The following is a 55868-nucleotide window of genomic DNA, read 5'->3' on the forward strand; positions in this document are numbered from 1 at the left end:
TGCACTGCTTACACTTGTAGCATTGTCTCCCTCGACGATGCCCGTTCTTAGCGACTTGAGTTGAATTACATTGAGGACATTTCATTCTTCTATCATGCCAAACCAAGCATTACCCTTGCAGCAACGCCGGATGCGTTAAGCGGTAGAGGTAACGCATTAACCCACAGCCCACAACGCGTTATGCAGCTCCAACACATCCTACTTGAATTTCATTAAAGCAATTTCTTCCTCAGCCATCTCCTTAGAGGCAAAATATTAGAGGCAAAATAGGGATGGTGAAGCTGGTAGTGTTGTGAGAAAACTTTATTTCTTGGTTCCTGGAACGGCTGGTAAGTTTGCCTGTGGCGGGCTGTGGGCAGAGTTAAAAACGTTGCGTTTGGCACAGCAGGTTTGTCCGGCTGAGGTCGTCACCTATCGTCAAAGAGAAAAAGAGACACTGTTTCTGGATGATGTCCTTCAGAAACGGGGAGAAGATGTAATTTTTGTGATTAGCTGGGGGTTTGATGTTCCTAAACTTGCCGCTAGATTAAAGCCCTACAACGTGGTCTATCACGCTCACAGTGCTGAGTATGGGTTCAAGCTACCGTCCAGCGTCCCCATTATTACGGTTAGTCGTAATACGATGGGCTATTGGGGACAGCGATCGCCCCACGCTTTAATCTATTACCTACCCAACCAAATCTCTGATGAGTTCCAAAGTCTGAGTTTAGAGCGAGATATTGACGTATTAGTCCAGGCGCGAAAATCGTCAGAATATTTGCTCAAAGAATTAGTCCCCGCTTTGCAGCAGCAGTGTAACGTCTGTGTTGTCAATTCTTACGTTGAAGATCTGGCAGGCTTATTCAATCGCGCCAAAGTTTACCTGTATGACTCGGCGGAATATTGGGCAATGCAGGGTGTGAGTGAAGGATTTGGGCTACAGCCAATGGAGGCGATCGCCTGCGGCTGCCAGGTCTTCTCCAGTGTTAACAGCGGCTTATCAGACTACCTCGATCCAGGATTCAACTGTTACAAAATCGCCGGATATTCTAAAGAATTTGATATTCAGCGCATTCTACAAGTGGTTCACAATTCAGCACCTGTTAATCTGTCTGAACAATTTTTTGCAGAATATCGCACCGAAAATATCGTTCAACGACTTGAGCGCATTCTGAGTGACATTAATTATTTCTTTGATTACAAAGATCAATATTCATCTAACATTCAAGCGTTGACTCCGTTACGACTAACAGAATTACGCACACAGCGCATAATCGCTAAGATCAAGGAAAGATATTTCAATTCCAAAACCTAGCATGTCAAAACTCGTTTCGACGCTCTGCCCTGAAATGTAGAGTTAGAGGCTCCGCCTTCTGCAATTAAGTGGCAGAGCCACTCCAAAAGCATTTCCAGGTGAAACCTGGGAACGAGTAAAGCGCAACTGCTCTACACAAGGCTACAGATGTGACTCAAACACCCTCTAATCCTGAAAAACCTAAAGCCAAGCGAAAAGGTAAGTCCTTGCCGCCAACACTAATCATTCGGCTGGGCAAATTTGTCTGGACGACCATGTGGCGGGTGATGATGTCAAACCTCGCTCCGCGCAGCAAATCGGGGGAGTACATCCGTCCCAGCAGCCAGTTCCGCAACTTCATCAGCACTGAGGAGAAGAATCCGTATCAGCCAGAAGCAGGTCGCTATCGCCTCTATGTAGGCATGAGCTGTCCCTGGGCGCATCGGACTCTGGTCGTTCGCGCCTTGAAGGGGCTTGAGGATGCGATCGCCGTTTCCATCGTCTCGCCACTCGATAGCGGCTGGGCACTCGATCAACCCGAAGCAGAAATTCGCACCCTGGCTGATCTGTACCAGCTAGGGGAACCAGGCTATAGCGGTCGCAGTACCGTTCCGGTTCTCTGGGACACGCAGACGCAAACCACTGTGAACAACGAGAGCGCTGACATCATTGTGATGCTGAACTCAGAATTTAATGCGATCGCCCATCACCCTACCCTCGACCTCTACCCCAAAGACTTAAAGGAAAAAATCGACGAGTGGAACGAGAAAATCTACCACTCGGTTAACAATGGTGTTTACCGCTGCGGTTTCGCCCAAACCCAGGAAGCCTACGACGTTGCCTGCGAACAGCTTTTCACCACACTTGACGAAATCGACGCTATCCTGGAAAAGAATCGCTATTTGTGTGGCGATCGCCCTACGCTGGCTGACGTTCGCCTGTTTACCACCCTATTTCGCTTTGATGTGGCATACTACGGATTGTTCAAGTGCAACCGCCGTAGGATTCAAGATTACAAGAATCTGGGTGCGTACCTGCGCGATCTCTATCAGCTTCCTGGCGTAGCTGACATCTGTGACCAGAAAAGCATCAAGCGAGACTATTATGGCAATTTGTTTCCGTTAAATCCAGGTGGAATTATTCCTTCTGGTCCCGACCTGACCAATCTCTCTGAACCGCACGGGCGCGAAATGCTTGGCAAAGCTGGCGAAGCGCTCGTCTCATAGCGACCGCACCTTGAGAGTGTGGCACTTACGACCGACCAAATTTCCTATACGTCGCAAAAGTATTTTAAAATTATTAACAATTAGTATAGTCGCCACGAGAATCGCTAGATTCTCAACCTCCAGGTGGTGGGATCTGTCCGTGCTGCTATGAAGGCAACGCTGTTCCCCTTGAGTGCCACTTGCGAGTGATTGTCACTGGTTTGTAGAACCTATCTGTAGAGCAATTATGAAAGACCTGTCTCGTTATCGCAACATTGGCATCTTCGCTCACGTAGATGCGGGCAAGACGACCACCACCGAAAGAATTCTCAAACTAACTGGGAAAATTCACAAAATTGGTGAAGTTCATGAAGGTGCGGCGACCACGGACTTCATGGAGCAAGAGCAAGAGCGCGGGATCACGATTCAGTCCGCTGCCACAAGCTGCTTTTGGAAAGACCACCAGCTCAACATCATCGACACCCCTGGTCACGTCGATTTCACCATTGAGGTCTATCGTTCGCTCAAGGTTCTTGACGGTGGCGTTGGTGTGTTCTGCGGCTCTGGCGGCGTTGAACCCCAGTCTGAAACCAACTGGCGCTATGCCAACGACTCCAAAGTCGCTCGAATCATCTACATCAATAAGCTTGACCGTACGGGCGCTGACTTTTACCGAGTGGTGAAGCAAGTCGAAAGCGTGCTTGCAGCTAAGCCGCTAGTAATGGTGCTGCCGATTGGTGTTGAAGACCAATTCACAGGCATGGTTGATCTGCTCACCCGTAAAGCCTGGATCTGGGATGACTCCAGCGATCCGCTTAACTACCAGATCAAAGAAGTTCCCGCTGACATGGTTGACCAGGTTGAGTCTTACCGTGAAGCGCTGATTGAGCTAGCGGTTGAGCATGACGATGACGTGATGGAGCAATATCTGGAAGGAAACGAGCCGGATATTGACACGATCAAGCGCTGTATTCGCAAGGGCACCCGCGACCTCGCCTTCTTCCCCACCTACTGCGGCTCCTCCTTCAAAAACAAAGGGGTGCAGTTAGTGCTGGATGCGGTCGTGGATTACCTACCTGATCCCACCGAAGTTAAGCCTCAGCCAGAGGTTGACCTGGAAGGACATGAAACGGGCGAATTTGCGATCGTCGACCCCAACCGTCCGCTACGGGCGTTAGCCTTCAAGATCATGGACGATCGCTTTGGTGCTCTGACCTTCACCCGCCTCTATTCCGGTACCTTGTCTAAGGGTGATACGGTACTCAACACCGCTACAGGTAAAACTGAGCGGATTGGCCGTCTGGTAGAAATGCACGCCAACTCCCGTGAGGAGATTGACTCTGCTCAAGCGGGTGACATTGTGGCGATCGTTGGCATGAAGAACGTCCAGACCGGACACACGCTCTGCGATCCTAAGAAACCTGCCACCCTGGAACCGATGGTCTTTCCCGAACCGGTAATCTCCGTTGCGGTGAAGCCGAAGAAGAAGGGAGGCGACGAGAAGATGGGCATGGCACTGAGCAAAATGGTGCAAGAAGACCCCTCTTTCCACGTCGAAACTGATGAAGAGAGCGGCGAAACCATCCTCAAAGGCATGGGTGAACTGCATCTCGACATCAAGGTTGACATTCTCAAGCGGACGCACGGTGTAGAAGTGGAAGTCGGTAAGCCTCAAGTGGCTTATCGCGAATCCATTACGAAGCGCCTAGAAGACAGCTACACCCACAAGAAGCAGTCAGGCGGTTCGGGTCAGTATGGCAAGATCGACTATGTGATCGAGCCCGGTGAGGCGGGTACTGGCTTTGTGTTTGAGTCGAAGGTGACGGGTGGAAACGTACCCAGAGAATACTTGCCCGCTATTCAAAAGGGCTTTGAAACCAGTATTGATCGGGGTCCGTTGGCTGGATTCCCCTGCGTCGACTTGAAGATCACGCTGACAGATGGTGCCTATCACCCCGTTGACTCGTCGGCAATGGCGTTTGAGATTGCGGCACGGGCTGCTTATCGTCAGTCCTTGCCCAAAGCTGGTCCTCAACTGCTTGAGCCGATCATGAAGGTGGACGTATTCACACCAGATAGCCACATGGGTGACGTGATTGGTGACCTCAACCGCCGCCGAGGCATGATCAAGTCCCAAGACACCAACCCAATGGGAGCGCGGATTAAGGCAGACGTGCCGCTGAGCGAAATGTTTGGCTACATCGGCGACCTGCGGACAATGACCTCTGGACGTGGACAGTTCTCGATGGAGTTCTCCCACTACGCGCCTTGCCCCAGCAATGTGGCAGAAGAGGTAATCAAGGAAGCTAAAGAGCGTCAGGCTGCACTGGCGTAGTAGTTGATGAGGGGCGATCGCCCCTCATCAAGCTCTAAATATTCTTTGAGAAGTTTTATTCGCACGACTTCTTAAAGAATATTTGAACAAGAACCAACTAAAATTGGGACGACTTCAAGGGAAGGGAAGAGGCAAGAAAAATGCCCTTTTCCTTTCCCTTTTGTTTAATTTGATAAGATGTTTGGTCACTCGTTGATTGCGCCCGATTGCTATGGAGTCAAATTCGCTGCTGCCGACAGAGGTCATTCTGAGCGACACCCGCTCTACGCTGGAGACTCTCTATCTAGACTGGAACCCTCAACCTGGTGCCTACCTGGAGGTGGAAGGGCAAACCTATCTGGTTTTAGAGCGCAAACACCGCTACTTGCTGAAATCAGGTCGCTATCGGCTGCACAAAATCACTCTCTGTGTTCAAAAGACACATTCGCCCGTCGAGAAAAGTCTAGTCGACGGCCACTGGGTGATCGGTGATCCAACCTGTACCTACAATGCGCGATCGGAACTGCTACGCTGTGCAGTCAATCCGAGTGGTCCGTGCGATCGCTGTATTTACTATCAGCTCAGCGAATCGTAGCGCAGCAAGTTCTACCCTGTATGAATACAGCTATGGGATGAGCAAGCATAGGTGAATGGGAATGTCCCTTAATTTAATTGACGCGAACGAGACGAATCTCAGTCCGTTGGTTGCGTGCATCTGTTGGAGCAATACCAGATAGTGGTTGGCTGAACCCTTTGCCTTCTGCCACAATGTTGTTCTGTACACCCCGATTCCGCAGATAATCGACCACTACCTGCGCCCGTCGCTGGCTCAGGGTTTGATTAAGGCTGGCGGCTCCTGTTTGGGAGGTGTGGCCAATCACCCGCACTGCCACCGTTTGGGTATTAAACTCCTGAATTTCTTGCGCCAATTGGTTTAGGGTTTGCTGCCCTGTGGCGGTCAACTGAGCCGAGCCAACACCAAAGCCAACGTCTCCCTTAACTTCTAGATTGCCAATATCGGGAGCAGTTTGAATCTGGCTGTTTTCCAGAGCAGTAGCCACCCTCACAGCGCTCTCTCGACCTGCCAGTCGCTCTGCCAGTTCTGGATTATCTGCCCGCACTAGTTCAATTAAAGTTTGGGTATTGGTAGCTGCTCTAGTGATAAATTCTGAACTGAACAGGGCAGTGGAGTTTTCGGGCACCTGGTCCAACCGTCCCGCCAATGCCAGCACTGCTGCTGTAGAACCGATGCGGCGCTCCAAAGTGCCATCGTTGAACCAGGCTTGGGACTCGGTAGCAGTAAAGAATTCAATGCCCTGAAGTACAGAAACCGCATCAGTAGACGATAACCCGCCATCTTCAGCAATTTGAGCCTGAAGTTGCGCTGAGTCACGCACGTTTGCATCAATACGGCGGTAGTATGCTTCCAGCAATTCTGAGAGCAGTCCCGGTTGAGATTGAATCAACCGATCCGACGCAACTAAAACATCGACGATCGCCCCTGGCGCATCTTGACTCGATAAAACAACAGTGTAGCCTTGCTGCCGTGCCTGGGTCACGTAAGGCTCCCAGATCACAGCGATCGCCACATCAACCTCAGATGAACCCGCTGGAGCTTGCATTAGTTCCCACGCTTCTGAGGCATCAGCAACGCGGATCACTTCAAAGTCTGATAGGTTAAACGCTTCAAACTTGGTATCCAGTACTAGCGACAAATATTCACTTGGGGTATCCCCTGCAAAGGCAATTCCCAAGCGTTTACCTTGCGATCGCGCTTGCTGCACGAGCTGGTTTAAATCTAGCAGTGACTTTAAGTTGGGATATTGTTTCGTATTTAAGACAACTGCATCTGCGCCGACGGTGCGATCGATCAATCCTACGATTTGTCCCTGAGGCTGTTGCTGAAGAAATTGATCTAGGGTGGTCACGATTAGATCTGCCTCACCCTGATTTAACCGCTCAGCCCGTGCTGCCTGGTCAAATTCATCCTCATAATTCAGCGTTAAGCCGGTTTCTTTCAAGGCATCTTGAAAAGTGCTGTGACGAAAGGTGCTGTATCCGCTGAAGGTGTCCCCTAGAATAGTCAGTTGCGTTGAACCGCGGGTCGATTCCCAACGGCTATCACCCGCTGAATTGGACTGTCCTGCCGAACCGGGGATTAGTCCCGGTGAAAGCCTGTTTAGAAGACTGATGCCACCTACAATCAAACCAGTTGTAATCAAGAGGGTCAGAAGTAAAGCCGGATCAACTCGCTTGCTCATTAGCGTCAGCCAACAGTGTTGTAGATTGAAAAGTGTCTGGACTGAATTAAAGATGACCACTGTAAGCGAGAATAGCCAATGCTACTGCAAACGTGGCTCTTAATTAAGTATTTCTACAAGTTAAACGACTCAATTTTCGATAGACTGACTTCATCGTTTCATCACAATTGAAACCTTCCGTTAGTGCGATCGCCAGTTTAGAGAATGCAGGGCTGAAAGCGATCGCCATCCTACAGCTTTGGAACAAAAAAGGGAGGTGGGCTTAGCCCACCTCCCTTTTTTGTTCTCTGGTTCTTAGGTAATTACCGTTGGCTTGTCCATTCCCGTGTGGGTGCGAATTTGGGCTAGTTCCTCAGCGATCGCAATCAATTCTGCCAGTGCATCTTGAGCATCCAGATCTTGCTTACCCGGGTCAGGTTGGTAGCTTTCCAGATAGACTCTTAGCGTTGCGCCTTGAGTACCCGTGCCGGAGAGTCGGAAGACAATCCGCGATCCGTCGGTGAAGCCGATTCGCAGTCCCTGTTTTTGGCTGACACTGCCGTCTATGGGGTCGGTGTAGCTGAAGTCGTCTGCATACTCAACGGTGTAAGCGCCGAACTGCTTGCCTTTGAGCGTGGCGGTAGCAGTGCGGAGGTTGTCCATCAGGGTTGTGGCGCGATCGCTGTCTACTCCCTCATAATCATGACGAGAATAGTAGTTGCGTCCGTAGGTGCGCCAGTGTTCTTGCACAATCTCTTCAACCGACTGCTGCCGAACTGCCAGGATATTCAGCCAAAACAGCACTGCCCAAAGTCCATCCTTCTCACGGACGTGGTTAGAGCCAGTGCCAAAGCTTTCCTCACCGCAGAGCGTCGCCTTACCTGCATCTAGCAAATTGCCAAAAAACTTCCAGCCCGTCGGCGTTTCATAGCAGTCGATGCCAAGCTGAGCCGCAACTCGGTCAGCAGCCTGACTGGTAGGCATGGAACGAGCTATGCCTGCTAAGCCGCTGCTGTAGCCCGGAACTAGTTTTGCATTTGCTGCCAATACGGCAAGGCTGTCGCTGGGCGTGACAAAAAACTGGCAACCTAAGATCATGTTGCGATCGCCATCTCCATCCGAAGCCGCGCCAAAGTCCGGTGCATCCTCACCAAACATGATGTCAACCAACTCGTGGGCATAAACCAGGTTGGGGTCAGGATGTCCATTACCAAAGTCTTCTAGCGGTTTGCCGTTGATTACCGTTCCGGCGGGTGCCCCTAACCGCTGCTCCAAAATCGCGTGAGCATAAGGGCCTGTAACAGCGTGCATTGAGTCTACACACAGGCGAAACTGCCCTGAAGCGAACAATTGACGAATGCGATCGAAGTCAAACAGCGACTCCATCAGTTCGGCGTAGTCAGATACCGAATCGATTACCTCGACCGTCATTTCTCCAAGTTGCGATATCCCAATTTGATCCAGGTCAACGTCAGGGGCTTCTAGGATTTTGTAGCCCTCGATTGTTTTGCTGCGCTCATAGATCGCTTCGGTGACTTTTTCAGGAGCCGGTCCACCGTTGCCAGTGTTGTATTTGATGCCAAAGTCGCCTTCTGGACCGCCAGGGTTGTGGCTAGCCGAGAGAATAATTCCGCCAAAGGCTTTATTCTTACGAATCACACAGGAGGCGGCCGGAGTTGAAAGAATCCCGCCTTGCCCTACCAATACGCGCCCAAACCCATTCGCGGCTGCCATCTTCAAAATGATCTGAATTGACTGACGATTGTAATAACGACCGTCGCCCCCTAGAACTAGGGTTTGCCCCTGATAGCCTTCTAAACTGTCAAAAATTGACTGGACAAAATTTTCCAGGTAATGAAGCTGTTGAAAGACTGGAACGCGCTTGCGTAGCCCAGAGGTGCCGGGCTTTTGGTCGGTAAAAGGTTGGGTTGATACGGTGTGTATATTCATGAGTAAGCTAGTGCGGTCTTTTCCAATCGCGAGTCTTCAGTATCGTCTCCTAACAGCCGCCCCAATAGCTATCTCTAGCAGGAGATATAGCCGAAACTTACGGAGCTACACAGATCTTAGGGACGGAACCTCGTTAAACTTAACCCAAAACTAGCAGTTTTCCAGCTTTTCTCTATTTTTCAACCTACTCCTTTCCCACTAGAGGATCAGGGATACATCCCTGATCCTCTAGAACCTGATCTTTAACCTAGATGATCTGAAATTCGTGAAGTGCAGGTAAAAAGTTGGCGTTTTCGTGATTAGAACGGCTCAGCTTAATCAGGGCAAAACGCTGTTCTGGGGAGAGGTTTGTCCATTGAGCAGGAGTAATGGTTACGCCAATTTCTGTGGCTTTGTCCTGAACGCTATCAGCTACAGTTTCAGCATTCCTCCAGGCAGGGTGGGGATCGATTGCCAATTCAGTCGCCGCTTCACCAGTTCTTTCGGAGATCAAGCGTTGCAGCAGTTGCTGATAAGCTCGCACTTCAGTCTCAGTTTCACAGGGCAAATCAACTAGGGTCTGTCGTTCTTCAGCGCTAAACCGATGCCACTGGGGAAGCTTCAACTTAATGCCACAGGTGTCGAGTTTAAGCCTAACCTGCATCGGAATGCAGCGCAGCGAATTCACAAAGTCTGCTTCAAATTGGAAAAAGCGCGTTTCCATTGTTCAATTCCCCTGCGTTTAAATCTGCCGAGACAACTGGGGAAAATTCAAGCCGATAGCGGTAGAGCGCAACGGGGATATCCCCAACCTTAAAATAGTCTGGGTCTTGAGGCGAAAGGTAGATAGCCGTCACCTGATCAGCAGAAATGGCGGGTTCTGTGTCATGGCGCTGATAAGCAGTGGTAGTCTCAACTTCGTTGAAGTAAAGCTGGGGTGCTCCCCGAAACATCTGCTGAAAGATTTCTGTGGTGATGAACTGGTCGGGATCGGGATTCTCTGTAGCGCGTCCGGTAACGGTAGAAACCAGTTGGCGATCGCCCTGCAACAAGGTAATCTGCCGATTAGGATTGTTCGGATCGACTCTGACAGAGAGAACGGTGCGATCGCCCAGATACGCCTCCGCTAAATTTTGTCCGTTGAACGCTCGATCTGCCACAACCTGCTTTTGTCCCCTTACCAGCTGTTTTAGTGAAGAAAAGATGCCATTCAGTCGAGGCTGCTGCTCCACAAATCGCACCCGAAAGGTAAAGGGCTGGTTAAGATATTGCTCGTTGCTCTCAAATCCAGGCGTGGTAATTTCTGGCGCGAGCGGGGCTGTCATATCTAGCAGCGTCGTTGTCACCGTCCACTCACCTGCTAACCAGTCTGGGTAAACCAGATCGCCCGTCGCAGCCTGCACCGATGGCTTAGTTTGCCAGTCTGGAAATTGAGCCAGACGATCAGATAATGTGCCAGCCAAAACAGAACCGCTGCACAGTAGCCACAGCAGAAATAACCCGACAAACCAGACCATTCGCCACCGTACAGAAGCTTTTTTCATGGCTGTCTTCTCATGGCTGCTTTCTCATCACCATCGGGTGCTATAAGAATATTTTAAGTCTCGTACTGCTCGTAGGCTGCAACAATGCGCTGCACCAGAGGGTTGCGTACTACATCTGCTTTTGACAGTTGGCAGAAAGCAATGCCGTCAACATTTTGCAAAATCTTTTGGGCGATCGCCAGTCCAGACTGCTGATTGGTTGGCAGGTCAGTTTGCGTAACGTCACCTGTCACGACCATGCGCGAGCGAAACCCTAAGCGGGTCAACACCATCTTCATCTGGGCAGGCGTAGTATTTTGCGCTTCATCCAGAATCACAAACGCATTGTTCAGCGTTCGCCCGCGCATGTAAGCCAGAGGAGCAACCTCAATCACACCCCGCTCCATCAGATTAGGAATTTTTTCGGGATCAAGCATCTCATGCAGCGCATCGTAAAGTGGCCGCAGGTAAGGATTCACCTTTTGCTGCAAATCCCCCGGCAAAAAGCCCAGTTTTTCTCCGGCTTCAACCGCAGGGCGAGTCAAAATCAGCCGCTCATATTCGTTCGATAGAAGTGCTTGAACTGCAATAATCGCAGCTAGAAAAGTTTTTCCCGTACCAGCGGGACCAATGCAAAAAGTCAGGTCGTGCTTGCGAATTGCCTGAACATACTGCCGCTGCCGAAAGGTTTTTGCCCGAATTTCTTCGCCGCGTCGAGTGCGAGCCAGCACGTCGCGCTGAAGATCTTGCAGGTCTTCTTGCCGTTGAGTATCTAAAGCATGACGGGCAGTGAGAATGTCTACCCCAGTGATCGTTTTGCCAATGCTCCAATAGGGTTCAAGCGATCGCACCAATCGCTCACCCAACTCAACCTGAGCATCAGTGCCCGAAATCAGCAGCTCCTGACCTCTCAAAACAACAGTAGCCCCTGTTTGTCGGGCTAATTGCTTGAGATTTTCTTCGTGAGCCCCAGCCAAGGCGATCGCGCTTTCAGAGCTAGGCAGTTCAATAACAAGTGATTTTCCCATTCAAAATTGAGCGTTACGAACGGGGTCTGGGAGGGCGGCGAGGCTGAGATTTGGGCGGTGACGGCTTGTCGTCTGTATCTCCTTCACGGCTATTAGAATGGCTGCCGTAAACATCTAGATGAGCCGAATAGCCGACCGTCTGAGCCACCGCCTGTAAAACGGTTCGAATTGCCTGAATATTTCGTCCGCCTCGACCAAACACCCGCCCCTTATCTTCTCCCTCAAATGCCAGCCGAACTAGAACACGTCCTATGCGTGGAGAAACCTCACAATCTACACTGAGAGATTGAGGAGATTCCAGGAAAGGTTCAACCAAAAACTTAACTAGCCCAGCAAAATCAGGGCTAGCGGTTTTCTGAGCAGAGTTAGCAACGACTGGATCAGTCACAGGCTAATCAGGCTTTGACCTGTTCAAATACGTTTGCTTTTTCTAAAATACGGCGCACGGTCTCAGTTGGCTGCGCTCCTTCTTGCAGGCGCTTGACAATCGCTGGAACTTCCAGCCGAATCTCATCGGTTCTAGGGTTGTAAAACCCTAGTTCTTCCAGAGGGCGACCATCCCGACGGGTGCTGCTGTGCATTGCTACAATCCGGTAGCTCACCTCGCGCTTTTTGCCGTATCGCTTCAATCGCAACTTGATCATGCCTGAAAATGTTACTCCAATTGCAAGTCTAATATCTTAACTGCTGCCAAATCCCCCGCAAGTGCAGGGCAACAGCCTACAATTCTAGCACTGTTACTTAGAATCATAACTGCCTACAAGCTTCCAAATCCCTTCTTCTTTTTCTCCTTCTTCTTTTTCTTGGGGGGTGCGCCGCCACCAGGATAGCCGCGCCAGCCAGGCTTGGGTCCACCGCCACCCATTGCAGGTTCGCCAAACATGCCGCCGCCCATTCCGGGCATTCCCATGCCAGGAAACTGTCCTCTACCCATTTGCTGCATCAGCGATCGCATCTTCTGGAAATCGCTCACCAGCTTACTCACATCATCTAGCCCATAGCCCGAACCTTTAGCAATGCGGCGGCGGCGGCTGGGAGAACTAGAGAGCAAATCTGGGTTGCGGCGTTCCTCCAGCGTCATGGAGTTGATCATCGCTTCTGCCCGTTTGAGCTGCACCTCGCCCTGCTCAAGCTGTTCGCTCGACAGCTTGCCCATACCGGGCAGCATCTTCATGATCCCGCCGAGGGAACCCATATTCTTCAGCAGGCGGGTCTGCTTTAAAAAGTCAGTGAAGTCAAACTTAGCCGAGAGGATTTTCTCCTGCATTTTCTCGGCTTCTACCAGGTCAACCTCTTCCTGCGCCTTTTCCACCAGCGTCAGGACATCGCCCATTCCCAAAATTCGGGAAGCCATGCGATCGGGGTAGAAAGGCTGTAGCGCTTCCACCTTTTCACCTACGCCGACAAACTTGATTGGCTGTCCTGAAATCTGTCTCACAGAGAGAGCTGCACCGCCTCTGGTGTCACCATCTAGCTTCGTCAGAATTGCTCCAGTAATGCCAATCTGGTCGTGAAATGTGCGGGTCAGGTTAGCCGCTTCTTGACCCGTCATCGCATCTACTACCAGCAAAACCTCGTTAGGCTTGACGGTGTCTTTGATTTGGGCTAGCTCAGCCATCATCGATTGGTCAATCTGCAAGCGACCTGCCGTGTCAATGATCACGGTGTCAATGCCGTCTGCTTTAGCCTTCTCGACTCCCTGGCGGGCAATCTCAACCGGGTTCGCATCGCTGCCTAGTTCAAACACAGGCACATCGATTTGCTTGCCTAGCGTGATGAGCTGATCGATCGCAGCAGGGCGATATACGTCCGTTGCGACGAGCATTGTGCTGCGATTTTGTTTCCGCAGGTGCAATGCCAGCTTTGCCGACGCAGTAGTTTTACCCGTTCCCTGGAGACCCGCCATCAGCACAATCGTGGGTGCTGTATCTGCCTCAGCCAGGGGCACGTTGGTTTCACCCATTAGCACCAGCAGTTCGTCGTAGACAATTTTGATGAACTGCTGGTCAGGGCGTACTCCCGCGACGACTTGTGCGCCCTGCGCCTTCTCTTGAACTTCAGCAATAAAATCTTTAATGACCTGAAGGTTGACGTCTGCCTCCAGTAAAGCCCGACGAACTTCCCGGAGCGCGTCTTGAATATTCGATTCAGAGATCTTGTCCTGTCCCCGGAGTTTTTTCCAGGCTACTTCCAAACGCTCGGAAAGGGCATCAAACATAATGGCTTCAATCTACTCAAACTCTTAACCTGATTACAACTTTATCGCAGCAGTTCCCATTATGGAATTTTGGATGGAACAGAGGGGGACGGGGGTAGGAAATACCTCTTACTCTTACCTCCCTTGAGCCCCACCCTTGATTCTCATCCCTCATGCGCCCTCCTTTCCTTCTTTCAGCCGATTGAACTCGTCGTTTTGCCAATTAAGCTCAAGCAGGGTTCTGAATTGAAAGCAATGGAAAGCATTGGTGTGAGTACTTATATTCTGGATTTATTGGTAATTGGTCTTTTGCTCTTAGCAGTGACTTTAGGGTCGGGCTGGATTTCCCGATTACCACTTTCCTTTGCGTTAATTTATTTGGTTGTGGGGATCTTGCTGGGGCCCTATGGATTTAGCTTGATTGACTTGCGCCCAGAAGCAGAATTTTTAGAGCGGCTAACGGAATTTGTAGTGATCGTTTCGCTGTTTAGCTGTGGGCTAAAGATGAATCGCCCGCTAAACGCGTTTTCCTGGAATTCTACAGTGCGGCTGATTGGGTTGCTGATGCCGCTATCAATTTTTGCGGTGGCGGCAATAGGGCACTGGCTACTGGGGCTGGGTTGGGGAGCAGCGGTGCTGATGGGTGGAATTTTGGCTCCGACCGATCCAGTATTAGCTTCGGAGGTGCAGCTTGCCCACACGGAAGATCAGGATGAACTCCGTTTTGGCTTGACTTCAGAAGGAGGATTAAATGATGCGCTGGCGTTTCCGTTTGTCTATTTTGGATTGCACTGGATTAAGGATGAAAATTTAGACAACTGGTTTAAGCAGTGGGTAGCAGTTGACTTGATTTGGGCGATCGCCGCTGGCGTCATCATGGGCATCATCGTCGCAAAAGCAGTTGTGTGGCTGGGCAAACGGTCTCAGAAGCGAGGGGCGATCGATGAGTCAATGGAAGATTTTATTGCGCTTGGTACGATTCTGTTAACTTACTCGCTCACTGAAGTGGTTAACGGATATGGCTTTTTGGCAGTATTTGTAGCGGGGATAATGGTGCGACGAGACTACCCTGACAGAGAAAAAAAAGCCTCTCAATTAGAATTTACTGAGCGAGTAGAAAGACTAATGGAGATTGGCACAATTCTGCTGTTAGGAACGTTGATACGAGTTGAGCCAGTTCTCCGCTTTGCTGGTCCAGCACTGTTGGTTGCGGGGCTGCTAATTTTTGTGATTCGTCCTTTGGGAGCTTGGGTGTGTACAGTAGGTAATCGCTTTCATCCCACAACCCGTCTACTCTTTGGTTGGTTTGGCATTCGAGGGGTCGGTTCGCTCTATTACCTCTCCTATGCTTACGGAGAAGGTTTGGAAAACCAGGCGGGTGAAATCATTGGCTGGATTACCTACATAACTATAATTATTTCTGTCGTGCTGCACGGAGTTAGCGCCACCCCAATGATGAATTGGTATGAGAAAAATGTGGGTGAAAGCCGATTGAAGAAAGCCGATTGAAATAGGTTGACTGTCCTAGTTACCTGAAGCAAGCTGATAGCTTCACTAGCGCAACGATGAGCTTAAGAGCTAATAGATATGGTCCTGATTGCAAAGACTGGGACCTTGTTTCTATGAGAATTAGTGGAGTTGAAAGATCCGCTTCTAAATTAACAGCTTCTACAGATTTCGTTGGGTTTTGGCTGAAGAATATGGGTGGTGGTACTTTCACCATTTGAGCTTCTGCATTTTAGGTTTTTATTTTATAAATGCCGTTAGTGTTATATGTTCGCTGGGAACAATAGTCGCGGTTACATGAAAGGCACATGAAGCTCTTAGTTTGCAAAACAAATTTGTATCTAAAAGCCCTCAAAACATGTGTTCCTTAAGTGAACGCCCCTTTAATAGACCAGTCTGTATGTATCAACGTCCAAATATATTCAACGAGTGCCCGTAAGTATCACATCTTCCTTGACCTTGTCTCGAAGCTCTTGCTTATCAACGTCAGTTTAATCGCACTCAAATTTTCTACCCATAAGTAGCACTTCAACTGTTGGGCTACCCAATTAAGAAGCGATCGCCTTGATGCGGTGGTGTTCAAACAACATCCCGTCTAATCAGGCTATTTTTGCTTGCCTACAAAAGCCCCAGTCGTCCAAATCAAAAATTTTAGTTCTTTGCCCCAAACCTTTTGATTTGACAACTCTCACCCAATCCTATTGTCCGACCATCTCTAAGGAAACAAATTTATGACAGTTTCAATCGATCTGAACGGAAATGCATCAGGTGTTAACGCTCAGGGCAGCGTTGCAATCGGGACTCCTGTTAACGTCTTTCCGCCTAACACTATTAACATCACCTCCACCAGCGACCGACTGAACAGAGTTACAGTCAATATTAATAGCCTACTGGGTCCTCTTCTATTCAGTGAAAACCTGAATGTTACGGCGGCTTCTGGAATTTCTGCTAGCTATAACTCGGTGTCAGGGACACTGACTCTAACTGCTACAGGACTCGCTGGGACTGCTTCTGTTAGTGCTTTTAAGCAAGCTTTGGAGTCTTTACAGTACAACACTCAGCCTCTGGTTCCCTTTTTAACTCCTATTAATGCACGTAGCTTTACAGTTGCAGGCTATGAGACTGCTTTATCTGTTCTACCTGAAGCTACAGCATCAGTCACTCTTAATGTCACCAATAATCCTTCTCCTCTTCCTGTTAATACTCCTCCAGTTGCTGTTCCAGATGCCGCAACCACGACAGCAGGTAATGCCGTTACGACCACAAACGTTCTGAGCAATGACACAGACCTGAACGGAGATGCCCTGACTGTTTCGAGCTTTACTCAAGCCGCGAACGGTACTGTTGTGAACAACAACAATGGCACCTTTACCTACACCCCTGCTGCTGGCTTCTCAGGTGCAGACTCCTTCACCTACACAGCAAACGATGGGAAAGGCGGAACTTCTGTTGGAACTGTCGCTGTTACCGTGACTCCAGTTGTCACTCCTCCGGTTAATACTCCTCCAGTCGCTGTTCCAGATGCCGCAACGACAACTTCAGGTAGTGCAGTTACGACCGGAAACGTTCTAACTAATGACACGGATCTGAACGGAGATGCTCTAACTGTTTCGAGCTTTACTCAGGCAACGAACGGTACGGTTGTCAATAACAACAATGGCACCTTTACCTACACCCCTGCTGCTGGCTTCTCAGGTGCAGATTCTTTCACCTACACAGCAAACGATGGAAAAGGCGGCACCTCTGTTGGAACCGTCGCTGTTACCGTGACTCCAGTTGTCACTCCTCCGGTTAATATTCCTCCAGTTGCTGTTCCTGATGCTGCAACCACCACTTCAGGCAATGCGGTTACAACGGTTAATGTCTTAACCAATGATACAGACTTGAACGGAGATGCTCTAACTGTTTCGAGCTTTACTCAGGCAACAAACGGTACTGTCGTCAACAACAACAACGGCACCTTCACCTACACCCCTGCTGCTGGCTTCTCAGGTGCAGATTCCTTCACCTACACAGCAAACGATGGAAAAGGCGGCACTTCTGTTGGAACCGTCGCTGTTACCGTGACTCCAGTTGTTACTCCTCCAGTTAATATTCCTCCAGTTGCTGTTCCTGATGCTGCAACGACAACTTCAGGCAATGCGGTTACAACGGTTAATGTCTTAACCAATGATACAGACTTGAACGGAGATGCTCTGACTGTTTCGAGCTTTACTCAGGCAACAAACGGTACTGTCGTCAACAACAACAACGGTACCTTCACCTACACCCCTGCTGCTGGCTTCTCAGGTGCAGACTCCTTCACCTACACAGCAAACGATGGAAAAGGCGGCACCTCTGTTGGAACCGTCGCTGTTACCGTGACTCCAGTTGTCACTCCTCCGGTTAATACTCCTCCAGTCGCTGTTCCAGATGCCGCAACGACAACTTCAGGCAGTGCGGTTACAACGGTTAATGTCTTAACCAACGACACGGATCTGAACGGAGATGCTCTAACTGTTTCGAGCTTTACTCAGGCAACGAACGGTACGGTTGTCAACAACAACAACGGCACCTTTACCTACACCCCTGCTGCTGGTTTCTCGGGCGCAGATTCTTTCACCTACACAGCAAACGATGGGAAGGGGGGAACATCTGTTGGAACCGTCGCTGTCACCGTGAACCCGGTCAACAACAACACTAATGTCTTTACCGGAACTAATGGTAGTGACACTGCTACTGCAACACCTGTCAAGGATGAATTTGACATGGCTGGGGGAGACGATACTGTCCTTGCTGTATTTGATACCCTCAAACAACAGGACAGCATTGATGGTGGCTCTGGTTCTAACACTTTTGTGCTGACCGGCGGCACTGCAACCGACTCAATTACGCTCAGATCTGCAACTGCTAGTGATGTTAATAACCTAGTCATAGGAACAGGACTTGCAGGCACTGTAATCAAGAACTTCCAGAACTTTGCTCTCAGAGGGTTTGTAGGGCGTGTCACTCTAACGGGTAATGATCTGGCAAATACATTAATCGGTGGATCTGGCAATGACTCTATTACAGGTGGCGCGGGGAATGACATCTTGACTGGCAATGGTGGCAACGATGTGTTGGATGGCGGCACTGGCAATGATGTATTGAATGGTGGAGCTGGCAACGATCGCTATTTTGTGAATGGTGCAGGTGACAGAATTATTGATAGTGCTGGCATCGACACCGTTACTGCGTCCATCAACCGGATTTTGCAGTCAGGGTTAGAGAGCCTCACACTGAGCGGAAGGGCAACGGCCGGAACCGGAAATAGCTTGAACAATGTTATTACTGGCAACAATGTCAGAAATACGTTGGTTGGCAACGGTGGTAACGATCGCCTGCTTGGCAACGGTGGTGACGATTTGCTGCGAGGTGGAGTTGGGAGAGATCGGCTCTCCGGTGGTGCTGGGAGAGATCGCCTCTTGGGAGACAATGGAAACGACATCCTATCTAGCGATGCGGGTAATGATATTCTGCTAGGTGGGGGTGGAAACGACACCCTAAATGGTGGACTTGGCAACGATCGACTTACCAGTGGAGCAGGTAAAGACAGGCTCATAGGTGGAGCAGGCAGAGACAGCTTTATCTTTGACAATGTTAGAACTGGCAGCATCGACGTGATTGCTGACTTCAGGAGTGTTGACGATACGATCCTGGTTTCCAGAAGGGGATTTAGCCAGAATCTCCAAGTCGGAAGTTTGTCTGCTTCTCAATTCGTTCTAGGCAGTAGCGCGCAGGATCAGGGCGATCGCTTCTTGTATGACCAGAGAACGGGTGGTCTCTTCTTCGATGTAGATGGTGTAGGTGGTGCAAGCCAAGTACGGATTGCAACGCTATCCAATAAAACTGCCATCACTGCTGCTGACATCGCTATAGTCGCGTAGATTTCAAGCCTTTATAGTCACTTGAGTTAGGCAAAAGAAGGGAGACAGGGTTTAACCCTGTCTCCCTTCTTTTGCCTGATCTGTTTAGCTACGGCTATGTTGACTTCGGGAACTGATAGTTCAAATCACCAAAGGGGCGATCGCCCTTAAAGAAGCGATCGCCACTCATTTCAAACTACATTCAACTTCTACTTCTCCTCTACCCACGCTTCGAGCATACTCGCAGGAATTTGGATAAAGGGATGAGCGAAGACTGCCTTAAGTGCTTCACGTCCTCCCACATCCATTGCTTTTTGTAGGCGTCGTTTCAACGTTGGATATTGTTGAATTGCTTGTTCTACCGATTGTTCGGCTTGCTGAGGAGTAGGGTTAGACTGCGCCAGTTTTTCGAGCAGCTTTTGGATATCACTACGCAGGGCAGTGAGTGAGGTATCTTCGGTGAGTGAGTTGAGCGGCACAACCGCAGCCACTTTATCTGATGGAACGGTGACTGGGGGGGAGGAACTGATTGCAGCAGTGCCAGGAGAGACATCATTGGCAAAGCGGCGAGTCATGCCTGCTACATCAATGCCTGAGGACTGGCGCAATTGTTCTAGAAATGAGGCAACCTGAGTAGCGGTGCCACCGTTTGCGGTGTCGATAACGCTGACATTTTGCACGTCTATATCAGGCACAGTAGAGGTGAGAGTTTTTAGCAATACTTCTAGTTTTTGGAACAGGAAGATTTCACGGGCATTAGGTCCAGCAGCTTTCCAGGATTCTGTTAGTCGTTTGGTACCCAGTGCTTGAGCTTTACCATCCTCGATGATGCGAGAGGCGTTACCTTTTGCTTGGGCGATCGCCCGCTTACACTCTGCCTCAGCCGGAGCTACTACATCTGCCTGAAGCTGTTGCTCGACCTGCTTGATACGTTCCGTTTGCACGGCTACGTTTGCCTGGGTGCGGGCAACGATTGCAGCAATTTCACCTTCAGCCTCAGCGATAACGGCTGTACGTTTAGTGAGGGCATCCTGAATCCGCTGGTCGGCTTCTGCTTTGGCGATTTCAATTTTCGTTTCAATTTGCTTTAACGACGTAGTTTGCTGGTTTGCAGCCGTGCGAATGGCAGACTCAGCTTGTGCCTGAGCTTCGGCAATTCGGGCATCACGCAACAAGTCTGCCCGCTGTTTACGTCCAATTGAGTTGAGATATTGCACATCGTCGGAGATGTTTTGAATCTGGAGGTTATCTAACACCAGTCCTAGTTTCTCCAAATCATCTTCCGCCTCTTCGAGCAAACTTCTAGCAAAGGCAGACTTATCTTCATTAATCTGCTCTGGAGTAAGACTGGCTAGCACGCCACGCAGATTACCTTCCAGCGTTTCCTTCGCCATTTGCATAATCTCTTTTTGGCTCTTGCCCAAGAGACGCTCGATCGCATTGTGAATAGTGGGTTCTTCTCCGGCGATTTTGATGTTTGCTACGCCTTCTACTGTAAGGGGAATGCCACCTTTGGAGTAAGCACTAATTACACGCAGATCAATAATCAGGTTTGTCAACTCCATCCGAAAGGCGCGTTCTAGCAAAGGCACCCGGACGCTACTGCCGCCTTTAACCAGACGATAGCCAACCTTGCGTCCATTAGAAAGAGTGCGACGGCTTCCCGCAAAGATGAGAATTTCGCTAGGCTGACAGATGTAATAAAGGTTGCGGAGTACCAGCGTTCCGACCCCGGTTCCAGCACCGAGGGCAATCAGTAGTGCAAGAATGGTTTCCATGATTAGTTTTCTCCCTCTAGCTGTACCTGTTTCTGACCGTTCTGACCATTCCGACCGTTTTGCGAATAGTGCCCGTTTTGCTGGCTAAGTGTGCCGACCACATCAATTCCCAGGGTTTGATCAACCCGATCGAGGAACTGACGCACGGTTTCAGGGTAGGCGTTGACCAGGCTGGCGATCGCCTTGCCATCTCCGTTGTCAATCACATTCACATGTTTGAGATGAACCCGACCCGGAATCTTGGCTGCCTCTTGCAGTACCATCTCAATTTGCTGGGTTAAGAATACTTCTGATGCATTAGTTCCCGCTTCCTGCCAAACTTCGGCAAACAGGTCGTTCACTTGTGCCGCCGCCTGAGCGTTTTCAGAGAGAACAGAGGCTTCACCTCGGGCTTGCAGTTCCTTTGCTTGACGTTCGGCTTCGGCTGGCAAAACCTGATCGGCTTCCAGACGCAATCGTTCCAACTCAGCCCGAATCGTTTGAAGCTGCTGTTCAGCTCTGGCTCTGGCTTCCTGCGCTGCGGCAGTGGTACGTTCTTCCTCAGATTTTGCTTGTTGCTCTAGTTCTGCCTTAATTTTGCGCAACTCGTTTTCCTTTTGCTGAATGATCGAACGCGCCTGGGTTTTTGCCACCTCTGACTGACGCTTGCAGTCTGCCTCGATCTGCTCTGCTTCGGTTAAAGCATTGGATTCGGCAATTTCCGCATCACGCAACACAACAGCAATTTGGCTGCGACCAATCGAGTTGAGGTAATCAACATCATCGGCGACACTTTGAATTTTTAATGTGTCAATGTGTAAGCCCATCTTGGCTAAATCGCGGCTGACATCTTCAGTGATGCGCTCGGCAAACACCAGTCGATCTTCGTTCAATTCTTCTGGGGTGAGAGTGGCAACTACACCACGCAAATTCCCTTCTAACGTCTCTCTCGCCACACGGGAAATTTCGGAAGAGTCACGATCAAGGAAGCGTTCAATTGCGTTGCCGACGACAATTGGATCGCTGGAGATTTTGATAGTGGCGATCGCCTGAATCCGCAGAGGAATTCCCCCTTTGGAGTAAGCATTCTTCACCTCTACCGGAACAGGCATCGTGGTCAAATCCATCCGTTTGATAGTTTCCAGGATAGGAATACGAACGGTACGCCCGCCAAAAATTACTCGATAACCAACCGTTTCACCTTCTGTGGTACGCCGTTTCAAGCCTGATAGAATCAGGATCTCGTTAGGGTTACAGATACATAAAACGAGTTTGTAGATCCAGATAAAGATGGCGATCGCCACCAATACTGAAATTGCTAGCGGCAAGCTTCCTACGAGTTCATTTCTGATGCCATTATTTGAAGCATCTGCAGGAAAAACAGGATCAATTTGGGCTATTTGTGCCGTCGTGACGGGGGTAGACACTGACTGAAACTCAGCACGATTATTGCTCATGGGTTTAAATTCCTTGTAATGGGTATAGTGCAATCAGGTTGCAGCTTTAAAGGCTTTTTCGGAGACTACCCAAATTCGACTTCCTTCTACTCCCACAATCACCACCCGTTCACCTTTGGCAAAGGCAACCGCTTCTTGAGTCGAGGCTGTGAAATCAATCATCATTCCTTTTGCATTAACCCGCACTTTCCCTTTACTAGAGGAATCAAAGGGAATTTCGACAATTCCTGAAAGCCCAGCCAGATCTCCGGATCTCACTAGGCTGTCGGCTTCTCGCTGGCGCAATGAGTACAGCGCCCAAACAATCGCCGTACCGCAAATGATGCCGATGGCGATCGCCAAAGCCAACACCAGTAACTGCGGCAGGGCAGGCTGTATTCTCGACAACAACAGTCCGGTTAGTCCAAAAAAACAGCTTCCAAATGTCCAAAACCGTAGTTTGAAGATGGGTAAACCCATTCGTCTGTGACGAGGACTAATAAGGGTTTCTAGTTCACCTCGTTCCCGTTGTTGCGAAATATTTCCGGCATGGGGATCAACCTCGTACTCTCGATCGAGTTCCCAGTCTGAATCAATGTCTGCACCATCAAACCCCGCCAGTGCAGAAAGAAGTGTAAAGCTGCCACCAATCAAAAAGCAGAGTTGATACAGGGTTAACATAGGATGGTCTAAGGATAAGGTCTGAGAGAACCTACAGTTCACAGTACATTTATAGCTCTCTGACAAGCTTCACTTAGACGGGTAAAGCAGAAAATTATCATTTAGGATTGTGAATTGGGATGGTGGAATGCAAAGGGAGCAATGATTACAGTAGTGTCAGCAGTTCCATATTCAAGCGCTACCTAACGGCAAAGTTTATGCAACCGCTCCAGCCTGGAAGACTCGCCCGATCACTTCCTCAACGGGAGGATCGGTAACGGTCAGGTCTACTACGTCTAATTCTGCGAGGATGCGGGCAACGGTTTGAGTCAGATCTTCGCGGTGAATCAGGAAACGGACAATGCAGCCTTCGACTGCGCCAACTTCGCCATAGGTTTGTAGTTTGGTAAGTGAGTCTTCGGCACAGAGCGTGTGCGATCGCCCCCCTTCTCCCTTATCTGCTAATTTCTCTTTTAACTCCACCTTCACTTCACGGTAGGGAGCAAACCGCTCTAGTAGCCCTTCTAAACTACCGTCATAAATTAGTGTTCCGGCATAGATCAACAGCACCCGCTGACACAGCGCTGTGATATCTGCCATATAGTGACTGGTGAGTAAAACTGTTGCCTGATAGCGCTGGTTATATTCCCGCAAAAACTCACGTACTGCCACCTGAGCATTTACATCTAATCCTAAAGTGGGTTCGTCTAAAAACAACACTTTAGGGCGGTGCAGCAGAGCAGCCAACAGTTCTGCTTTCATCCGTTCGCCCAGTGAGAGCTTGCGGACAGGCTGAGTCAGCTTATCTTCAAGAGAGAGCATATCAACCAATTCCCCTACTCGTCCGCGAAATTCCTTATCCGAAATGCCGTAAACTGCTGCATTAATTTTGAGTGAGTCCAATGCAGGTAAATCCCAGATAAGCTGCTGCTTTTGCCCCATCACCAGGGTAATTTTCTTTAAGAAGCTTTGTTCTCGCGTGAATGGAGTATGTCCTGCAACATTAATGCGACCACTAGAGGGATGAATCAAGCCAGTCAGCATCTTGAGTGTGGTGGTTTTGCCTGCACCATTGGGTCCCAGAAAACCCACGACTTCTCCAGGTTGAATGTGAAAAGAAACATCCTGCACCGCTTTCACATCACGATAGGTACGATGAAAAAAGTGAGTTAATGTTCCTCTTAAACCTGCTTCCTTGACGGCAACAGGATAGGTTTTGCTGAGATTTTCGACCGTGATGATAGACATGAAGGAAGAGAAATAAAGAATGAGGGATAAAGAGCTTAGTAATATGGAGAGTATTTGTGAAATCCGTTTAGTTTGAAGGTGATTAAGTTCAACAGTTATGTGTTTTGTTGAGAAACGGCTAACCGCAGTCCGAGAGCGATCAAAACGGCTCCTGTAATTCGCTCAGTCCAATGGGAGATTGCCAGAAATCGGTTTTTGATGGAGCGCTGGGAAATCACGATCGCAACTAGAGCAAACCAAATGAACTCTAGTGCCACCATCGTCAGTCCATAAATCGCCTGAGTGAACAGTGGCGTTGTCGGTTGAATAATTTGAGTAAATAGGGCAAGAAAGAACAGAGTGACTTTAGGGTTAAGCAAGTTGGTGAGAAAACCAATCTGAATTGATGCAAATCGAGTGAGATCGTGAGTTTGCTGAGATGATGAATGTTGAGCGTTTCGAGTAACAGAGCTTTCGGGGACGATTGGTTTGTGCCGCTGCGCTTGAAGTGACTTGATGCCAACGTAGATGAGGTAAGCTGCTCCTAACCATTTAATCGCATTAAACAACAGGATGGATTCTGAGATGATGACTCCAATTCCAACCAGGCAGTAGGTTACATGAACACAGTTGCCAGCAGCTAAACCCACGGCGGTGTAAATGCCTGACTGCCTCGAATAAGACAAACTGTTGCGTAAAGTCATGGCAAGGTTGGGTCCAGGAGCCATTACTGCTAGACACCCAATCGCCAAAACCGTCAGCCAATCTGCAAAAAATGACATTTTGTAGGCACCCCAAGTTCAATGGCAATATCGATTTACACTACACCGGTACTTCAGACTCTACACCCTTCTGTAAGGTGAGGTACTGATAAAGGGTGTCTCGCTGCTGTGCTGGGCGATTCAGAGAATGAATGGCTGCTTTGAGATCTGCTACTTCCATGCAGGTGCCACCTTGTGCGCCCGCCATTGTAGTGATGTGTTCTTCCATAAGCGTGCCGCCAATGTCGTTGCAGCCCCAGGTGAGGGCTTCGGTAGCTCCATTTAAGCCAAGCTTGACCCAACTAGGCTGATGGTTGGCGATCCAGTTTCCTAGAAAAATTCGGGCAACAGCAGTGAGTAAAAGTGAGTCGGCAAGGACGGGCTGATCGCGACCGACTCGTCGCCGCAGCGGCTTTGGTGCCTCTTGACCCACAAAAGGCAGCAAAATGAATTCGCTGATGCCGCGATCGCCCCTTTCCACCGCTTTTTGTTGGAGCGATCGCAACAGTTCCAAATGCCGCATCTGCTGCTCTGGCGTTTCAATATGTCCCGAAAGCATAGTGCTAGTGGTCGGCATCCCTAAGCGATGGGCAGTTTCCACAATTTCTAACCAGACTGCTGAATTGATTTTTTCGGGACAAAGAATACGGCGCACTTCATCATCCAGCACTTCTGCTGCCGTTCCAGGCATGGAGCCAACTCCAGCATCTCGAAATGCAGCAATCACCTCGGCGTAGCTTAACTCATCTTCTCTGGCAATAAACTGCACTTCTTGTGGTGAGAAAGCGTGAAGGTGTAGATGAGGAAAGGCATCTTTAATGGTTCTCACCAACCGCACGTAATAATCTAAAGATTTTCCGTTAAGCTTTGCACCAGGATGCAGTCCTCCCTGCATACAGATCTCAGTTGCACCTCTCTGAACTGCGTCAGTGGTTTTTTCTAAGATCGTTACTTCGGTTAACCAGTAAGACCCCTCATCCCCCTCATCTCGACGAAAGGCACAGAAGCTACAGTGCTGTTCGCAGATGTTGGTGAAGTTGATGTTGCGGTTGATCACATAAGTGACAATGTCACCTGATTGTTTTTGGCGTAGGCGATCGCTCGTTTCTCGAACGGCAGCGATCGCTCCTGCATCAGTTTGTCTGAGCAACACTACACCCTCTGCCTCAGACAAATCTTTTCCCGCCAAAGCCAGATCGAGAATTTGATCAACCGTTTGCATCGCCAAAGCATCCAAAAAAAGAGCTACTTTACCAATTGTGACAGGTAATCATTCATCGAGTTTTGCAGACGCGATCGCAAATCCTGCGCTTCCTGATAGGCTACCGAGCGGTTTTGCAAAGACTGCTCCTGTTGCCAGGGTTTCTCTAATGGTTGAATGTAATATTTCAAATGAGTTTTTGCTGCCCAAACGCCCATCGACGGAAACAGCCCAAACGCGATCATCAGCGGCGACAGGGGAAACAGTGGCAATCCCGTCCATTTCGTCAGTCTTCTTGAGTTGAAAGCCCAGGGATGTAGGAATTCGTTGCCAAGACAAAGAACCGGCAGGATTGGAATGTGATGGCGATCGCTCAACTTGATGAAACTAGGGTCAAACGTCTCCAATTGATGCCGTCGCTGCCAACCTTTTGCCAATCCACGCCAGCTTTCTGGGGCGTATAGCAAAACAGTTTCGGTTCGTTCCTCAGCTACCGCCGTCTCAAAACTGTCTCGATTAGCCCGAACGCCCCCTAAAATCTGTGACCAACCCGCAGGCAACCACCACTTTAACCAAGGATGATCAAAGAAAATTTCATGGGCGACCGGCTGCACAAACCAGCCTTTTGTTTGGCTTAATAGGGTTCCCAAGCCAACAAAATCCCACGGGAAAGCCATCCCCGCATGATTTAGCACAACAATAAAGCGCCCTTGCTGAGGCAAATGCTCAGTGTTGTGCAACTCGGCTTGGAAGTAGTGCTGCAAAATTGGAGCAAGAATTTCATCTCGAAATGCTCTCTGGTATCCAGGCTCAATCGGGGTATTTGATTGACGAGGCGATCGCCCCCCTAGCCTTAGCCAACGCAACAGCAGCGCCAGATAAAACCCACCCGGAAGGAGAAATAGAATATATTCCAACCAATTCCAACCCTCCGGGTCAGCGTGATAGTGCTGCCAGTGGCGATTAAACAAGATCAGCCACCCTGGGGGATACCACAGACAAAACCAGTCAAACCAGCCAAAGCGGTAAGAAGGAGGTGACGGTTTTTCGGCATGCAAGGGGTTGATTTCAGGTGTGACAGCTTTAGTGGCGATCGCCTTTCTACCTCTCATCAAGAGTGCAGGGAACACTTTGGAAATCTGCCAACTTCATGGGCGCTCACAATCGCGTTGCGGCACTCCAGCAGGCTCGCACCAGTGCGGTTAGACAGCTCTTTCAGGTCAATTTCTGGATACTCCGACTGGGGTGCTTGCAGGTAAAGCTCATACGCTACCTCCAGCACCTTTGTGTTGAGGAGCAAAGGTTTGACTGCAGTTTCAAGAAGACTAAACATGCGCGGTCGGGGTTTAGGGTTGTTCAACCTTTATGCCAGATGTCACAGCGCTGTGCGTCTATCCTACAGAGGAATTTGTTGAATGTCCTACTCTTTTCATGACAAAAGGTTTAGTGATATACCCTCGCTGAACCTTTTGTTACCTAATCTTCAACCGCAAGGGAATAAGCCCGTGACGAGGATTGAACTCGTGACCTCACCCTTACCAAGGGTGTGCTCTACCACTGAGCCACACGGGCAAAAGCCAGTCTTGAGTGCTGAATTTTGAATGATGAGAGGCGTGACCTACTCACAACTCAAAATTCATAGCTCTCGACTTTCGTGGTGGGCCGGGCTGGATTTGAACCAGCGTAGGCGTAGCCAGCGGATTTACAGTCCGCCCCCATTAACCACTCGGGCACCGACCCGCCCAATCCACGATTACTGATAGTAGCACAATGTTCTTGAAAACGCAGCCCCCCATCTAAAATTTCTTTCTACAACTCAAATCGAAACTGCCCGGGAGGGGAGCTTAACCTGTCTACGGTAGGGCAAACAGCTTCTCAGTAACCTCTAGAAGTCGCTTTTTAAAGCGTGAGTGGTGGCGCAGCTTTGCCGCGCCGCCACTCACGCAAGAGGTTTAGGGATGGTCTAATAGGGGCGAACGGATGCTTGCTAGAAAAAAGCAGAACCGTTCTCCACAGTCTCTTAGACGTTAGATGTCAAAAGAGTCACCGTTAGCGAGGAAAATCACCTCATCGACGTTGTAGGTCGGTTCAGTCAACAGTGTTTCTCGAATTGCTTCAAACAAGGAGTATTGGTTGGCACTACTGAGACTTTGAAAAGCTTCTTCGCCACGGGGGGCATCTACCTCGAAGTTGATTTCAGCTTCCTGGCTGGACTGATCGACATTCACCTCATAGCCTGTGATGCCGACATCCTGCCCTTGATAAGCCTGCATGATTTGATCAACTGCACCCTCAACCGGCTCGTCAGCCCCTAATAGCACTGACTGTGGCACTAGCTCTTGAGTCTGTGGGTCTGGGATATAAACGACCGCAGGCTCATATTCCCTGGTAATAGAACTGTCTATGTCTGGTGTCCCAGACGGTGTTTCAGTTTCAGTCGCTTGTGCGATTTCAACCGGATTAGCGATCGCTGACAGCGGTAAATTTAGAGCAAGTGCGATCGCTACAAACAACGGTATTAAAATCTTGACCAAAAACCCCTGATTCGATTCAGCTTCCCGCTGCTCTTGGGGAATAGATACAGCAATTGCAATTGCAGATAGCTTTCTAAAATCTTGTTTCATATAACACCCTCCCGAATGCTTACTCGTTTTACAGCAGATAAGCAACTTTACCTAAGCGTTCTCAGACTTTAGCCAGAATGTAGACACAACGTCATCTGAGCAAGGAGTGATACTTTGTTGTAAAACGAGACTTCTACTGTGCTGCTTTAGTTTCCTTTTGGCGAGGAAGTTGGCTCCGACCACACAATTCTTTAAGGGTGCTAACTGAATCTCAACCTTAAGGGACTTGCCGACCCTGATGAAGTTGACTAGCCTTATGAATGGACTACTTCTTAGGTAAGACTTTTGGAGCTGTAGCCGCATGACTCCCGTTCAAAGCGATGAGCCAATGAATCAGCCCGTTGACGAAAAGTTCTTGCCTCCTGTGTCTGTCATTATCCCCATCTACAATGGCGAAGCGGACTTGCCCGATTTGCTTAACTGTCTTTGGGCACAGACCTATCCAGCCAGTCAAGTCGAATATTTGCTCGTTGATAATGGAAGTGGCGATCGCACCCCTAATTTGCTGAAAGCTGCCGTGCAGACCAGTGGCGATCGGGGCATTACTCTGCGCTATTTAAGTGAAACTCAAATCCAGAGCTCTTACGCCGCTCGCAACACTGGCGTTAGAGCAGCCAAAAGCGAAATTCTGGCGTTTACCGACGCAGATTGTCGTCCTCAACCCGATTGGCTAATTAACCTGATGCAGCCCTTTACTAACCCTGCGGTGGGTCTGGTTGCAGGAGAAGTTGTTGCGCTTCCCGGTACAACCCTCCTGGAAGAGTTTGCTGATCGCCAAGATACGCTCTCTCAAAAACACACCCTTGCCCATCCCTTCTTGCCCTACGGACAGACAGCTAATTTAGCGATTCGGCAGCAAGCTTTAGAAAAAGCAGGGCTATTTCGTCCCTACTTAACGACGGGCGGTGATGCCGATATGTGCTGGCGCATTCAGCAGCAGGGCAACTGGAAATTGGCTTTTGCAGAATCGGCAATCGTACAGCATCGCCACCGCGCTACCCTGTCAGAACTGCGCCGCCAGTGGCACCGCTACGGACGCTCAAACCGCTATTTGCATGAGCTACACGGGGTTAGTTTAATGCGAGAGCCAACCTCACGCGACTACTTCTACCGTTGGAGTCGCTGGTTCCTCAAAGAAATGCCTATCGCTGCTGTAAAAATTGCTAACCGGAAAGCTAACCTTGTGGACTTGATCAACACTCCTGTGGGCTTGATGTGCTGGCAGGCGCGATCGCAAGGTCAGCGAGAAGCAAGACTATCAGATGCAGCACGTCAGATTGAGTGGCTGCACCAAAATCAGTTTGAGCCACCTATCGAAGCCCCTGACTGAACCTATCGCTCTATAAACGCTGCTTTATGGGCAAAAGGCTACAGGAACAAGTAATACCAGATCACTTCTTAGATCAGGTCAGTTTATAAATCAGGACACTCTCAGTCCAGGTCAAAATTGCTTCGCTGCACTGTCCCGCTTTTGAGTAAAGTTCCGTGAATTCACTCCAGCATCAGTCTACTTCTCTCTTAGTGAAATTCAGACGCAGCCGTCTGGTTACTCTGCTCAAAACCTTACCCCAAAAGTCGCCTTCGCCCGCTCAACGGATGCAGCATGTCAAAAGACTAGGATATGGCTTAGCGCTAATGTTGGGGTGGGGCGTAGCGTCTCCGGGTCTGGCCGCTGAACGGTTGACGGTACGTCTGGGACCGATCGAACAATCAGTGACAATCAGCGACCTAGAAGAATTTGCCGCTACTGGAGAAATTCCGCCCAGTCTAAGCCTCTATACACCGCTGTTGACTGAAGATGTGCGGCAGGCTCTCAACAGCCGAATTCAGCTAGATCCAGATGTAGGCGATCGCCTAGTTGATGATTTGTTGGATTCTTCTGCCGGACAGCGGCTTTTGAGTACGCTGGAGGTGGCAATTCCTAACAGCACAGTAGAAGACCTTGAGGCAGCGCTCGTTGTGGCAGCACAGCAGGTGGATGGGCTGAGCTTGTTGGGCTTTTTGCGGGCCTATCCAGCGGAAACAGTGGTGGTTGATGGCAGTTCGGCGATCGCCCTGGCTTCTCAGATGAACCTGCCCTATTGGCAAAGCCAGGCCCTCAGCACCATCCTGGAGCGGGAACTCACCGTTGAAACGGAGCCATTTCAGCCGCCCTTTGACCCCACTGTTGGCGGAGACTATTGGGTGCGGCAGCAGACTCTAACATTTCACGATTATGAGCGATCGCGCACGATTCCCGTAGACCTCTACTGGAATCGTGATGTGATAGGACCACTGGTGATCATGTCTCATGGCTTTGGTGCCGATCGCCGCTTCATGGGTTATCTGGCTCGGCATCTAGCCTCTCACGGCATTGTTGTTGCTGCCTTAGAGCATCCGGGCAGCAACGTCGCCTGGTTGACCGGGCTGACGATGGGTGAGATGGGCAGTGGCAACCTGGCTGACATTTTGCCCCCTAGTGAATTTGTCGATCGCCCCCTGGACGTTAGCTTCCTGCTCGACGAACTGGAGCGGTTGAATCGTTATTCGCCTCTGCTCCGTGGACGGCTCAACACCGAACGAGCCACGATCATTGGTCATTCGCTGGGTGGCTACACGGCGCTGGCGCTGGCGGGGGCAGAATTAGACCTGGAGCATTTGCAGCAGTTTTGTGATGGGCGCAGTCCGGTTGGGCTATCTCCAGCAGATTGGCTGCAATGTACAGCGGCAGATTTAGACCCCAACAGCCAAACTGATTTTGAAGACCCACGCATTGCTCAAATCATTGCCCTCAATCCGGTAATGGGACGCATGTTTGCGGAGGCTAGCCTGGGTGAGATCACCGTTCCTACCCTAATTTTGACGGGAACTGACGATTCGATTACGCCTGCAGTCAGCCAACAAATCTTGCCCTTTGCTCAGATTCAGTCACCCAAGTACCTGTTGACGGCGATCGGCGGTACTCATCTGAGCATTGGCGACCCCGACAACCTCAACCATGACTTAACCGAAAGTCTATTTGTCCGAGAGCGGCGGGGCGAAGAAACGGAGCCGCTGCGTCAACTTTTGCGAGGCGTTAGTCTGTCGTTTGTGAAACAGATGACTCCTGAAGCGGACCGCTTCAGACCCTTTTTGTCGCCTGCCTATGTGCAGTCTTTTTCGACCCCGGATCTACGGCTGCGGTTCAACACGCAGCTTCCCGAAAACCTATCGAACTGGCTGAAGATGGCAGCACTGCCCCTGGAACAACTGGTTGCAGCAACTCTGCCTAAGCAGCAAGAAAATGTCTACATTGAAACGGGCTGTCGCAGTAATGTAGGCTGTCTGTTTATTCGGTTGCCGCTGGTTATGTTTATCTTGCCCAGAGATTTGCCGTTGGCGGGCAGTCAGCTATTTCGGCTAAATCGCCATAATCTTGCCCGAAAAACCCGAAAAACGGATAAACGATAGTTTGATGTGCTGATCACTACAGACTTACGTTGAAAACCTTTAATAGGTTTTACTTAAACGCATTGGACAGGAGTGGCAGTTGTAGCCAATGACCCGTGGCGCACAGCTAAAACGAATGACCAAAATCGTGATGAGATTGGCGATCGCCAATCTATAATTAAAGTTCCTTTTGTCGTCACTGGCTGCATCTAAAACTTCTAGGGGTGCTGATCTTACAAGCATTTGCTGTTCCCGCTTGAATCGAGAGTGGGCGAGACAAGTTGTGTGAACCTCCTGAATTTGGCTTTTTCCTGCGCGTAACATCATGACTTTCAATCTGCCGGGTGGAGAGCTAGTCAGACCAGTTGATTATCTGCAAGCATTTCTGGAACAATCCACAGACGCATTTATAGAGTATGACTCGGAGACTCGCTGTGTCGCCGTAAACCCTGCTGGCGCTGCTTTGTTGGGTTTACAGCCTGCTGCCCTGATGGGTAGGACAGTTCTGCAATGGTTGAACTGGGTCAATCGAGAGCAGTCAAACTCATTGCTCGACCCACATTGTCTACGCCTGGTCATTTCACAGGTGGCGATCGCCCTCCAGCAAGTTTTTAGCCAAAATAAACCGCTGCAATTTACCCACGAGGTGCCGTTAGCGGGAGGAACTCGGTTCTACGAAACGGTCTACACACCTGTTTTAGATGCGGCTGGGGCAGTTGTGCGCGTATTTAGTGTAGGGCGGGCGATCGCCAACCCACGCTCCTGTGCTAATTCTCGTGAGTCAGGGTCTCCGTCTAATCAATACGCGAATGGCGCCTTAGTTGAAAAGTCTGCCGACCAGCAGCTCGTAGAGATGAGCAAAAGCACGGCTCTGCTGCAACTCGTGTTAGACAACATTCCTCAGTGCATTTTTTGGAAAGATAGAAATCTGGTTTACCTCGGCTGCAATCGCAAGTGGGCTGAACTAGTGGGTGTGGGCGAACCCGAAAACGTACTAGGGCTGACTGACTTCGATTTACCCTGGACGGAGTCCGAAGCAAAGTTTTACCGGGAGTGCGATCGCCGAATTATGGAAACAGGCATTCCCCAGGTGCGGCTGTTGGAGTCACGACGGCAGGCAAATGGGGAAAATATCTGGCGCGAGACGAGCAAAATTCCCATTCGTGATGCAAGGGGCAATGTTATCGGCATCTTGGGCACGATGGAAGATGTCACCGACCGCAAAGGGGCAGAAAAAATGCTCCAGCAAAGCGAATCCCGCTTTCGAGAATTGGCACAGCGAGAAGCGTTGTTCAACCATCTGGCAAACCAAATCCGCAACTCGCTTGACCTGGACACGATTCTAGAAACGACGGTACACGAGATTCGCAATCTGCTAGCGAGCGATCGCTGCAACTTTGTCTGGTACTGCCCGGACCCCCAAAATCCTCACTTTGACTTGACCTATGAGGCGCGTGACTCAAGGTTGCCTAGCGTCATCGGTCGATATCCGATTGAAGATACGGATACGCCTTATCTGTGGGCGTTGACTCGATTTGAAACGGTGCGAGTCGATGATGTCAGGACTGATACGCTGCTTGATCCAACCATGCGAGATCGGTTTATTCGGCAGGGCTATTTCTCTCATCTCACCTGTCCAGTGCAGACTCGTTCTGGCAAGTTAGGGATTTTGACTTGCGTTCACTGTGGCTATTCGCGTCCCTGGAGCGACGATGAAGTGGAACTGTTGCAGTCGGTCGCCACGCAGTTGGCGATCGCCCTCGACCAGGCAGAACTATACGAGCGCAGCCAATCCGCCGCTGCTCAGGCTCAAGCCAAAGCAAAGGAGCTAAAGCAGACTCTGCGCGAACTTCAGCAAACGCAGACACAATTGATTCAAACTGAAAAAATGTCGAGTTTGGGGCAGCTTGTTGCAGGTGTCGCCCATGAAATCAACAATCCCGTCAATTTCATCTACGGCAACATTGCCCACACCAGCGACTATACGCAAACTTTGCTGAACGTGCTGCGGCTCTATCAACAGCACTACCCCGACCCGATTCCAGCAATTCAGGCTGAAATCAGCCGTGTCGATCTAGATTTCATCGTCAGCGACTTGCCCCGGATGATTGCCTCGATGAAGCTAGGAGCCGATCGCATCTGTCAAATCATCCTCTCGCTGCGAAACTTTTCTCGTCTGGATGAGGCTGAAAAGAAACCTGTCGATATTCACGAAGGCATTGACAGTACGCTGCTGATCTTGCAACATCGGCTCAAAGCTAATGCTGGCTATCCGGGCATTCAGGTGATAAAGCGTTACGGCAATTTGCCCCTGGTGGAGTGCTATGCAGGGCAACTTAATCAGGTGTTTATGAACATCATTAGCAACGCTATTGATGCGCTAGACATAGAAATTAAGGGAATCAAAAAGCGCTCTGTGCCTGATATCCCTCCTGTGATTCAGATTCAGACGGATGTTGTGTGTGGCGATCGCATCGCCATCCGCATCTCAGACAACGGCCCAGGAATTGCTTTGAAACACCGAAAGCAGTTGTTTGATCCCTTTTTTACTACCAAGCCTGTGGGTGCTGGAACAGGACTGGGTCTATCGATTAGCTATCAAATTGTGGTGGAGAGGCACGGTGGCTGTCTGACCTGCAATTCAGCTCCAGGGCAGGGAGCCGAATTCTTGATCGAAATTCCAACCCGTCAAAAATAAGACCGCGCAAGCAATTTTGAATCTGTCACGTCCTCTCGCAAGCCGTAATTCTAGCTAGGTACACTGTATTTACATACAGTTAAAAAAAATTAATTGTAAGGGTGTGTGTCTAACTAATTTGAAGCAGTTGCTCTGCTAGGTTTCCAGTATGGATTGAATTTGCGTAAATGATTTGCGTGGATTGATTTGCGTAACTTGAATCAGGTTATTACTTCATGCAAGGAATCTAGTGGGTTTGCTTTCTGGCAGACATCCTTCAGACTCGCTAAAAGGGAATGGGGGCTGCGGTGGATATTATTGATTTGATATCGGCTTTAGAAACTCACACCTTATGGTTGTTGAGCGGTTTAGTTTTCCTTGGGCTAGGAATGCTGGTTGGAGAACCTAGCCTCGCAGGGTTAGGAATTGCTGCCATTATTACGGCGATCGCCGCCTTGACTATTACCTCTTTCACCGTACAGCTACTGCTGTGGGGAGTGCTCGCAGTTGCGCTAGCCGTAGTGATGCAGGGCATGGTGCCGCGAGAAGCGAAAGACCTTACGCCCACCACCGAAGCTGAAGTTTCAGCACCAATTCCTAGTGGTGGAGTTGGCACGGTTGCCTATCAAGGGTCTCTGTGGAATGCTCGCTGTCAGATCTCGGACATGACAATCGCTGTTGGAGAAACCGTAAATGTCGTGGGTCGTCATGGCAATACGTTAATTGTTCTACCTGCAACCTTTCCTGATAGCCATATTTACGATCAAACAGTATAAATTAACAGTATGGGCTAGACACGATGGGCTAATTGTGTGTAACTCAGCGCTTGTTCATTTTGGCAGGCGATACCCCTCAGGAGATGATCCCTATGCAGTCAATTCTTGCTGCACTTGCTCTGCTCATTATTGGCTATACGGTCGGCTCTGTAAAAATCATCAACCAGGGAAATGAAGCGCTGGTCGAGCGGTTGGGGCGCTATCACCGCAAACTCATGCCGGGGTTAAACTTCATTGTTCCTCTGCTAGATACGATCGTTTGGGAAGATACAACCCGTGAGCAAGTTCTCGACATTGACCCGCAGGAGGCGATCACCAAAGACAACATTACGCTGCTAGTGGATGCGGTGATGTACTGGCGTATCCTGGAGCTACAGCAGACTTACTACGCAGTTGAAGACATCAGCAAAGCATTGATGAACCTGGTTATTACCAGTCTGCGTTCTGAGATTGGACGGATGGAGCTAGAGCAAACCTACGCTTCTAGAAGTCAAATCAACCAGATTTTGCTGCAACAGTTAGATGAAGCAACTGCAACCTGGGGCGTGAAAGTTACCCGCATTGAAGTTCAAAATATTACCCTACCCGAAACGGTACGTGAATCGCTGGAGCTAGAGCGAGCAGCCGAAAGTAAGAAGCGGGCAGCAATCCTTGAAGCAGAAGGTGAAAAGCAGGCAGCAATTTCCGAAGCAGAAGGAACGGTGCAATCGATTGAGCTAATTTCTAATGCCCTCAAGTCTCAGAACAACACTCATGCTGTGTTGCAGTATCTCGTGGCCCAAAAATATGTAGATGCTAACTATAGGCTCGGACAGAGCAACAACTCTAAGATCATTTTCATGGACCCGAAAGCCCTAACTGAGGCAATGTCTGAGTTGATTGTGCCTGAACCTATCAATGAGCCTGATACCAATGGTTCAAATGGCAATGGTGGTAGTGGCAACGGATCCAGCCCTTCCTAAAGGTTCTACCGTATAGAAACTTAGGATCGCCAAATTGCATCCGCGACTTGGCAAACCTCATGCATCTCCTTCACATCGTGAACTCGGAGAATATCAGCAGCGCCAGCGATCGCCACACAGCAGGTGGCTGCCGTTCCCCAAACCCGTTGTTGTGGATCGGGTTGATTTAGAATGTGACCGATAAAGCTTTTGCGGGAGGTTCCTACCAGCAGCGGGTAGCCCAGCGATCGCACTTCTGGCAGTCGTCTTAAAATCTCCAGATTTTGAGCGCCTGTTTTGGCAAAGCCGATGCCTGGATCAAGAGCAATGTTGCTAGGGGAAATGCCCTGGGCGACTGCCAACTCCGCCTGCTTCTGTAAAAACTGGCGAATCTCGCCAATTAAATCCTGGTAGTCCGTCATCTGCTGCATCGTCTTGGAGTTGCCGCGAATGTGCATCAGAATCACGGGAACACCCAATTCTGCAACGGTGGGCAGCATTTCAGCATCATAGGTGCCGCCAGAAATATCGTTCACCACGTCAGCTCCCGCCAGAACCGCAGCACGAGCAACTGCGGCACGGGTAGTATCAACTGAAATCGGCGCTGACCGAACAGCATCCCCCGCTGCACCAGAACGCAACGCCTGAATTACAGGTACGACCCGATTAAGTTCTTCCTCCAGGGAAATTTGGTCAGCTTGAGGACGAGTAGACTGTCCGCCGATGTCCAAAATGTCGGCTCCAGATTCAAGCAAAAGAGTGGCTTGGGCGATCGCCGTCTCTAGCGTATTAAACTGTCCTCCATCGCTAAAGCTGTCGGGCGTGACGTTTAGCACTGCCATCAGATAAGTGCGTATCCCCCATTCAAAAGACTTGCCTCTAATCGCCCAATTTTGCATCTCAATTATTCCGGTAAGCGCCAAACAGAAATGACGGGGCGATCGCTCCCGCTGGCCATTTCACTCCAGTCTGGGCTAATTACAAAATAATTGATGTGAGTGCCATAGCCCGTCAACGTGCGAATTTCTTCACCCGTATTGAAATCCCACAGCTTGATCGTTTGGTCAGCACTGCCGCTAGCCAGCGTTTGCCCATCTGGACTAATTGCCAGAGAATTCACATAACCTGAATGTCCTATCAGCGTGCGAACTGCTTCACCTGTTTCCACGTTCCAAATTTTAATGGTCTTATCAGCGCTGCCGCTAGCGACTAACTGCCCATCTGGGCTGATTGCCAGCGCATTGATAAAGCTGTCATGTCCTGTCAACGTGCTGATTTCTTCACCTGTATTGATGTCCCAGATTTTGATCAGTTTGTCGGCACCCCCGCTAATTAACCGTTGCCCATCTGGAGTAACGACCAGCGCATTAATCGAGCTAGCATGTCCGGTGAGGGTGCGAAGTTCTTGACCCGTCGCAATCTCCCAGATTTTGATCGTTTGGTCAACACTGCCACTGATTAAATGGTGTCCATCTGGTGTAATCACCAGTGCATCGATGGGGCTAGTGTGTCCGGCGAGGGTGCGAAGTTCCTGACCCGTTGCAATCTCCCAGATTTTAATCATCTGGTCGGCACTGGTGCTGACGAGAAGGCGTCCGTCCGGTGTCACCGCTAATCGATTTACAAAGCTGAAATGGCCAGTCAGCGTGCGGATTTCCTCGCTCGTGTTAAAGTTCCAAATTTTAATCGTTTTGTCAGCACTGCCGCTAATTAGGGTTTGCCCATTGGAACTGAGAACTAGGCTGTTGACAAAGCTGGAGTGCCCTGTGAAAGTGCGGGTAATGGCGATCGCCTGATTTTCCACTCTCTGGCTATTGGCAATTAAAGGAAAAGATTGACGAGACTGCCAGAGCCAATATCCACCTCCTCCCAACAGCAAAATTAGTAGCCCGCCGCTCAACCATTGCCAAGTTCTCGACTTGGGTGGCGACTGATACACCGTTGGAATACTTAGAGGCAACAGGGCTGCTCCTCCCATTGAAGCGTAAGAAGCGTGAGATGCTCCGCCAGCAACTTCCTGAGAAGTTTGTGACAGTCGAGCCAAAATTTCTTGCGTGTCTTTGGGGCGATCGGCGGCTCTAGGAGCAATGAGTTGATCAATCAGTCCGGCTAACTGCGGCGAAATGTGGGGAGCATGATTACGCCAGTGAAATTCATTCTGGAGCGAATCATAAATGCCAGTGTCAGTTGGCTGCTTGCCTGTTAGCAGGTAAATAAAGGTGCGCCCCAACGCGTAGAAATCCGATTGAGGAACTGCTTGCCCCTGCTCTTGTTCAGGTGGTGTATAGCCAGCAGAACTGATGCGAGTTACGCCGCTAGTGCCGCCAAGCTGAGCCAGATAGGTATAGGTCATCTCTCTAGCTGCACCAAAATCAACCAGCACAAGCTGACCGCTAGAGCGCAGCATGATGTTTTCGGGCTTGATGTCGCGATGGAAATAATTTTTGCTGTGAACCAGGTGCAAAATTCCTACTATCTGCTGAAGCCAGTTAACAGCCTGCTTTTCACTAATGGGATTATTGCCCTGTTGCCGCATCCACTGGGTTAAATTTGGCCCATCAATTTTTTCCATGATGATGCAGTGCAGCGGCTCTACAGCGTTTCTTGGAAAAAACTGAAAGTATCCATCTGGCTCGATTTGCGGAATGCTGGGATGCTGAAGTTGGCTCAAGACGACGGCTTCTTGCTGAAACAGCGTTACCGCTTTGGGGTTGGTACTGTGACTTTCTTTAAGGACTTTGAGGATTTTGGGTGTACTACGCTCAAAGGCTTCATAAACTTTGCCAAATCCGCTCTTGTCGCTTAGCAATCGCATGACCCGATAGCGTCCCTGCAAAATCAGATCAGAGCCGCAGCTTTGGCAGAATTGATTGCCGTCATTGCCAGGATGGTCGGGCTGAAGACAGCGGGGGTTGATGCACAAACTCATAGCGGGCGGCGAAGTAGATTCCCTTCTCTAATACCCAATGTCTCACAAGCAACTGAGGATGGGACAAGAAAGGTAACAAAGCAATAAATTTAGCTTGTCAGGAGAAAATATTCTAGTCGAGGGGCGATCGCCCCTTCTAGAAGCAAATAGGGTGAGCATTGCCCACCCTACTGTTCATGCTAATTTAATGCCTGGACTTACGCACTAATAGTAGGTTTGTACAGTACTTCTCGCGTTGCTACCATGCTGGTAACCAGACGATCCATTTCTTCGCGGGTATGCAGCGAGTTAACAGTAATCCGAACTCGAGGCTTGGCGATAAACCAGATGGGCGACACCCACACCCCGTGATCGTTCATCAGCTTTCTGGCAAAGATTTTAGGATTAAGCTCAGGTGGCAGCAGTACTGGAAGCACGTTAGTTTCACCGATCGCCATAAAGTCATTTTCCTCCAGGCGCGATCGCAGATACTGAGTATTCTCCTGCAACCGCTTTACTAGTTCTGGAGTCTTCACCACTTGACGGATGCTCTCCAACGCAGCAGCAGTCGTTGGAGGGGGCAGCGAAATAGTGCCAATTGAGGTGGGTGAAACGTTGAGCAACGGCTTTAGCTCGGCAACATGGCTGCTAATCGCGGCTCCGGCAGAAGCCGCAAACTTGGAGAAAGTTGTCATGATCAGCGGCACAACGCCCCGCTCGATCGCCTGTTGTGGCAATAACCCAAAATGCTCATAGATGCCTCGACCTGTCGCGCCAAGTGCGCCGCTAGCATGGGCTTCATCCATCAGCAAAACGCTACCTTCGTAGTTTTGCATAATGCTGAGCATGTCGGGCAACGGGGCGATGTCGCCATCCATTGAAAAGACTGCGTCAGACACCACCAATATCCGGTCATCTGGACGGGCATATCGCTGGAGCTTGCGGCTGAGGTCTTCCATATCACAGTGGCGGTAAGCCCGTACCCGAACGCGGGGGCTATGCCCAAACAGCTTACCGGAGCGGGTGCCAGCATTGGCGATCGCCGACACAATGCAACCATGATTTAACACATCAGTTAGAATCAGCGTTTCGCGTGTATGCTGAAAGCCAGGCACCGGAATTGCCAGGTGGCAGAAGGCATCCATTAATGCCTGCATCGCCATCCAAGCATTGAGAAATAGCTGCGTATAGGGTAAATGTTTAAATGCTGAAATTTCATCTTCGAGCTGGCGGTGCAGGTCAATCCGACCGCTCAACACCGAAGTCGAACTATTAGAAGTGCCATACTTCAAAATTGCATCAATAGCAGCTTTTTGAACGGCTTCATTTTGAACTAGTCCCAACACGTCGTTGGTGCAGAAAGTGAGAACGGTGCGACGTTTGCCCGTCTCAGCCTCCTCAATTTCAACTAAGTTGCCCTGCTTGCCGTGACAAATATATTCATCAGGGTCAAGCCCACTTTCGTACCAACGCTGAACGTATTCCTTAATAACTTGCACAGTAAACTCCCCTCACCTTAGTTTCTTTAGGTAGCTTTTTGCCTCTGGCTTAACAGCAGATCGGTCAGGTAGGGTGCGCTACCCCGATCTGAAGTCAACGCGAGATGACAAGAGACATTCACAACCGTGATTGTGACATTGAACCCAATTGCTTGGCGACCTTCGGTATAAATTGAAGAGCCACCTATGACTCTGCCAGAAGTTGGCAAGCATGGCTGATAGCGTTAGTACAGTTATCTTCATCCAAGCTCAATTTTCCGAGGTTTGTTCGGCCTGACCTGAAATCGCCGCTTTGGACAAAGAGATAGACTTGTGGGAATCACCGTTTCGACCACTTTGTAATTGACTGGATGATTGACTTGATTGTTGCATAAATTGCTCATACTGCCGGACGATTAATCGCTGAAGAGCGATGATTGCCGGATTGATCTCGACGTAGCGGCGGTTAGGGTTTTCCAGGTAGATCCGTTGTTCGCTTTCCATCATTTCGATGTCCTGATCGAGGAAGCGTTGCAGCATAAAGTTTTGAATCACCCAACTGAGCAACGATTTGACCGGGCGGGGCAACCACTGAGGCACCTTGACTTTAAAGAAAAATAGAGCGAACGAGCGACTTTCGACTGGGCCAACGGGTAGCCGCATCAGGTAAAGCGCAGAGATTCCTTGGAGCGAACTGGAATAGTGGGGATAGCGATACTGAATTGAGATTGGCAGCGTGGTGACCTCATCAGCGCGATCGCTCAATCCCAAAAATTTTGCCAGTCGCCCTTTATAGGAAACCTGATAATCGGCGCAGATTGCGGATTCTGTCTCTTTCAAGTTCAGCAGCACTGGGTCAAACCAGCCTTGAAGCTCTTGGTGCAAAAAGCCGTGAAACACATCCATCGCGTTCTCGTTACAGATCGAGAAGTGGGCGTTGAAGTGAGCTGTTACAGGCACCATCAACCATTCTGGCTGGTCGTACTCTGGCACTGAAGGAAGAGGATGCGTCTCGGCACGGTGAGGATCACCCGGAAACACCCAGATCAAGCCATATTTCTCTTGCACTGGGTAGCTGCGCGCCTCAGCACAGGGAAGCTTTTGTCCGCTTGGCAGGTAGGGAATGCTAACGCAACTGCCGCTACCATCAAACTCCCAACCGTGATAGCTACAGGCGAGATGCTTACCGTGAACTTTGCCTTTGTGTAGCTCTACACCCCGGTGTGGGCAAGCGTCTTCGAGTGCGTGAAGCTCTCCGTCGGTGTCTCGGTAGATGGCGATCGCCTGCTTCCAGACGACCAGCGGCATCACCTGTCCTGGCTTGAGTTGGTTTGCCCAACCCGCAGGATACCAATGGTTTGCATTGATACCGACTTCCCGGATAATGTTCCGGACGGTCTGCCCCTTCAACGTTGTCGCCAGTTCCATCTATTCTGCTTTCCCCCTGCTACTAACCGCTGTCTAGATATTGAGCTTATATTGCTACTTAGCGATGGATGAATAGAAACGCACTCTAGACTTTTAATCCTTTCATAAGTCAATCTATTCCTCAATACATTGCTGCTTCGGTATTCACCCAAACAGCATGAAAAGTGGTCATTCTTTAGTGCAGATTGTGCCAACTTCCCTAGAATTAGCCAGCTTATAAAGCTATGGCTAGAAAATGTGGACGCCATGTGCAACTTTGTAAAGAGGACGATCTGTGGATCACGTCCTGATTTTGTTTTGCCGGAATTTTTGTGAGGCTGACCCACCTAGTTAGCAGCTTGACAAACTGGCACAGTGTAGAGCGCAGTACCAAGCAGGGTGCGTAAGTCTCGATCTATGTGGTGTTGAGAAGTTTCTGGATTCTAAGTAATTTTATGTTGCCTGTTCGTAAAGCTCCCGCAAGGCCGTTGTCTAAGCTGATGGCTTCAAAGCAACTGCCAAAACTACTGGTGTTGTTGGCTGCGGGCTGCCTGACTACGATGACGGGTGGTATCGTCTCGCCAGTGCTGCCTGAGATTGTGCAGCAGCTTCAGCTTGACCCTCGCTGGGCGGGTTTGTTGGTGAGTATGCACGCGTTGGCGATCGCCGTCTGCACACCGCTGTTTGGCATTCTCTCGGATCGCATTGGCAAGCTCAAGGTGCTGATTCCGGGTCTGGTGCTATATGCAATATTCGGAACTGCTGGAGCCTGGATGCAAAGTTTCCTGCCGCTGCTGGCAACTCGTGCCCTGCTCGGAGCTGCGAGTGGTGCGGTCGCGGCAGCAACCATTGGCTTACTAGGGACGATGTATGAAGGAGACGCGCGATCGCGCATTCTGGGTTATGCCACGAGCGCTATGACTACAGCCAGCATTTTGATTCCGCTGATAGGCGGCTGGGTCGGGCAACATCACTGGCAGTATGCGTTTTATCTTTACGGGTTTGGGTTGCCGTTGGCAGCGATCGCCGCTGTACTGCTAAAGGAAGGGCAATCTGGACAATCTTCCGTTATTCCCGCTAATCAAACCCAACAGCTACTACAAATCTTGCGCCAGCCTCGCACCTTGCAGCTTTATCTAACGCTGGCTCTGGCAGCTTCGGTTGTCTACTCGGTGGTAATCTACACGCCGCTGTATCTGCGTGAAGCAATCGGAGCAACACCTTTACTGAATGGAAGTGTTTTGGCAGTCCGAGCAATTGGAGCGGCGATCGTTTCAGCGCTGCTAGCAAGTCGGTTGGCTAAGGCTATGGGAACAGAGCGGGCGATCGCACTCGGTTTTACGCTGATGTCTCTAACGCTGGCAACGATTCCCTTCCTGGATCAGTTGGAATGGATTATGCCAACAGCCGTCTTATTTGGCATGGGGTTTGGGGTAGTTGTGCCCAACGTTTACGACCATCTAGCAGATCAGGCACCTTCAGAGCTGCGCTCTAGCGTATTAGCGATTGGCACAGGCTGCAACTCGCTCGGACAATTTATCTCACCGTTGGTACTAGGCCCAGTCTGGAAATATGCCGGGTTGCCGCCCGTATTTTACGTTGCTGCCGCAGTTGCCCTGGGAACTGGACTGCTGAACTTGCTCCAACGTCCTCAAGATTCGCACCAATAAGAGTCAGGCTGACGGAACGCATACGGTTACAAGGCTTTTCTGGTTTCCCAATTCCAGCTCAGGAACGAGTCAAAAGAAGCTCCAGCTTCTTGCAATTAGAGACAAGGAAACTAGAGCTTCGAAATGAGCAACTTTCTAGGATGGAGAATTTAGGAAGTTACAAGGACTGAGCAACAAAGCAAGATCAGGGTTAGCTCAGGAAGTTGCTAAAAGATGGAATGATCAGCAGCAGCAGATAAGCAAAAGCTGCACCGCCAATTCCACCAATTAAGAACCCACTCGCATATTCATTCCAACCCTCGGAATGGTTAAAAGCCTCAGGAGGTCTGGGGGTTGTAATGGTTTGAGTTGGGTTGGGCGGGTTGCTGCTGGCATACAGCGACATAGCGAGCGTTGAAATCACGATCAGCCCAACGGTTGAAAGTAGCCCCGACAGGTTAGCAATATCTGTATCACGCAGTGGCCCCAGCTTCGCAAAAGGACCGAGGATCCAATAACCATGAGCCATTCCCACCTCTAAACCTCGTCGCAAGGGAGATAAACCCTTACGGTAGGCAGGCAGGTTGTTAATAAACGCCATTGTAAAGTCTGAAGCATTAATCGGAGTCGCCAGGTTCCCGTTTTGCGGATCGGCAGCAGCATAAACTACTTCCCGATTCCTGGGATCACGAGGACGATCCTTCGACTGGTCTACAGCTTGACTAGGAGATTGCATAACTCATTCAAACCTTCAATAAAGGATGTGGGATTATGCTAGAGATACGCCAGTTGTTCAATCATCACCCCAAGGAAAGACTCTGGCTCAAAAGCGCTCAAACGTCACAATTAGTAACAAGTACCAAAGAGTGCGTCTTCTAGGTTTATCCGTCTATCTAGAGGCGCTGTAGTTCAGGTCAGGAATGAACTCAAAGCCGACGTTGAGTTGAATCGCGCCAGGTTCCCCTTGCTGATTCTCGCTTAGTACCTCTATGTCTGTTCCTTCTAGGAACAGGAGCAAGTCTGGGGCAGCTTGTTCTAGTACCTGCATCAGCTTTGTTTCTAGCTGCTCCAGCGCATCGGGTTGTTCACACCAGTGACTCTGATGAGACTGCACAATCACATTGCGGGCAAGTGGAAAAATGTGCGGTTGGGGAGGCTGTCCGGTCGTTATATCGAGTTGCCAGTCTTGCTCTGGAGTCTTGCTGTTGAGGCTGGCTAACAGACGCAGGGTACCTGTTTCCCAGGGGCATTCGGGTTGAAGCAGATTGACGCGAATGCCACCCATCAGCTGCATCACTTCGTAGGCACCCCGGCTAAAGGACCAGAGCAGTTGGTGAGTTAAGGCGGTCAGTTCAACTTCTTGCTGTAAAGAGTGGCTTGATAGTGCAGGAGAGGTTTGCAGCAGGTCTACCAGGTCGCAGGCATCTTTGACGATCAGCGGAATCAGGCTTTGAGAAGAAAGGTTCCGATTTTTTTCACCTGCCGCTCGGAATGTGGGTAACTGCTGGATGGTACTAGCAAGCTGTTGCTGAAGTAGAACCGTGGAGTATTTTTCTAGCCAACCTGAATGGGTGAATTTGATTTGGAGATGGCTTGAGTCTGAAGAAAGGGTAGAAAGGGGTGCTGTTTCGGTAGTGTTTGGGTGGAAAGGAGCAGGTGCTTCTTCTGCCTCAGAAGCCTCCGCAAAGTCTGCAAAAACGGTCGCGTCCGTTGCGATAAATTCAAACCCAAGCTGAAGTTGGATCAGTCCAGATTGCCAGTTGTGGTTTGGTGCTAAAGCGTCTACTTCAGCGCCTGCAAAAAATTGCCCGATGGAAGAGGTTGTTGCTGTAATGTGTTGAGTCAAATCTGGCAGCAAGCCAGCAAGCCAAGTGGGTTGTTGCCAAGCGCCGTACTGGTCCGACTGAATCATTGTGTCGGATGGGAGCAAAGACTGGTTGACCTGAAAGGTTGCCAGATCTAGGGATGCAGACAGTCCAGGAATTTTGGTGTCTAGCGTCGCAACCAGGCGGATAATTCCAGTGCGCCAACCTTGCCCTAGCTTAAAGGCTTTGGCAGGAATGCCTTCAAGCAGTCGCATTACCTCATGGCTGCTACGAGCAATGCACCAGAGCAGCCAGGGAGCCAGGTCTGAAATCAGAAAGTAGCTTTGCCAGCGATCGCCCCCTTCCACCAAGCCAATAGAGTCTGATTGAGGTGGCTCAAAGTAGTTCTTTTGTATTGCTTCTAGTACATCATAGGCTTCTTCAACCAAATACGGAGCCAAGGCTTCAGGCGTTTGGGGTACATCGGGCGACTCGCCGCTTTTGGGCGATCGCAAATCCTTAATCATGTTTACCAATCGCTGCATTGCCTCCAAAACTTGAGTTGAAGCGACAGGAACAGATGTTGCCTCAAAGGGAGCCTCTTCAGATGAAACATCCTGAGGACCCGCAACTGGTGCAGTCAGCTTCAAAATTGTTTGGCTGATCAGAAACGGAGCAAGCTCAGATTCCTCTTTAGGCTCCTCAATTAAAGGGAGAGCCGATTCTAAAGAATCCTCTGTAGGTGCAGGTTCGGTAGGAATTTCAAAGGACATCAATACAGGCTCGATAGGACAGGCTCGATAGGTTAAAAACCACTCTATGCTTAACCGATTTCACGACTACAAGCAGTGAGATTCAATCAAATGCAACACAGTTCACAGATTTAAGCTCTACCCTCTCCTTCTTTGGGTCTGTGCCCTGTAGCAGATGTCGTTAAGGATCGGACCAGACTATGTTCAATTTTGACAGGGTCAATAAAAATTGAGGATCTGATGATTTCGGATTTGCCCTTTTGAATGGCGATCTCGAAGAGATACCCGCAAGGGGTCGCCACCCTGCTTTAAGTTGAACTCATCGGGAGATTTTTTATGACAATTGCTTTACGAGAAGATGTCGCCTTTATCTTGCTTAAAAAAATTAGCGAAGGAGATACCCAGGCAGAAGGAAAGCACGAAGTAAGGCTAACCCCTGGCGACCTGGCAGGTAGATCAGTAACCGAAACAGATCTGCTCGGGCATCTAGACTACCTAAATCAGAAACACTACATCAACGCCGAATTTAGCGGCAACGCCTACGGCAATCAGGAAGACGTACCCGATGCGCTCAATCCTGGTGAAGTAGATATCCGTATTGCCAATACCTTTGGCGCACCGGATGGACCACTGCCTCACCTGATTGAGTTCAAGCGGGCAGAGCTGACGGACAAGGGACGCAAGCTGCTGGAAAAAATGGAGGCAAATCCGCCTGCAGCCTTGAGCAAAGGACCCTCTGTACCGATTGTCCAGGAGAATATGCCTTTCCTCGAAAAGGTGATGCTGAAGGGCAACCTAGAGGACGTGTTTGACGCAAGAGATGTGTCTGAGGTCGTGTTCCGTACGATGCGCGACATGATGACCACCGAAGCCGCTGACCGAGTCACTTCTGAACTGCACGAAGAAGCTCTGCCAACTGATGACAAAGCCTTGCAAAACGAGGTGGCAGAACTATGGCAAGACACCAATCCAATCGTGCGCTTCCTCAGCAAAATTCGTCCGCCCCTGGAAATCAAGCCTGAGACGTTCCTGTTTCGGATTAACCAGGAAGCGGGCTTGCCTAGAGGTGTAGGACCTGAAACTGCAATTAAGGCAGTTTTTTCAGCCACCAAAGACGAGCTTTCAGAAGAGCGGATTAATGAAGTCGCTAACTTCTTGCCTGGCGAAATCAAGCAAATGTGGCAGGAAGCGTAGCGTCTAACTGTCTAATCGCAACCTAACAATCGCCCTGGCTTTTGCTGGGGCGATTTGCGTTGTCAGGGATAAGGCGTTATGGTGAAGCATGTAAAGAAAAAATAAGTTTTGCAAAGAAATATGAATTCACCATCCACTGGTTTATCTAAAGTTTCAAATTCAACTTCTGAGTCCACTCCAGTTGCAGCAACGTCGTTCCTCAAAAAGGTGATGGTGCGGGGCGAGCTTGAAGATTTGTACGATGCTAGAGACATTGCTGAAGTTGTGTTTCGCACGATGCGCGACATGATGCCTACAGAAGTTTCTGACCGAGTAGCGGCTGAGCTTCAGGGAGAGGCGATCGCGAAGAGATACCCGCAAGGGGTCGCCACCAAAGACAAAGCACTGCAAAACGACGTAGCTGACCTCTGGAGAGATACCAATCCCCTCGTGCGATTCCTTAGCCGCGTTCGTCCACCGCTAGTAATTGAACCGGAGACCTTTCTATTTCGGATTCGCCAGGAAGCAGGCTTGTCTAACGGGGTAGAGCCAGAAGTGGTAATCGCCGCAGTCTTTTCAGCCGTTAAAGCGGAATTGTCTCAGGAGCGAATTGACGAAGTGACCGGCTTCCTTCCCGGAACCATCAAGCAGATGTGGCGACGGGCATAGGCGATCGCATTCCTACCAGCCGACATTTACCAGTTGTCTTTACCAGCCGACGATTTACCAGCCAACAATGATCTTCCACAAAAGCGAACCGATCGCCACGGTCGCTAAATGTTGGGGCAACAGGTTGATCAACGGTTGACGGGCGATTTTCTGAGTCAGGATGATGCTTAGCCAAACAGAAACAATCAGCGTCACGCTCTGTAGAAATGACAGCACGGCGGGATCTGCGACGGCAATCTCGAAGAGATACCCATGAGGGGTCGCCATTCCACTACCGCTATAGCCAAAAGTTGCAAGCGTTACAGGAATTGCCCGTCCTGCTTCATTCAATCCCAACCGCAGATAGTGCGCCAAACTGCCCCCCAGAACCAACGGCAAATACCCGTAAGCCAGTTCCACAAAAGATTTGGGTTTGCAATTGCGGTTGAAGAGGCGAATTAAGAACTGGGCAGTGAGGGCGATCGCCACTGGTACCAACAGCGCCAAAACCGAAACTCCCGCATGGATTCCAAAATTCTCCAGGTCAAGTGCCCAGCCCAAACGAGCTGAGATTTCTGGCAAGCGGTGCAAAAATACAGCGCCAAATAATAGAAACAGCAGGGCGACTTCGTGGCGGGTTGGCTCGTGAGTTGTCCATAACTCAATGCCAGGGGGACGCAGGTTTAGCTCTACTGATCGGTGAGGGCAGGCTTTAAGGCAGGTCATACACAGAACGCAGTCCCGATTTTCCTGGAGTTGGGCCGGGTGAGAATAAATCGGACAGCCGCCTGTTTCCAGTCCTTCACCTTTTTGCGGACCGCCTTTGTAGCACTGATAAGTAGTGCAGGTTGCTGAGCAAATTCCCTGTTGCGCCCGCAACTCAATCATCGAGAGCTTGGCAAACATTCCGTTCATGCCGCCGATCGGACAGAGATAGCGACACCAAAACCGTCGCTCAAACAACAGCGAAAAAATCACTGCTCCTGCGGTAATTAGAAGCAGCAAGCAACCTGATAGGTAAGCAACATTCTCTAGATGCCACAGTTCTTCCCAGAGCAAAATTAGGACAAATAGCCCAAATAGAAACCAGCCGCCCCATTTCTCGGCTTGTTGCCTTGGCCAGGCTTGAAGTTGACGTGGAAAGATCTTGAGTGAAATCGTTTGTGCCAGTTCGCCGTAAATCATGAAGGGGCAAATCGCGCACCAGGTTCGCCCGACAAACGGAAAGCTAACCAAGATTAACGGCCACCACCACGCCCAAAAGAGATTCAGGGCAATGTTTGAATCGCGAGTTTGCGGACCCAAAAACAGCATGGCCACAATGACGGCAAAGAAACCCAAAGTAAAGCCGTAGTTGATTCGGTCGGGCCACCAGGGGCTACGCAAAAACTGGCGCAGTCGCGGATAGCTGTTAAGCAGGTTAAATCGAAATCGTTTGTTTTTGGTACTGGTTGACCAGAATACTTCTTCGGTGAGAACGGGAGCTCGACCCCTTGCGGATATCTCTTCGAGATCGCTCTGAATCAGGGCACGTTCTACCAGGCTTTCCAGTTCAGTCAGGTTGCCTGGGAAGTCATAACCCTGAAGTCGTCGCAGTGCTTCTGGAGCCACCTTGGGTTGAGGTAAGCCTTTGTCGCGGCAAAATAAGCTGATGTAGTATTTCACCTGCGCTTCGATGTCGGCTTTTCGCACTCGCAGCGGCGGCACTTTGATCGAATGCCCAACTAAATTTTTGCGATCGATTTTAGGTAGCGATCGCTCTGTCGTCAGGATGATTCGTACTTCAGACTGTTTTGGGACAGGTTCTTGATCTCCTTCCCGGCTTACAGGTAAATATTCCCCGGTTTTCAACAGGCGAATCAGCTTTTCCTCTAATCCTTGGGGTAGATCCTGGACGTTGTTGAGCATCAGCGTCCCTCTGCCTAACCATTCCAGTAGTCCGGGTTTACCACCCTGGCGACCAAAGAGTTCAGCACCACTGACCTGGATGGTGTCACAGTTGATTTTGATGATAGGTTGGTGGCGATCGCGTGAACCAAAGTGAATCAGCGCTGCCGAATTGTCTTTACCCAACCCCGGTTCACCAAAAATGATCACGGGTTGGCGGTCTGCCGCAGCCTTTTTGATGTCCTGCCGCAGCCGCACCGCATAGCGACTGGAGCCAACAACTCCCCGTCGCACCTTTGGCACAATGTAAGGACGTAACGCTGCCTGCCGCTCTTGCTCAAAGGCAAGCTGAGAGGCAACCTGATCTAACTCAGCCGCCAACTGGCGGGAGAAAGTGCGAGAAATTTCTGGATATTGCTCTACTAATGCTTTGAATGCCTCAGCCGCAACTGTCCACAAAATGCAGTCACTTAGGGTGATTACGGTCTGCTCAGTAGGCTGATCAAGCAGAAGTTCTTTCAGATGTAACACTGTGCCTGGCAGTAGGCTGGTGGCTTTAGCCAGACTATTAGTGCTGGTGTGGTAGCTCTCTAACCGCCCCGATTTGAGAATGTAAAGGGCGGGTGGTGGGGTGTCTTCCAATACCAGGCGGCGATTCTCTTCAAAGGTTTCCTCCTGGATTTCGGCGGCGATCGCCGCCAGCACTTCATCCGATAGCGCCTCTAGCGACGTGTTTTGCCGCAACCACTGCACTTGCTCAGCACTCTGCATCGCTCGTCTCCTAAAGTGACTCTTTCGCCCCGGCCCAGAGGAGATGAAGCCATGAAGCGCTCACCTCTTCAGATTAGGTTGAGACAATCTGGGTAGGGATTAAGTTTACTTAAGCTGCGATCGCATTGAACTTCGACACGACTTAGCTTGAGTGCAAAGAGCGCTTACAATGAGAAACAGTGATTTAATCTTCTGTTAGCAATCTTAGGTAGTCCTGTGAGTCTTACTGCGTCAGCCACCCCTTCACCCAAGTTAGCCGCTCGTCGGGCGGTGTTTCCCTTCACAGCAATCGTCGGTCAAGAGGAAATGAAGCTGGCGTTGCTGTTAAACGTAATTGATCCCAAAATCGGCGGTGTGATGATTATGGGCGATCGCGGCACAGGCAAATCCACTACCATTCGTGCCCTGGCTGACCTGTTGCCCGAAATCGAAGTTGTTGCCGATGATCCCTTCAACAGCCATCCCAGTGACCCTGACTTGATGAGCGATGAAGTGCGCCAGCGGCTTATAGCAGCATCCACCGATCATTCCGACCAGACTAGTGCCGCTAATCTGCCGATTCAGGTGGCGAAAAAGAAAGTACAAATGGTTGATTTGCCGCTGGGTGCAACCGAAGATCGCGTCTGCGGCACGATTGATATTGAGAAAGCACTGGCAGAAGGCGTAAAAGCTTTTGAACCAGGACTGTTAGCTAAAGCCAATCGAGGCATTCTCTACGTCGATGAGGTGAACCTGCTAGACGACCACCTGGTAGACGTATTACTCGACTCTGCCGCCTCCGGGTGGAATACCGTCGAGCGTGAAGGAATCTCGATTCGCCACCCCGCTCGCTTTGTCCTAGTGGGTTCGGGCAATCCCGAAGAAGGCGAACTGCGACCCCAGTTGCTCGATCGCTTTGGAATGCACGCTGAAATTCGTACGGTCAAAGAACCCGCCCTGCGCGTGCAAATCGTAGAACAGCGTTCCGAGTTTGACCAAGACCCACCTACTTTTCTAGAGAAATATCAGCCCCAGCAAGCCGAGCTACAGGAAAAACTGGTCAGTGCTCAAGAACGGCTAAAATCTGTCGCAATGGACTATGAACTGCGGGTCAGAATCTCTCAGGTCTGTGCCGAACTGGATGTAGACGGACTGCGTGGCGACATTGTGACCAACCGTGCTGCGAAGGCGATCGCCGCCCTTGAAGGACGCTCAGAAGTTACCATCGACGATATCCGTCGCGTCATTGGCTTGTGCCTCCGCCATCGTCTCCGCAAAGACCCACTAGAGTCAATTGACTCAGGCTACAAAGTCGATAAAGTATTCGTCCAGGTCTTTGGCATTACAGAAGCCGAAGAGAATCAGACTAATGGAAGCCAGCGCATGAGCGTGCGTTAAACGTATTTGTACCGCGACAATTTTGGTGTGAATGCTTAGCATTCACACCAAAATTGTCGCGGCATCATTAGCTAAGCTACATTCGCCCGTGCGCCGCACTGGGCAGCAAAGGCGATCGCCAACCCATCAGCACTATCATCTGGTGAGGGCGGTTTCTCTAGCCCAAAAATCTGCATGACCGCCTGCTTGACCTCAAACTTGCTGGCTCCATACTGGGCGACTGCTGCTTTCACCTGCGACTGGTGCAGAAACACTAAATCCGTCATTCCCCAGTCACCCAGCGCCAATTCAATCACGCCTAAAGCCCGCATTACCTTCGTAGCGTTGGTGTTTTCCCGTCCAAAAAACGGCATCTCTACCGCCACTAAATCGGGCTTAACCATGTCACACAATTCTCGAATGTCAGCCCGAATCTGACTCAAACGCTCATACATCGGTGCCTTGGCTGGAGTCGTAATCACACCATACTCCAACGCCTGACTACCCCGAATTGCGCCAAAACCAATGCTGGCGATCGCTGGGTCAATTCCTAAAATATTGCAGTTGTTCAGATCAAGCAGTACAGTCATAGGGCAATTGTACTATCAACCTGAACGATAATCTCCTTACAATTCCAACAGCAATCCAAGAGTTAAAAACCGCTGTAAATTAGGTTTAGTTAAGAAAGGCTCAACCCATGCTGACTTCCACCGACTTCAGCGGCTTATTCAACAAACGCTTTTTCAACAACTTCCTACCGATTCCCGCAACCAATCACTTCAATATTGGCACCCTGGCTCCGCCCTTTCAACTGCTCAACGTCACCACTGGGCAGCAGGTCAGGCTAGCAGAGTATACAGGCAATCGTCGTGAAGATGCAGAAGCGCTGAATCGCCCAGTTGTGCTAGCTTTCACCCGCATCTTTACCGAAAAGCAGTACTGTCCCTTCTGCTTTCCCCACATCAAGGCACTGAATGAGGCTTACGAGCAGTTTCAAAGCCGCGGGGTAGAAGTTCTGATGATTACTAGCACAGCCGAGCGACAGAGCAAAATTGTAATCCGTGACTTGCATCTGAAAATGCCGCTGTTGAGCGATCCGGCTTGCCGAGTTTTCAGAGCGTACCAGGTTGGGCAAGCACTCGGTGCACCCCTCCCGGCTCAGTTTGTCCTAGATCGAGCTGGCAAAATTCGCTTCCGGCACCTGTTCTCTTTCTTGGAGCCAAACGCCAGCATCGAGCGGCTACTCTCAGCTATAGATTCTCTACCACCCATCGCCCAATAATTTAAATCAGGTTAATTCCACGCGCTTCTAAAAGAACCTCAATCTATGGACAGGTTCTCTATTATCTTCGTCCAGAAGTGTAAGCCTTGAAAGTTTATTTTGCTTGAAGATTAATAGACTTTTAAGCGATAGAGAACTAGAGCTTTCGTTCACTAAATCACCTTCAGATTCAAAGGCAAATCAATTTAAAACTAACTGCGAAGCTAACAATTTTTGTTGCCTCGTTGTACCTAATTTTTGTTTTTCTCAGACACTACTTCTTTAGATGGAGAATCAAGACTTTAAGCACCTCTATGTTGAAAGAGGAAGCATCAGTTTAGAAACCATAAGCTGAATTTAGATGCAGTTAAATCGGGAAAACGGTGCCCTCAAGCACTCAAAAATCTTTGAAAGCTGACTTAAAAGAATCGAATTTACGAGGTGATTCAATGCAAGTACGTTTTGTTGCCCTAGCTTTGGGCATTCTATTTCTGCTTTTGGGGCTAGCTGGCTTTGTCCCTGCGCTCATGCTAATTCCTGGCGGAGCCACGCCTGATGCTCCTCTTAATATGCCAAATCTCACTTTTAGTGATGGATACGGCTACTTGTTTGGGTTATTTCCTACTAACTATCTGCACAATGCTGTTCGGATTGCAGTTGGTGTTTTAGGTATTGCTTCTTACACCAGCTTTGGTGGAGCAATTTTGTATACTCGCGGTTTTGCGATCGCCTACATCTTGATTGCCCTCATGGGACTATTACCTATTACCAACACCACCTTTGGCGTAATGCCTCTCTATGGCAACAATGTTTGGTTTAACTTGCTAGCCGCCGGGATCGCCGCTTACTTTGGTTTCTTCAAGCCTGTAGATCCAATCGAAACAGGTACCCCTTCCGTTGGCTAATCAACTGCTTGAGCAAGTTTAGTTCTGTCCTAAACAAAAGATGGCGCACCTTAAAGAAGAGTGCGCCATTTGCTTTAAAGCTTTCTGCTTCAGTTACAGATACAGATATAGAAGTGCGGCAAGAATGGCAGCGGGCGATCGCCCTCCTGTGTTGAGTAATCATCGGAGTTGGTGGAGGGGAGCGATCGCCTCTACCAATCTAACCCTCGATCGTGGCGGCACTTCTACTTCTCGGCGTACAATAAGTAGAACATCTGAACTAGTTCAAAAGGCAAGCCGCCATGAACATCTTCCAACGCTTATCAGACGTTTTGGGGCTGGGTGAGCAGGTATACGAGCCGGAATACGAAGAATATGCACCCGAAGCAGTAGCCAGTGGAGTTACTTGGCAAGATGAATATTTCCCTGGCTCGACCACCTCAGTTGCTCCTAACAACGTAGTCGGAATGCCCGGTCGAGAAATCGGGCAACCAGAAATCTTGATGGTCGAACCCCGCTCCTTTGAAGAAATTCCCGAAGTCGTATCAGCCCTCAAAGAACGCAAAACCGTCATCCTCAACGTCAGTCTGATGGATGCAGAAAGCGCTCAGCGAGCGGTAGATTTTGTTGCAGGTGGAGCATACGCGATCGATGGACGGCAAGAGCGCTTAGCAGAGACGGTCTTCCTATTTACCCCTAGCTTCGTGCAGATCAGCAACCAAACCCCAACCGGAGTAGGAACAATTGAATATCCAGCTATCCCCCGTCGTTTAACCCCTACCAGCAGCGATCGGACAGACAGAACTCGAATCATTCAGGGCTAGATTACCCTGCTACCCCGCCTAACCCTTGTAAAACCGTCGCCTCAAAAAAATTTCTGATTTTTCCAAAAATGTTTGACACAATTCCTACTTAGTCTGCTACATTGGATAAGTGCCAAGGAAATGCTCCACATCTAGCGGTTCGGCGGTGAACGTTTACTACATATAGTGGTTTCCACATCTTGTAAGTAAAGTTCGTTTCTGAAAAGAGTCGCTGGCTGCCTAACTAGATTGAGAGCTATCCAAAAGTGTACCCGAACCTAGACAATAAAATAGTTTGAAAGCCAAACATTAAATCTCGTCAAGAAAATAGCAACTTCTAAGACGGTTCGAAATTGAGCCGTTTTAGAAATTTCAAAAACGAAAACCATAACTATCTATTAGTTATGGGAGCCTAACAAATCTCGAATTTGTTTAATTACAATGGAGAGTTTGATCCTGGCTCAGGATGAACGCTGGCGGTATGCTTAACACATGCAAGTCGAACGGAAGTCTTCGGAC

At 49.8% G+C, this 55868-nt stretch carries 46 protein-coding genes, 2 tRNA genes and 1 rRNA gene; 20 read left to right on the top strand and 29 right to left on the bottom strand.

What is annotated here, in order from left to right; genetic code table 11:
• The coding region (locus H6F93_RS35765; protein WP_524537882.1) for a transposase-like zinc-binding domain-containing protein at nt 1-85 on the bottom strand (85 nt) is incomplete at its 3' end.
• 207 nt (nt 86-292) lie between these two features.
• On the opposite strand from H6F93_RS35765, the gene H6F93_RS11435 reads away from it, so the two are divergent.
• From H6F93_RS11435 to H6F93_RS11450, 4 genes are all read left to right on the top strand, one after another.
• Nucleotides 293-1294 (top strand): glycosyltransferase, encoded by a 1002-nt coding sequence (locus H6F93_RS11435; RefSeq protein WP_190680804.1) that lies wholly within the window; start codon nt 293-295, stop codon nt 1292-1294.
• Nucleotides 1295-1443: 149 nt separating this feature from the next.
• Nucleotides 1444-2499 carry a glutathione S-transferase family protein gene (locus tag H6F93_RS11440; RefSeq protein ID WP_347277281.1) on the top strand — a complete coding sequence of 352 codons (1056 nt, stop codon included), beginning with the start codon at nt 1444-1446 and terminating at the stop codon, nt 2497-2499.
• 226 nt (nt 2500-2725) lie between these two features.
• Nucleotides 2726-4813, top strand: coding sequence for an elongation factor G (gene fusA, locus H6F93_RS11445; protein ID WP_190645685.1), 2088 nt, complete (start codon nt 2726-2728; stop codon nt 4811-4813).
• Between the two features lie 211 nt (nt 4814-5024).
• Nucleotides 5025-5387, top strand: coding sequence for a DUF6464 family protein (locus tag H6F93_RS11450; RefSeq protein ID WP_190680806.1), 363 nt, complete (start codon nt 5025-5027; stop codon nt 5385-5387).
• Between the two features lie 73 nt (nt 5388-5460).
• Here the strand turns inward: H6F93_RS11450 and H6F93_RS11455 are convergent, their stop codons facing one another.
• The 8 genes from H6F93_RS11455 to ffh form a co-directional block, all read right to left on the bottom strand.
• Nucleotides 5461-7053 carry a phosphate ABC transporter substrate-binding/OmpA family protein gene (locus H6F93_RS11455; protein WP_190680808.1) on the bottom strand — a complete coding sequence of 531 codons (1593 nt, stop codon included), beginning with the start codon at nt 7051-7053 and terminating at the stop codon, nt 5461-5463.
• A gap of 294 nt (nt 7054-7347) precedes the next feature.
• Complete coding sequence (locus tag H6F93_RS11460) at nt 7348-8982, bottom strand: alpha-D-glucose phosphate-specific phosphoglucomutase (RefSeq protein ID WP_190680810.1); 1635 nt, start codon at nt 8980-8982, stop codon at nt 7348-7350.
• A 247-nt stretch (nt 8983-9229) separates the two neighbouring features.
• Nucleotides 9230-9685: a nitrate reductase associated protein gene (locus H6F93_RS11465; protein ID WP_190680812.1), complete on the bottom strand. Its 456-nt coding sequence runs from the start codon at nt 9683-9685 to the stop codon at nt 9230-9232.
• Nucleotides 9660-10505 (bottom strand): DUF6816 family protein, encoded by an 846-nt coding sequence (locus H6F93_RS11470; RefSeq protein WP_199313640.1) that lies wholly within the window; start codon nt 10503-10505, stop codon nt 9660-9662. The genes H6F93_RS11465 and H6F93_RS11470 overlap by 26 nt, the downstream gene beginning before the upstream one ends.
• A gap of 53 nt (nt 10506-10558) precedes the next feature.
• Complete coding sequence (locus H6F93_RS11475) at nt 10559-11512, bottom strand: PhoH family protein (protein ID WP_190680814.1); 954 nt, start codon at nt 11510-11512, stop codon at nt 10559-10561.
• 13 nt (nt 11513-11525) lie between these two features.
• Nucleotides 11526-11900, bottom strand: a complete 375-nt coding sequence (locus H6F93_RS11480) for a KH domain-containing protein (RefSeq protein ID WP_190645679.1) — start codon at nt 11898-11900, stop codon at nt 11526-11528.
• A 7-nt stretch (nt 11901-11907) separates the two neighbouring features.
• Nucleotides 11908-12156: a 30S ribosomal protein S16 gene (rpsP, locus tag H6F93_RS11485; RefSeq protein WP_190645678.1), complete on the bottom strand. Its 249-nt coding sequence runs from the start codon at nt 12154-12156 to the stop codon at nt 11908-11910.
• Between the two features lie 113 nt (nt 12157-12269).
• On the bottom strand, nt 12270-13730 hold the full coding sequence (ffh, locus tag H6F93_RS11490; protein ID WP_190680816.1) for a signal recognition particle protein: 1461 nt from the start codon (nt 13728-13730) through the stop codon (nt 12270-12272).
• 123 nt (nt 13731-13853) lie between these two features.
• Here ffh and H6F93_RS11495 point away from each other — a divergent pair, with 123 nt between their 5' ends.
• Together H6F93_RS11495 and H6F93_RS11500 are read left to right on the top strand one after the other, a co-directional pair.
• The gene (locus H6F93_RS11495; protein ID WP_242043408.1) at nt 13854-15218 is read left to right on the top strand and encodes a cation:proton antiporter; all 1365 of its coding nucleotides are present in this window, start codon (nt 13854-13856) and stop codon (nt 15216-15218) included.
• Nucleotides 15219-15946: 728 nt separating this feature from the next.
• Nucleotides 15947-19120, top strand: coding sequence for a beta strand repeat-containing protein (locus H6F93_RS11500; protein ID WP_190680819.1), 3174 nt, complete (start codon nt 15947-15949; stop codon nt 19118-19120).
• 188 nt (nt 19121-19308) lie between these two features.
• Here the strand turns inward: H6F93_RS11500 and H6F93_RS11505 are convergent, their stop codons facing one another.
• The 11 genes from H6F93_RS11505 to H6F93_RS11555 form a co-directional block, all read right to left on the bottom strand.
• Nucleotides 19309-20877, bottom strand: a complete 1569-nt coding sequence (locus tag H6F93_RS11505; protein ID WP_190680822.1) for a flotillin family protein — start codon at nt 20875-20877, stop codon at nt 19309-19311.
• A gap of 2 nt (nt 20878-20879) precedes the next feature.
• Nucleotides 20880-22313 (bottom strand): flotillin family protein, encoded by a 1434-nt coding sequence (locus H6F93_RS11510; RefSeq protein ID WP_190680824.1) that lies wholly within the window; start codon nt 22311-22313, stop codon nt 20880-20882.
• 33 nt (nt 22314-22346) lie between these two features.
• Nucleotides 22347-22973, bottom strand: coding sequence for an NfeD family protein (locus H6F93_RS11515; RefSeq protein ID WP_190680826.1), 627 nt, complete (start codon nt 22971-22973; stop codon nt 22347-22349).
• A 195-nt stretch (nt 22974-23168) separates the two neighbouring features.
• Nucleotides 23169-24200, bottom strand: coding sequence for an ABC transporter ATP-binding protein (locus tag H6F93_RS11520; RefSeq protein WP_190641618.1), 1032 nt, complete (start codon nt 24198-24200; stop codon nt 23169-23171).
• A 95-nt stretch (nt 24201-24295) separates the two neighbouring features.
• Nucleotides 24296-24961: a LysE family transporter gene (locus H6F93_RS11525; RefSeq protein WP_190680828.1), complete on the bottom strand. Its 666-nt coding sequence runs from the start codon at nt 24959-24961 to the stop codon at nt 24296-24298.
• A gap of 40 nt (nt 24962-25001) precedes the next feature.
• Nucleotides 25002-26162, bottom strand: a complete 1161-nt coding sequence (gene cofH / locus H6F93_RS11530) for a 7,8-didemethyl-8-hydroxy-5-deazariboflavin synthase subunit CofH (RefSeq protein WP_199313641.1) — start codon at nt 26160-26162, stop codon at nt 25002-25004.
• A 23-nt stretch (nt 26163-26185) separates the two neighbouring features.
• Nucleotides 26186-27253 carry a 1-acyl-sn-glycerol-3-phosphate acyltransferase gene (locus H6F93_RS11535; protein ID WP_190680830.1) on the bottom strand — a complete coding sequence of 356 codons (1068 nt, stop codon included), beginning with the start codon at nt 27251-27253 and terminating at the stop codon, nt 26186-26188.
• On the bottom strand, nt 27253-27474 hold the full coding sequence (locus tag H6F93_RS11540) for a hypothetical protein (protein ID WP_190680832.1): 222 nt from the start codon (nt 27472-27474) through the stop codon (nt 27253-27255). Before H6F93_RS11540 ends, H6F93_RS11535 begins: the two co-directional genes overlap by 1 nt.
• 167 nt (nt 27475-27641) lie before the next feature.
• Nucleotides 27642-27713, bottom strand: a tRNA-Thr gene (locus H6F93_RS11545).
• Between the two features lie 83 nt (nt 27714-27796).
• A tRNA-Tyr gene (locus H6F93_RS11550) sits at nt 27797-27881 on the bottom strand.
• Nucleotides 27882-28168: 287 nt separating this feature from the next.
• Nucleotides 28169-28765: a hypothetical protein gene (locus H6F93_RS11555; RefSeq protein ID WP_190680834.1), complete on the bottom strand. Its 597-nt coding sequence runs from the start codon at nt 28763-28765 to the stop codon at nt 28169-28171.
• A gap of 301 nt (nt 28766-29066) precedes the next feature.
• On the opposite strand from H6F93_RS11555, the gene H6F93_RS11560 reads away from it, so the two are divergent.
• A complete protein-coding gene (locus tag H6F93_RS11560) occupies nt 29067-30095 on the top strand; it encodes a glycosyltransferase family 2 protein (RefSeq protein ID WP_242043409.1) in 1029 nt (342 codons plus the stop codon).
• A 155-nt stretch (nt 30096-30250) separates the two neighbouring features.
• Complete coding sequence (locus H6F93_RS11565; RefSeq protein WP_199313642.1) at nt 30251-32194, top strand: alpha/beta fold hydrolase; 1944 nt, start codon at nt 30251-30253, stop codon at nt 32192-32194.
• Between the two features lie 39 nt (nt 32195-32233).
• On the opposite strand, the gene H6F93_RS11570 is transcribed toward H6F93_RS11565, so the two are convergent.
• On the bottom strand, nt 32234-32500 hold the full coding sequence (locus H6F93_RS11570; RefSeq protein WP_190680835.1) for a hypothetical protein: 267 nt from the start codon (nt 32498-32500) through the stop codon (nt 32234-32236).
• On the opposite strand from H6F93_RS11570, the gene H6F93_RS11575 reads away from it, so the two are divergent.
• From H6F93_RS11575 to H6F93_RS11585, 3 genes are all read left to right on the top strand, one after another.
• Nucleotides 32499-34871 carry a PAS domain-containing protein gene (locus H6F93_RS11575; protein ID WP_190680837.1) on the top strand — a complete coding sequence of 791 codons (2373 nt, stop codon included), beginning with the start codon at nt 32499-32501 and terminating at the stop codon, nt 34869-34871. The genes H6F93_RS11570 and H6F93_RS11575 overlap by 2 nt on opposite strands.
• 287 nt (nt 34872-35158) lie before the next feature.
• Nucleotides 35159-35626 (top strand): NfeD family protein, encoded by a 468-nt coding sequence (locus tag H6F93_RS34630; protein ID WP_190641611.1) that lies wholly within the window; start codon nt 35159-35161, stop codon nt 35624-35626.
• A 92-nt stretch (nt 35627-35718) separates the two neighbouring features.
• A complete protein-coding gene (locus H6F93_RS11585) occupies nt 35719-36588 on the top strand; it encodes an SPFH domain-containing protein (protein ID WP_190680840.1) in 870 nt (289 codons plus the stop codon).
• A 20-nt stretch (nt 36589-36608) separates the two neighbouring features.
• On the opposite strand, the gene folP is transcribed toward H6F93_RS11585, so the two are convergent.
• The 4 genes from folP to H6F93_RS11605 all read right to left on the bottom strand — a co-directional run bounded on the left by folP (nt 36609) and on the right by H6F93_RS11605 (nt 42381).
• Entirely contained in the window at nt 36609-37466 is an 858-nt protein-coding gene (gene folP / locus H6F93_RS11590) for a dihydropteroate synthase (RefSeq protein ID WP_190680842.1), read from the bottom strand.
• A gap of 5 nt (nt 37467-37471) precedes the next feature.
• Nucleotides 37472-39496: a WD40 repeat domain-containing serine/threonine-protein kinase gene (locus tag H6F93_RS11595; RefSeq protein ID WP_190680844.1), complete on the bottom strand. Its 2025-nt coding sequence runs from the start codon at nt 39494-39496 to the stop codon at nt 37472-37474.
• A 197-nt stretch (nt 39497-39693) separates the two neighbouring features.
• Nucleotides 39694-40974, bottom strand: coding sequence for an aminotransferase class I/II-fold pyridoxal phosphate-dependent enzyme (locus H6F93_RS11600; RefSeq protein ID WP_190680846.1), 1281 nt, complete (start codon nt 40972-40974; stop codon nt 39694-39696).
• 249 nt (nt 40975-41223) lie between these two features.
• Nucleotides 41224-42381, bottom strand: a complete 1158-nt coding sequence (locus tag H6F93_RS11605) for an aromatic ring-hydroxylating dioxygenase subunit alpha (protein WP_190641606.1) — start codon at nt 42379-42381, stop codon at nt 41224-41226.
• Between the two features lie 479 nt (nt 42382-42860).
• Between H6F93_RS11605 and H6F93_RS11610 the strand changes: the two genes are divergently transcribed.
• Nucleotides 42861-44030 (top strand): MFS transporter, encoded by a 1170-nt coding sequence (locus H6F93_RS11610; RefSeq protein ID WP_190680848.1) that lies wholly within the window; start codon nt 42861-42863, stop codon nt 44028-44030.
• Between the two features lie 190 nt (nt 44031-44220).
• Here the strand turns inward: H6F93_RS11610 and H6F93_RS11615 are convergent, their stop codons facing one another.
• Together H6F93_RS11615 and H6F93_RS11620 are read right to left on the bottom strand one after the other, a co-directional pair.
• Entirely contained in the window at nt 44221-44745 is a 525-nt protein-coding gene (locus tag H6F93_RS11615) for a photosystem I reaction center subunit XI (protein ID WP_190680849.1), read from the bottom strand.
• Between the two features lie 153 nt (nt 44746-44898).
• Nucleotides 44899-46587: a hypothetical protein gene (locus tag H6F93_RS11620; protein ID WP_190680851.1), complete on the bottom strand. Its 1689-nt coding sequence runs from the start codon at nt 46585-46587 to the stop codon at nt 44899-44901.
• A 315-nt stretch (nt 46588-46902) separates the two neighbouring features.
• Here H6F93_RS11620 and H6F93_RS11625 point away from each other — a divergent pair, with 315 nt between their 5' ends.
• Together H6F93_RS11625 and H6F93_RS11630 are read left to right on the top strand one after the other, a co-directional pair.
• Nucleotides 46903-47760 (top strand): DUF2267 domain-containing protein, encoded by an 858-nt coding sequence (locus H6F93_RS11625; RefSeq protein ID WP_190680853.1) that lies wholly within the window; start codon nt 46903-46905, stop codon nt 47758-47760.
• 120 nt (nt 47761-47880) lie between these two features.
• Nucleotides 47881-48408 (top strand): DUF2267 domain-containing protein, encoded by a 528-nt coding sequence (locus tag H6F93_RS11630; protein WP_190680855.1) that lies wholly within the window; start codon nt 47881-47883, stop codon nt 48406-48408.
• Nucleotides 48409-48462: 54 nt separating this feature from the next.
• Here the strand turns inward: H6F93_RS11630 and H6F93_RS11635 are convergent, their stop codons facing one another.
• Nucleotides 48463-51045, bottom strand: coding sequence for a sigma 54-interacting transcriptional regulator (locus tag H6F93_RS11635; RefSeq protein ID WP_190680857.1), 2583 nt, complete (start codon nt 51043-51045; stop codon nt 48463-48465).
• A 216-nt stretch (nt 51046-51261) separates the two neighbouring features.
• On the opposite strand from H6F93_RS11635, the gene bchI reads away from it, so the two are divergent.
• The gene (gene bchI, locus H6F93_RS11640; protein WP_190680859.1) at nt 51262-52422 is read left to right on the top strand and encodes a magnesium chelatase ATPase subunit I; all 1161 of its coding nucleotides are present in this window, start codon (nt 51262-51264) and stop codon (nt 52420-52422) included.
• 71 nt (nt 52423-52493) lie between these two features.
• On the opposite strand, the gene H6F93_RS11645 is transcribed toward bchI, so the two are convergent.
• Entirely contained in the window at nt 52494-52991 is a 498-nt protein-coding gene (locus H6F93_RS11645; protein WP_190680861.1) for a crossover junction endodeoxyribonuclease RuvC, read from the bottom strand.
• Between the two features lie 107 nt (nt 52992-53098).
• Between H6F93_RS11645 and H6F93_RS11650 the strand changes: the two genes are divergently transcribed.
• The 5 genes from H6F93_RS11650 to H6F93_RS11670 all read left to right on the top strand — a co-directional run.
• Nucleotides 53099-53683 carry a peroxiredoxin family protein gene (locus H6F93_RS11650; RefSeq protein ID WP_190680863.1) on the top strand — a complete coding sequence of 195 codons (585 nt, stop codon included), beginning with the start codon at nt 53099-53101 and terminating at the stop codon, nt 53681-53683.
• A 428-nt stretch (nt 53684-54111) separates the two neighbouring features.
• On the top strand, nt 54112-54567 hold the full coding sequence (locus tag H6F93_RS11655) for a DUF4383 domain-containing protein (protein ID WP_190680865.1): 456 nt from the start codon (nt 54112-54114) through the stop codon (nt 54565-54567).
• 8 nt (nt 54568-54575) lie between these two features.
• Nucleotides 54576-54722, top strand: coding sequence for a hypothetical protein (locus tag H6F93_RS11660; RefSeq protein ID WP_190680867.1), 147 nt, complete (start codon nt 54576-54578; stop codon nt 54720-54722).
• A 126-nt stretch (nt 54723-54848) separates the two neighbouring features.
• Nucleotides 54849-55370, top strand: a complete 522-nt coding sequence (locus H6F93_RS11665) for a cell division protein SepF (protein WP_190680869.1) — start codon at nt 54849-54851, stop codon at nt 55368-55370.
• A 417-nt stretch (nt 55371-55787) separates the two neighbouring features.
• Nucleotides 55788-55868: ribosomal RNA gene (locus tag H6F93_RS11670) — 16S ribosomal RNA — on the top strand; the annotation flags it as partial.

Origin of the sequence: Leptolyngbya sp. FACHB-671 (assembly GCF_014695745.1) — a bacterium.
Lineage (GTDB): Bacteria > Cyanobacteriota > Cyanobacteriia > Elainellales > Elainellaceae > JAAUTN01.

What these genes read in the sequence shown, in the direction of transcription:
- H6F93_RS11525 (WP_190680828.1), bottom strand. Translation starts at nt 24,961, where the DNA reads ATGTCATTTTTTGCAGATTGGCTGACGGTTTTGGCGATTGGGTGTCTA.
- H6F93_RS11620 (WP_190680851.1), bottom strand. Translation starts at nt 46,587, where the DNA reads ATGTCCTTTGAAATTCCTACCGAACCTGCACCTACAGAGGATTCTTTA.
- H6F93_RS11645 (WP_190680861.1), bottom strand. Translation starts at nt 52,991, where the DNA reads ATGACTGTACTGCTTGATCTGAACAACTGCAATATTTTAGGAATTGAC.
- H6F93_RS11610 (WP_190680848.1), top strand. Translation starts at nt 42,861, where the DNA reads ATGGCTTCAAAGCAACTGCCAAAACTACTGGTGTTGTTGGCTGCGGGC.
- H6F93_RS11470 (WP_199313640.1), bottom strand. Translation starts at nt 10,505, where the DNA reads ATGAAAAAAGCTTCTGTACGGTGGCGAATGGTCTGGTTTGTCGGGTTA.
- H6F93_RS11665 (WP_190680869.1), top strand. Translation starts at nt 54,849, where the DNA reads ATGAACATCTTCCAACGCTTATCAGACGTTTTGGGGCTGGGTGAGCAG.
- H6F93_RS11505 (WP_190680822.1), bottom strand. Translation starts at nt 20,877, where the DNA reads ATGGAAACCATTCTTGCACTACTGATTGCCCTCGGTGCTGGAACCGGG.
- H6F93_RS11465 (WP_190680812.1), bottom strand. Translation starts at nt 9,685, where the DNA reads ATGGAAACGCGCTTTTTCCAATTTGAAGCAGACTTTGTGAATTCGCTG.
- H6F93_RS11650 (WP_190680863.1), top strand. Translation starts at nt 53,099, where the DNA reads ATGCTGACTTCCACCGACTTCAGCGGCTTATTCAACAAACGCTTTTTC.
- H6F93_RS11520 (WP_190641618.1), bottom strand. Translation starts at nt 24,200, where the DNA reads ATGTCTATCATCACGGTCGAAAATCTCAGCAAAACCTATCCTGTTGCC.
- H6F93_RS11475 (WP_190680814.1), bottom strand. Translation starts at nt 11,512, where the DNA reads ATGGGAAAATCACTTGTTATTGAACTGCCTAGCTCTGAAAGCGCGATC.
- H6F93_RS11570 (WP_190680835.1), bottom strand. Translation starts at nt 32,500, where the DNA reads ATGATGTTACGCGCAGGAAAAAGCCAAATTCAGGAGGTTCACACAACT.
- H6F93_RS11560 (WP_242043409.1), top strand. Translation starts at nt 29,067, where the DNA reads ATGACTCCCGTTCAAAGCGATGAGCCAATGAATCAGCCCGTTGACGAA.
- H6F93_RS11655 (WP_190680865.1), top strand. Translation starts at nt 54,112, where the DNA reads ATGCAAGTACGTTTTGTTGCCCTAGCTTTGGGCATTCTATTTCTGCTT.
- H6F93_RS11460 (WP_190680810.1), bottom strand. Translation starts at nt 8,982, where the DNA reads ATGAATATACACACCGTATCAACCCAACCTTTTACCGACCAAAAGCCC.
- H6F93_RS11615 (WP_190680849.1), bottom strand. Translation starts at nt 44,745, where the DNA reads ATGCAATCTCCTAGTCAAGCTGTAGACCAGTCGAAGGATCGTCCTCGT.
- H6F93_RS11455 (WP_190680808.1), bottom strand. Translation starts at nt 7,053, where the DNA reads ATGAGCAAGCGAGTTGATCCGGCTTTACTTCTGACCCTCTTGATTACA.
- H6F93_RS11510 (WP_190680824.1), bottom strand. Translation starts at nt 22,313, where the DNA reads ATGAGCAATAATCGTGCTGAGTTTCAGTCAGTGTCTACCCCCGTCACG.
- H6F93_RS11450 (WP_190680806.1), top strand. Translation starts at nt 5,025, where the DNA reads ATGGAGTCAAATTCGCTGCTGCCGACAGAGGTCATTCTGAGCGACACC.
- H6F93_RS11535 (WP_190680830.1), bottom strand. Translation starts at nt 27,253, where the DNA reads ATGAGAGGTAGAAAGGCGATCGCCACTAAAGCTGTCACACCTGAAATC.
- cofH (WP_199313641.1), bottom strand. Translation starts at nt 26,162, where the DNA reads ATGCAAACGGTTGATCAAATTCTCGATCTGGCTTTGGCGGGAAAAGAT.
- H6F93_RS11595 (WP_190680844.1), bottom strand. Translation starts at nt 39,496, where the DNA reads ATGAGTTTGTGCATCAACCCCCGCTGTCTTCAGCCCGACCATCCTGGC.
- H6F93_RS11500 (WP_190680819.1), top strand. Translation starts at nt 15,947, where the DNA reads ATGACAGTTTCAATCGATCTGAACGGAAATGCATCAGGTGTTAACGCT.
- H6F93_RS11575 (WP_190680837.1), top strand. Translation starts at nt 32,499, where the DNA reads ATGACTTTCAATCTGCCGGGTGGAGAGCTAGTCAGACCAGTTGATTAT.
- H6F93_RS11630 (WP_190680855.1), top strand. Translation starts at nt 47,881, where the DNA reads ATGAATTCACCATCCACTGGTTTATCTAAAGTTTCAAATTCAACTTCT.
- H6F93_RS11540 (WP_190680832.1), bottom strand. Translation starts at nt 27,474, where the DNA reads ATGTTTAGTCTTCTTGAAACTGCAGTCAAACCTTTGCTCCTCAACACA.
- folP (WP_190680842.1), bottom strand. Translation starts at nt 37,466, where the DNA reads ATGCAAAATTGGGCGATTAGAGGCAAGTCTTTTGAATGGGGGATACGC.
- H6F93_RS11625 (WP_190680853.1), top strand. Translation starts at nt 46,903, where the DNA reads ATGACAATTGCTTTACGAGAAGATGTCGCCTTTATCTTGCTTAAAAAA.
- H6F93_RS11605 (WP_190641606.1), bottom strand. Translation starts at nt 42,381, where the DNA reads ATGGAACTGGCGACAACGTTGAAGGGGCAGACCGTCCGGAACATTATC.
- H6F93_RS11635 (WP_190680857.1), bottom strand. Translation starts at nt 51,045, where the DNA reads ATGCAGAGTGCTGAGCAAGTGCAGTGGTTGCGGCAAAACACGTCGCTA.
- rpsP (WP_190645678.1), bottom strand. Translation starts at nt 12,156, where the DNA reads ATGATCAAGTTGCGATTGAAGCGATACGGCAAAAAGCGCGAGGTGAGC.
- ffh (WP_190680816.1), bottom strand. Translation starts at nt 13,730, where the DNA reads ATGTTTGATGCCCTTTCCGAGCGTTTGGAAGTAGCCTGGAAAAAACTC.
- H6F93_RS11555 (WP_190680834.1), bottom strand. Translation starts at nt 28,765, where the DNA reads ATGAAACAAGATTTTAGAAAGCTATCTGCAATTGCAATTGCTGTATCT.
- H6F93_RS11585 (WP_190680840.1), top strand. Translation starts at nt 35,719, where the DNA reads ATGCAGTCAATTCTTGCTGCACTTGCTCTGCTCATTATTGGCTATACG.
- H6F93_RS11515 (WP_190680826.1), bottom strand. Translation starts at nt 22,973, where the DNA reads ATGTTAACCCTGTATCAACTCTGCTTTTTGATTGGTGGCAGCTTTACA.
- fusA (WP_190645685.1), top strand. Translation starts at nt 2,726, where the DNA reads ATGAAAGACCTGTCTCGTTATCGCAACATTGGCATCTTCGCTCACGTA.